At 58.7% G+C, this 56819-nt stretch carries 56 protein-coding genes and 1 riboswitch (1 of these 57 running past the window's edge); of the genes, 17 read left to right on the top strand and 39 right to left on the bottom strand.

The annotated features are described in order from the left end of the window. The 18 genes from R2940_10365 to R2940_10280 all read right to left on the bottom strand — a co-directional run. On the bottom strand, positions 1 to 1371 hold the 5' portion of the coding sequence (locus R2940_10365; protein MEZ4600176.1) for a radical SAM protein. The gene continues 369 nt to the left of window position 1, outside the view; only the first 1371 of its 1740 coding nucleotides appear in the window; its start codon is at positions 1369 to 1371; its stop codon lies off the left edge, out of view. Between the two features lie 382 nt (positions 1372 to 1753). Next, on the bottom strand, positions 1754 to 2899 hold the full coding sequence (gene ftsZ, locus R2940_10360; GenBank protein ID MEZ4600175.1) for a cell division protein FtsZ: 1146 nt from the start codon (positions 2897 to 2899) through the stop codon (positions 1754 to 1756). Positions 2900 to 3014: 115 nt separating this feature from the next. Next, complete coding sequence (gene ftsA / locus R2940_10355) at positions 3015 to 4244, bottom strand: cell division protein FtsA (GenBank protein ID MEZ4600174.1); 1230 nt, start codon at positions 4242 to 4244, stop codon at positions 3015 to 3017. Positions 4245 to 4326: 82 nt separating this feature from the next. Further along, entirely contained in the window at positions 4327 to 5175 is an 849-nt protein-coding gene (locus R2940_10350; GenBank protein MEZ4600173.1) for a cell division protein FtsQ/DivIB, read from the bottom strand. A 15-nt stretch (positions 5176 to 5190) separates the two neighbouring features. Further along, entirely contained in the window at positions 5191 to 6132 is a 942-nt protein-coding gene (locus R2940_10345) for a D-alanine--D-alanine ligase (GenBank protein ID MEZ4600172.1), read from the bottom strand. 58 nt (positions 6133 to 6190) lie between these two features. Next, positions 6191 to 7102 (bottom strand): UDP-N-acetylmuramate dehydrogenase, encoded by a 912-nt coding sequence (murB, locus tag R2940_10340; protein MEZ4600171.1) that lies wholly within the window; start codon positions 7100 to 7102, stop codon positions 6191 to 6193. Continuing rightward, a complete protein-coding gene (murC, locus tag R2940_10335; protein ID MEZ4600170.1) occupies positions 7083 to 8471 on the bottom strand; it encodes a UDP-N-acetylmuramate--L-alanine ligase in 1389 nt (462 codons plus the stop codon). The genes murB and murC overlap by 20 nt, the downstream gene beginning before the upstream one ends. Positions 8472 to 8477: 6 nt before the next feature. After that, positions 8478 to 9578 carry an undecaprenyldiphospho-muramoylpentapeptide beta-N-acetylglucosaminyltransferase gene (murG, locus tag R2940_10330; GenBank protein MEZ4600169.1) on the bottom strand — a complete coding sequence of 367 codons (1101 nt, stop codon included), beginning with the start codon at positions 9576 to 9578 and terminating at the stop codon, positions 8478 to 8480. Further along, positions 9578 to 10681, bottom strand: a complete 1104-nt coding sequence (gene ftsW / locus R2940_10325) for a putative lipid II flippase FtsW (protein MEZ4600168.1) — start codon at positions 10679 to 10681, stop codon at positions 9578 to 9580. The genes murG and ftsW overlap by 1 nt, the downstream gene beginning before the upstream one ends. Before the next feature lie 3 nt (positions 10682 to 10684). Further along, positions 10685 to 12043: a UDP-N-acetylmuramoyl-L-alanine--D-glutamate ligase gene (murD, locus tag R2940_10320; GenBank protein ID MEZ4600167.1), complete on the bottom strand. Its 1359-nt coding sequence runs from the start codon at positions 12041 to 12043 to the stop codon at positions 10685 to 10687. Between the two features lies 1 nt (position 12044). After that, the gene (mraY, locus tag R2940_10315; GenBank protein MEZ4600166.1) at positions 12045 to 13121 is read right to left on the bottom strand and encodes a phospho-N-acetylmuramoyl-pentapeptide-transferase; all 1077 of its coding nucleotides are present in this window, start codon (positions 13119 to 13121) and stop codon (positions 12045 to 12047) included. 116 nt (positions 13122 to 13237) lie between these two features. Beyond that, complete coding sequence (gene murF, locus R2940_10310) at positions 13238 to 14629, bottom strand: UDP-N-acetylmuramoyl-tripeptide--D-alanyl-D-alanine ligase (protein ID MEZ4600165.1); 1392 nt, start codon at positions 14627 to 14629, stop codon at positions 13238 to 13240. Beyond that, complete coding sequence (locus R2940_10305) at positions 14626 to 16167, bottom strand: UDP-N-acetylmuramoyl-L-alanyl-D-glutamate--2,6-diaminopimelate ligase (protein ID MEZ4600164.1); 1542 nt, start codon at positions 16165 to 16167, stop codon at positions 14626 to 14628. Before R2940_10305 ends, murF begins: the two co-directional genes overlap by 4 nt. Positions 16168 to 16198: 31 nt before the next feature. Then, a complete protein-coding gene (locus tag R2940_10300) occupies positions 16199 to 18175 on the bottom strand; it encodes a penicillin-binding protein (GenBank protein ID MEZ4600163.1) in 1977 nt (658 codons plus the stop codon). Further along, positions 18172 to 18492 (bottom strand): cell division protein FtsL, encoded by a 321-nt coding sequence (gene ftsL / locus R2940_10295; GenBank protein MEZ4600162.1) that lies wholly within the window; start codon positions 18490 to 18492, stop codon positions 18172 to 18174. Before ftsL ends, R2940_10300 begins: the two co-directional genes overlap by 4 nt. 45 nt (positions 18493 to 18537) lie before the next feature. Then, entirely contained in the window at positions 18538 to 19482 is a 945-nt protein-coding gene (gene rsmH / locus R2940_10290; protein MEZ4600161.1) for a 16S rRNA (cytosine(1402)-N(4))-methyltransferase RsmH, read from the bottom strand. A gap of 3 nt (positions 19483 to 19485) precedes the next feature. After that, positions 19486 to 19938 (bottom strand): division/cell wall cluster transcriptional repressor MraZ, encoded by a 453-nt coding sequence (locus R2940_10285; GenBank protein ID MEZ4600160.1) that lies wholly within the window; start codon positions 19936 to 19938, stop codon positions 19486 to 19488. A gap of 200 nt (positions 19939 to 20138) precedes the next feature. Next, on the bottom strand, positions 20139 to 21398 hold the full coding sequence (locus R2940_10280; protein ID MEZ4600159.1) for a CNNM domain-containing protein: 1260 nt from the start codon (positions 21396 to 21398) through the stop codon (positions 20139 to 20141). A 246-nt stretch (positions 21399 to 21644) separates the two neighbouring features. Between R2940_10280 and ligA the strand changes: the two genes are divergently transcribed. The 6 genes from ligA (at position 21645) to R2940_10250 (ending at position 26297) form a co-directional block, all read left to right on the top strand. Beyond that, positions 21645 to 23669, top strand: coding sequence for an NAD-dependent DNA ligase LigA (gene ligA, locus R2940_10275; protein ID MEZ4600158.1), 2025 nt, complete (start codon positions 21645 to 21647; stop codon positions 23667 to 23669). Next, entirely contained in the window at positions 23656 to 23934 is a 279-nt protein-coding gene (locus R2940_10270; protein ID MEZ4600157.1) for an acylphosphatase, read from the top strand. The genes ligA and R2940_10270 overlap by 14 nt, the downstream gene beginning before the upstream one ends. 580 nt (positions 23935 to 24514) lie before the next feature. Continuing rightward, positions 24515 to 25153, top strand: coding sequence for an OsmC family protein (locus tag R2940_10265; protein MEZ4600156.1), 639 nt, complete (start codon positions 24515 to 24517; stop codon positions 25151 to 25153). A 212-nt stretch (positions 25154 to 25365) separates the two neighbouring features. Continuing rightward, positions 25366 to 25578, top strand: a complete 213-nt coding sequence (locus R2940_10260; protein ID MEZ4600155.1) for a hypothetical protein — start codon at positions 25366 to 25368, stop codon at positions 25576 to 25578. 99 nt (positions 25579 to 25677) lie between these two features. After that, entirely contained in the window at positions 25678 to 25911 is a 234-nt protein-coding gene (locus R2940_10255) for a hypothetical protein (protein MEZ4600154.1), read from the top strand. Continuing rightward, on the top strand, positions 25911 to 26297 hold the full coding sequence (locus R2940_10250) for a type II toxin-antitoxin system VapC family toxin (protein MEZ4600153.1): 387 nt from the start codon (positions 25911 to 25913) through the stop codon (positions 26295 to 26297). Before R2940_10255 ends, R2940_10250 begins: the two co-directional genes overlap by 1 nt. Positions 26298 to 26789: 492 nt before the next feature. Here R2940_10250 and R2940_10245 read toward each other — a convergent pair whose 3' ends face one another. Beyond that, positions 26790 to 27644, bottom strand: coding sequence for an IS3 family transposase (locus tag R2940_10245; protein ID MEZ4600152.1), 855 nt, complete (start codon positions 27642 to 27644; stop codon positions 26790 to 26792). Then, positions 27641 to 27949 carry a transposase gene (locus tag R2940_10240; GenBank protein MEZ4600151.1) on the bottom strand — a complete coding sequence of 103 codons (309 nt, stop codon included), beginning with the start codon at positions 27947 to 27949 and terminating at the stop codon, positions 27641 to 27643. The genes R2940_10245 and R2940_10240 overlap by 4 nt, the downstream gene beginning before the upstream one ends. A 591-nt stretch (positions 27950 to 28540) precedes the next feature. On the opposite strand from R2940_10240, the gene R2940_10235 reads away from it, so the two are divergent. From R2940_10235 to R2940_10205, 7 genes are all read left to right on the top strand, one after another. After that, a complete protein-coding gene (locus R2940_10235) occupies positions 28541 to 28822 on the top strand; it encodes a hypothetical protein (GenBank protein ID MEZ4600150.1) in 282 nt (93 codons plus the stop codon). 66 nt (positions 28823 to 28888) lie between these two features. Continuing rightward, positions 28889 to 29368: a hypothetical protein gene (locus R2940_10230; protein MEZ4600149.1), complete on the top strand. Its 480-nt coding sequence runs from the start codon at positions 28889 to 28891 to the stop codon at positions 29366 to 29368. Beyond that, positions 29365 to 30597, top strand: coding sequence for an MBL fold metallo-hydrolase (locus tag R2940_10225; GenBank protein ID MEZ4600148.1), 1233 nt, complete (start codon positions 29365 to 29367; stop codon positions 30595 to 30597). The genes R2940_10230 and R2940_10225 overlap by 4 nt, the downstream gene beginning before the upstream one ends. 9 nt (positions 30598 to 30606) lie before the next feature. Then, positions 30607 to 31167 carry a hypothetical protein gene (locus tag R2940_10220; GenBank protein ID MEZ4600147.1) on the top strand — a complete coding sequence of 187 codons (561 nt, stop codon included), beginning with the start codon at positions 30607 to 30609 and terminating at the stop codon, positions 31165 to 31167. Then, positions 31151 to 31525, top strand: coding sequence for a hypothetical protein (locus R2940_10215; GenBank protein MEZ4600146.1), 375 nt, complete (start codon positions 31151 to 31153; stop codon positions 31523 to 31525). The genes R2940_10220 and R2940_10215 overlap by 17 nt, the downstream gene beginning before the upstream one ends. A gap of 27 nt (positions 31526 to 31552) precedes the next feature. Then, positions 31553 to 32272 carry a hypothetical protein gene (locus R2940_10210; GenBank protein ID MEZ4600145.1) on the top strand — a complete coding sequence of 240 codons (720 nt, stop codon included), beginning with the start codon at positions 31553 to 31555 and terminating at the stop codon, positions 32270 to 32272. A gap of 422 nt (positions 32273 to 32694) precedes the next feature. Then, positions 32695 to 33366, top strand: a complete 672-nt coding sequence (locus tag R2940_10205; GenBank protein ID MEZ4600144.1) for a 3'-5' exoribonuclease — start codon at positions 32695 to 32697, stop codon at positions 33364 to 33366. A 425-nt stretch (positions 33367 to 33791) separates the two neighbouring features. On the opposite strand, the gene rsmI is transcribed toward R2940_10205, so the two are convergent. The 3 genes from rsmI to R2940_10190 form a co-directional block, all read right to left on the bottom strand. Continuing rightward, the gene (gene rsmI / locus R2940_10200) at positions 33792 to 34652 is read right to left on the bottom strand and encodes a 16S rRNA (cytidine(1402)-2'-O)-methyltransferase (GenBank protein ID MEZ4600143.1); all 861 of its coding nucleotides are present in this window, start codon (positions 34650 to 34652) and stop codon (positions 33792 to 33794) included. Then, complete coding sequence (locus R2940_10195; protein ID MEZ4600142.1) at positions 34636 to 36600, bottom strand: NAD(+) synthase; 1965 nt, start codon at positions 36598 to 36600, stop codon at positions 34636 to 34638. Before R2940_10195 ends, rsmI begins: the two co-directional genes overlap by 17 nt. A gap of 207 nt (positions 36601 to 36807) precedes the next feature. Further along, positions 36808 to 37176, bottom strand: coding sequence for a YraN family protein (locus tag R2940_10190; protein MEZ4600141.1), 369 nt, complete (start codon positions 37174 to 37176; stop codon positions 36808 to 36810). A 168-nt stretch (positions 37177 to 37344) separates the two neighbouring features. On the opposite strand from R2940_10190, the gene R2940_10185 reads away from it, so the two are divergent. Continuing rightward, complete coding sequence (locus R2940_10185; GenBank protein ID MEZ4600140.1) at positions 37345 to 38043, top strand: SDR family oxidoreductase; 699 nt, start codon at positions 37345 to 37347, stop codon at positions 38041 to 38043. Positions 38044 to 38075: 32 nt separating this feature from the next. Here the strand turns inward: R2940_10185 and R2940_10180 are convergent, their stop codons facing one another. From R2940_10180 to ffh, 8 genes are all read right to left on the bottom strand, one after another. Continuing rightward, on the bottom strand, positions 38076 to 38720 hold the full coding sequence (locus R2940_10180) for a ribonuclease HII (protein ID MEZ4600139.1): 645 nt from the start codon (positions 38718 to 38720) through the stop codon (positions 38076 to 38078). Between the two features lie 233 nt (positions 38721 to 38953). Next, positions 38954 to 39301, bottom strand: coding sequence for a 50S ribosomal protein L19 (gene rplS, locus R2940_10175; GenBank protein MEZ4600138.1), 348 nt, complete (start codon positions 39299 to 39301; stop codon positions 38954 to 38956). A gap of 44 nt (positions 39302 to 39345) precedes the next feature. Beyond that, positions 39346 to 39903 (bottom strand): RNA methyltransferase, encoded by a 558-nt coding sequence (locus tag R2940_10170; GenBank protein ID MEZ4600137.1) that lies wholly within the window; start codon positions 39901 to 39903, stop codon positions 39346 to 39348. After that, positions 39903 to 40637, bottom strand: a complete 735-nt coding sequence (gene trmD / locus R2940_10165) for a tRNA (guanosine(37)-N1)-methyltransferase TrmD (GenBank protein ID MEZ4600136.1) — start codon at positions 40635 to 40637, stop codon at positions 39903 to 39905. Before trmD ends, R2940_10170 begins: the two co-directional genes overlap by 1 nt. Further along, the gene (gene rimM, locus R2940_10160) at positions 40627 to 41166 is read right to left on the bottom strand and encodes a ribosome maturation factor RimM (protein ID MEZ4600135.1); all 540 of its coding nucleotides are present in this window, start codon (positions 41164 to 41166) and stop codon (positions 40627 to 40629) included. The genes trmD and rimM overlap by 11 nt, the downstream gene beginning before the upstream one ends. A gap of 19 nt (positions 41167 to 41185) precedes the next feature. Next, positions 41186 to 41419 (bottom strand): KH domain-containing protein, encoded by a 234-nt coding sequence (locus R2940_10155; protein MEZ4600134.1) that lies wholly within the window; start codon positions 41417 to 41419, stop codon positions 41186 to 41188. A gap of 200 nt (positions 41420 to 41619) precedes the next feature. Continuing rightward, positions 41620 to 41880, bottom strand: a complete 261-nt coding sequence (gene rpsP, locus R2940_10150) for a 30S ribosomal protein S16 (protein ID MEZ4600133.1) — start codon at positions 41878 to 41880, stop codon at positions 41620 to 41622. Between the two features lie 123 nt (positions 41881 to 42003). Next, positions 42004 to 43356: a signal recognition particle protein gene (gene ffh, locus R2940_10145; protein ID MEZ4600132.1), complete on the bottom strand. Its 1353-nt coding sequence runs from the start codon at positions 43354 to 43356 to the stop codon at positions 42004 to 42006. 206 nt (positions 43357 to 43562) lie between these two features. Here ffh and R2940_10140 point away from each other — a divergent pair, with 206 nt between their 5' ends. Next, a complete protein-coding gene (locus tag R2940_10140) occupies positions 43563 to 44099 on the top strand; it encodes a DUF721 domain-containing protein (protein MEZ4600131.1) in 537 nt (178 codons plus the stop codon). A 2-nt stretch (positions 44100 to 44101) separates the two neighbouring features. On the opposite strand, the gene R2940_10135 is transcribed toward R2940_10140, so the two are convergent. The 8 genes from R2940_10135 to alr all read right to left on the bottom strand — a co-directional run bounded on the left by R2940_10135 (position 44102) and on the right by alr (position 53366). Continuing rightward, positions 44102 to 44845, bottom strand: coding sequence for a tRNA1(Val) (adenine(37)-N6)-methyltransferase (locus tag R2940_10135; protein ID MEZ4600130.1), 744 nt, complete (start codon positions 44843 to 44845; stop codon positions 44102 to 44104). Positions 44846 to 44854: 9 nt separating this feature from the next. Continuing rightward, on the bottom strand, positions 44855 to 45700 hold the full coding sequence (gene ccsB / locus R2940_10130; protein ID MEZ4600129.1) for a c-type cytochrome biogenesis protein CcsB: 846 nt from the start codon (positions 45698 to 45700) through the stop codon (positions 44855 to 44857). Then, positions 45697 to 47094, bottom strand: coding sequence for a cytochrome c biogenesis protein ResB (locus R2940_10125; protein MEZ4600128.1), 1398 nt, complete (start codon positions 47092 to 47094; stop codon positions 45697 to 45699). The genes ccsB and R2940_10125 overlap by 4 nt, the downstream gene beginning before the upstream one ends. Before the next feature lie 48 nt (positions 47095 to 47142). Continuing rightward, positions 47143 to 47661 (bottom strand): 5-(carboxyamino)imidazole ribonucleotide mutase, encoded by a 519-nt coding sequence (gene purE, locus R2940_10120; protein MEZ4600127.1) that lies wholly within the window; start codon positions 47659 to 47661, stop codon positions 47143 to 47145. 161 nt (positions 47662 to 47822) lie between these two features. Continuing rightward, the gene (gene purD, locus R2940_10115; protein ID MEZ4600126.1) at positions 47823 to 49094 is read right to left on the bottom strand and encodes a phosphoribosylamine--glycine ligase; all 1272 of its coding nucleotides are present in this window, start codon (positions 49092 to 49094) and stop codon (positions 47823 to 47825) included. A 78-nt stretch (positions 49095 to 49172) separates the two neighbouring features. Beyond that, the gene (gene purH / locus R2940_10110) at positions 49173 to 50738 is read right to left on the bottom strand and encodes a bifunctional phosphoribosylaminoimidazolecarboxamide formyltransferase/IMP cyclohydrolase (protein ID MEZ4600125.1); all 1566 of its coding nucleotides are present in this window, start codon (positions 50736 to 50738) and stop codon (positions 49173 to 49175) included. A 104-nt stretch (positions 50739 to 50842) separates the two neighbouring features. Further along, entirely contained in the window at positions 50843 to 52075 is a 1233-nt protein-coding gene (locus R2940_10105) for an ASKHA domain-containing protein (GenBank protein ID MEZ4600124.1), read from the bottom strand. A 157-nt stretch (positions 52076 to 52232) separates the two neighbouring features. Beyond that, complete coding sequence (gene alr / locus R2940_10100) at positions 52233 to 53366, bottom strand: alanine racemase (protein ID MEZ4600123.1); 1134 nt, start codon at positions 53364 to 53366, stop codon at positions 52233 to 52235. Positions 53367 to 53574: 208 nt separating this feature from the next. Next, positions 53575 to 53676: riboswitch (TPP riboswitch) on the top strand. A gap of 159 nt (positions 53677 to 53835) precedes the next feature. Between alr and thiD the strand changes: the two genes are divergently transcribed. Then, the gene (gene thiD, locus R2940_10095) at positions 53836 to 55281 is read left to right on the top strand and encodes a bifunctional hydroxymethylpyrimidine kinase/phosphomethylpyrimidine kinase (protein MEZ4600122.1); all 1446 of its coding nucleotides are present in this window, start codon (positions 53836 to 53838) and stop codon (positions 55279 to 55281) included. A 175-nt stretch (positions 55282 to 55456) separates the two neighbouring features. Then, complete coding sequence (gene thiC / locus R2940_10090; GenBank protein ID MEZ4600121.1) at positions 55457 to 56749, top strand: phosphomethylpyrimidine synthase ThiC; 1293 nt, start codon at positions 55457 to 55459, stop codon at positions 56747 to 56749. Positions 56750 to 56819: the final 70 nt, after the last annotated feature.

Here is a 56819-nt window from a genome sequence, read left to right as displayed (position 1 = left end):
TTTTTTCAGCAGACCGGTTGCCGCCATACCTGCCCATTGCAAAGGTGTAAAAGGCTTGGGGATGAAAGGATTGACGGACAGGGTCAATTGTCCGAGACGGCCCCGCTTTTTCCCTTCCTGGAGCCAGACGGAACGGACCTTTTCCGCCAGCTGCAACAACTCGGCAATATCGTCATCGGTCTCCGTCGGCAACCCGATCAGGAAATAGAGCTTGAGACTGGGGATACCCCCTTCGGTGAGCATCCTCACCGCCTGCAGAATCTGGTCTTCGTTCAGCCCCTTGTTGATCAGATTGCGCAATCGCTGGCTGCCGGCCTCGGGAGCCAGGGCGCAGGTCCGGTGCCCCGATTCCCGCAGGGCATCGACTTCCGAGGATGTCAGGGAATCGATACGCAGACTCGCCACGGACATCTTCCCCCCCCGATCGGCGATCCCTTTCTGAATCGCGCCGATTTCCGAATGATCGGAGACGGCAGCGCTGACCAGGCCGATCCGCTGCCTCCGCAGCAGGCCCTCGGCAACCTGAGGGTCCAGTTGATCGGGAGTTCGTTCCCGGGACGGGAGGTAAATATACCCGGCGGCACAGAAGCGGCAGCCGCGGGCGCAGCCCCGGGATATCTCCACCAGCGTCATATCGCCGAACTCGGTGTCTTCTGTATGGCAGAAGGTTCGGACCTGGCTCTCACCCAGATCGTTCAGCCAGCGACGCCGCACCCGGGATGGCGCTCCTTTTTGCGCTTGATAGGCGACCACCAGGCCATCGTCCCGATAGCGGACCGAATACAACGAAGGAACATAGACCCCGGGGAGCCGGGCGACCTTTTCCAGCAGTTCCGTCCGATCCTGGGAACTGGACAGAAGAAGGTCGATCACACCCGGCAGAATCACCTCCCCTTCACCGACGGAGAAGAGATCCATGATGTCGGCAAGGGGTTCGGGATTGAGAAAGGCGCAGACCCCGCCGCACATCAGCAGAGGGAAACGACCCTGCCGCTCTTCGGCATACAGGGGAATGCGGGCCAGTTCGAACAGCACCGGCAGGTGGAGATAATCGTTCTCGAAGGAGATGGAAAACGCCACCACGTCAAAATCGTTCAGAAAGTGACCGGATTCGAGCGAAAACAGCGGATAACCGGTATTGCGGTGTTCGGTCAGGTCCTCGGGATCAGGCAGGAAAAAGCGTTCGCAAAGGACGTCTTCACGGCTGTTGAGATAATGGTAAACCCACTGGAAGCCGAGATTGCTCATGGCCTGGTGGTAATGATTGGGATAAACCAGGGCCACGCTGAGACGGCCGCCCCAGGGGTTGGAGCGCGGCCCCTGCTCGTTCTGCAAACGTTTCCGGGCTTTTTCGATGAGTTTGTGAGACATGGGAAATCCGGGCTTATAAGGCGTTTCTATTCCTCGTGGCTCCTTTTTCGTACTCGTACGCGTAATCGTACTCGCGGGTTATTGTATTTTCGAGTACGAGTACCGTCCCTTCGGGACTGAGTACGAGTAAGATGTAACGGCAACAGTCTACCTCATCGGGCAACCGGGACCAAAGAAAATGGGGGCCGCGATGCGGCCCCCGATTGACGAGGGAGTCAATACTGCAGGACATGACCGGTGAAAACACCTGTCTCAGCGGTCGCGGCTGGGCCGTGACCAGCGGACCCCGAAGCCGTGTCCGGACGGGAAGGCGGAGTTTTCCCGTCAGGGGCTTCAGAATCCAGGGCAAAGCTTACTTCCGAACGGCGGCTTAGCCGTTCGATCAATCCACCCGTTTGCGCAGGAAAGTGGGAATATCGTACTCACTCTCTTCGCCAGCCGGGTTGCGCAGACTGCGGGGCCCGTCCTGCTGTCTTTCACGGATGAAGGTCGGCAGGTCGCGATCCACCCGGTCGAGGGAACTGATCGCCTTGTTGCGCAGTTCCTCGACGTTGCGCTTGTTCTTTTCAAAAGAGGCGCCGAAGCCGGTGGCGATGGCGGTGATCTTGATCCGGTCGCCCATCTCCTCGTTGATCACCAGACCGATAATGATGTTGGCATCCTCATGGACCTTTTCGTGAATGATGCTCGATGCTTCGTCGAATTCGTCCATGGTCATGTTGGAGGACCCGGTGATGTTGACCAGCACGCCCTTGGCTCCGGAGATATCGATGTCTTCCAGCAGCGGACTGCTGATGGCCTTCTGCGCCGCCTCGGAGGCACGCCGTTCGCCCTCGGCCACGCCGATGCCCATCATGGCCATGCCCCGCTCGCTCATGATCGCCTTGACGTCGGCAAAGTCGACGTTGATCAGACCGCTGGTGGTGATCAGGTCGGAAATGCCCTGTACGGCCTGGCGCAGGACATCGTCTGAGGGTTTGAAGGCGTCGAGAATGCTGGTATTTTTCCCCGAAAGCCCCAGCAGGCGGTCGTTGGGGATGACGATCAGGGAATCAACCACTTCCTTGAGTCTTTCGATGCCGTACTCGGCCTTTTTCTGCCGCTGCCGGCCTTCCCGGGTGAAGGGCTTGGTCACCACTCCCACGGTCAGAGCTCCCAGTTCCCTGGCCACCTCGGCGATCACCGGGGCACCGCCGGTGCCCGTTCCGCCGCCGAGACCTGCGGCGATGAAGACCATGTCGGCCCCCTCGAGAATTTCCGTCAGTCGAGCTTTGTCCTCCATGGCCGCCTCGCGGCCCATTTCCGGGTTTGCCCCGGCCCCCAACCCCTTGGTCAGCTTTCCTCCCAACTGCACCTTGAGCGGGGCAAGGCTGTTGCGCAGCGCTTGCGCATCGGTGTTCGCGCAGATGAAATCCACCCCTTCCACATGGCTCTGGATCATGGTGTTGATAGCATTGCCCCCGCCACCCCCGACGCCGATGACCTTGATTTTCGCCGATTGATCGATACTTTCATCGAATTCAAACATGACTCCCTCCGATCTTTTGGACGGGCGGGATTTCTCCGCAATACCACCCGTCTGTTAAGTTCCCAACATCCCCTTGCCAGGTTACTTCCAGCCAAAAATCCGGTAACGATCCGGATCAGAAAAATTCACTGAACCATTCCTTCATGCGACGAACCACCTTGTCGAACACGTTTTCCTGCCCGATCATGAACTTGTGTGCTTTCATATTGCGGCTGCCGTATTTGACCAGGCCGACGCCGGTGGCGTAGATGGGCGAATTCACCACATCGATCAGGCCCCCTATCCCCTGAGGGAACCCGCGACGGACCGGCAGATTGAAAATCTGCTCCGCCATTTCCGGCATGCCGGGCAGAATCGTCGTACCGCCGGTGATGACCACGCCCGAAGCGATCAGCTCCTCATAGCCACTACGGATAATTTCCCGGTTAACCAAGGTGAAGATCTCCTCCACCCGCGGTTCCAGAATTTCCGCCAGGAGCTGGCGGGACAGAATCCGGGGCTCCCGCCCGCCAACGGAAGGAACCTCGATGGTCTCGTCCTTGCCGACCATGGAGGTCATGCAGCAGCCGTACTGTTTCTTGATCTTTTCCGCCTCCGCCATGGGGGTGCGCAGACCGACGGCGATGTCGTTGGTCAGATGATTTCCACCCAGGGCGAGCACCGAAGTATGCTTGATGGCGCCGTCGACAAAAATGGCGATATCGGTGGTGCCGCCGCCGATATCAACCAGCGCCACTCCGAGTTCCTTCTCGTCGGGGGAAAGAACGGCGTCGCTGGAAGCCAGCTGTTCCAGGACGATGTCGGACACATTGACGTTGGCGCGGTTGCAGCTCTTGACGATGTTTTGAGCGCTGGCCACGGCGCCGGTGACAATATGCACCTTGGCTTCCAGCCGTACCCCGCTCATGCCGAGGGGCTCCTTGATCCCGTCCTGATCGTCGATGATGAACTCCTGGGGCAGGACATGGATGACCTCCCGGTCCATGGGGATGGCCAGGGCCTTGGCGGCATCGATGACCCGCGCCACATCCTCGGTGGTCACTTCGCGGTTCTTGATCGCGATCACCCCCTGGGAGTTGAAACCCCTGATATGCCCGCCGGCGATACCGGCAAACACCGACCGGATTTCGCAGCCGGCCATCAGCTCAGCCTCCCGCAGGGCCTTGCGAATCGACTCGACGGTGCTCTCGATATTGATCACCACCCCTTTGCGCAGCCCCCGGGAAGGACTGGTGCCGATGCCGACGATATCCAGCCCGTCCTCGGTGAGATTGCCGACGATGGCACAGATCTTGGTCGTGCCGATATCGAGACCGACAATCAGGTTTTCTCTGTTATTGCTCATGGTCTGCCAACCCCCCTCTGAAAATCAATTCTGGTTCCGCCCGAAACCTGTATTCCTTATCGCCGGTCTTCAAAAGATCTGTTTAACCTTTGCCCCGGCTGAATTTATCATCCAGTTTGACGATCACCCGCTCGGCCACCTTGAGATCGATATAGTCGATGGCGGCCAGACGGGGCTGCAGTTCCCGATAGACCGCTTCCAGACGATCGAGCTTGTCCCCGAAGCCGCTGGTGCCGAGGCGTACAGGGACCCCCCCATGATAGGTGTAGAGCGTCATCCCTTCGCGCGCATCGAGAGAGAGTTCCGACACCTCATCCAGCTGGAAGATGTTGCGGCGGTCGAGTTGTGCCAGCAGCTCGACGGCCGCCCGCAGTTCGTTGCGGGACTCTTCAGGTTTCTCCAGCAGCCGCTGGCGATCCATTCCCGAGATCAGCGGGTAGTCCAGGGAATCCTTGGCATCGAGAACCTTGAAGATCTCCCCCGTCTCATCGACATAATAGAGATAGCCGAGACTGACGATCGCCGCCGGACGCCTTTCGGACACCCGGATCATCACTTCATCGGGAAAGATCCTCTCCACGCAGGCGGTGGCCACCCAGGGATTCTCCTCGATCTTGCGGCCGATCATATCCAGATCGAGATCGAAGATGTTGGCTCCGACCTGGATATCGGAAAGGGCGAGGATTTCCTCCTGAGAGAGGCGCTGCTGATTCTCCACCCGCACCCTGGCAACGGCAAAGAAATCGGAGGCCACCAGCATGCGGGCCGTCAGAACTCCGCCGCAGGTCAGCAGGGCGATGCTGACCAGATAGACGGACACCCGCAGCAGTTTGCCGAAAAAACGACGCCAGGCCCAAGGGGTCCGCTGCTTCTTGAAGCGGTTTGCCTTGCCCTTGACCCGTGGTGCTCTGGAATTTTTAATGTCCCGCACTGGCTGCCTCGATAGTTACTTGTTCAGTCCCGCCCCGGCCAGAATCCGCTCCACCAGGTCCTCGAAACTCATCCCGGCGGCGGCCGCCGCCTTGGGCAGCAGACTGGTTTCCGTCATGCCGGGGATGGTGTTGATCTCCAGACAGAAAAAATCCTCGCCCCTGACCATGAAGTCGACCCTGGCCGCACCGGAACAGCCCAGCACCCGGTAGACATCGATCGCGGCCTGCTGCAGGCGGGCGGTCAGCGTTCCGGACAGGGGAGCCGGCAGCAGATAACGGGTGCGTCCGGCCGTATACTTGGCGGCATAGTCGTAGAAACCGCCTTCCGGAACCACTTCGATGATCGGCAGAGCCTGACCGTCCAGCACTCCGACCGTCACCTCGCGCCCCTCGATGAATTCCTCAATGAGCACCAGATCGTCATGCTCGAAGGCGGTCTTCAGCCCCTGGCGAAGCTGGTCGTCATCAGAGGCCCGGCTGATGCCGATGGTCGAACCCTCCCGGGCAGGCTTGACGACCACCGGGTAGGCCGGACATCCGGTCAGTGACTGATCGCCGGCATCGGAGCGGTGCACTTCGAGAAAGGACGGCGTGGGCAGACCGTGATAGAGCAGCAGCTTCTTGGTGACCACCTTGTCCATGGCCATGCTGGACGCGAGCACTCCACTGCCGGTGTAGGGGATGCTCAGCACTTCCAGCAGGCCCTGCACCTTGCCGTCCTCGCCGTAGCGGCCATGCAGGGCAATAAAGGCCACCTTGGCCCCCTGCCAGGTCAACCGCGCCGCCAGATCGCGGCCGGCGTCGATACCGAACGCGGGATAACCCCGGCGCTTGAGCGCTTCCAGGACGGCGTTGCCGGTCCTCAGGGAAATTTCCCGCTCCGCGGACATCCCTCCCATGAGCACCGCGATCGGTCTGTTTTCAAAATTCTGATCTGTTAACAAATTTTTTTCCATAATGGTCTTTGCTTCTCATCGAAATCGCTATCGAAATCGGGATTGGGATCGTCTCATGCTATAGGTCTTTCGGGCTCCCGACAATCCGAACCTCGGTTTCCAGCCTGATACCCGTCATCTCCTCGACCCGATCACGAACCAGATCGATCAGGGTCAGTACATCCTCGGCGGTGGCGCCGCCGAGATTGACGATGAAGTTGCCATGGAGCTCGGAAACCTGGGCCTGCCCTGCCCGAGCGCCCCGCATCCCGGCCTGGTCGACGAGCTTCCAGGCCGATTCCCCTGGCGGATTCTTGAAAACGGAACCGGCATTCGGTCTGCCGACCCCCTGCGCTGTCCGCCGATGCCGCAGCCGCACCGCCACATCCTGTTGCAGGGTTTCCCGATTGCCAGGCTGCAGCTGCAGTTTCACCCCGCTGATCACCCGGCCTGGCGGCAAAGTCGAGCGGCGATATCCGAAGGCGAGCCGGTCGGCCGGCCATTCCTCGATTCCGTCAGCACCGGCCAGCAGAACCGAATCCACCAGGGATCCGATCTCCCGGCCCATCGCCCCGGCGTTCATCGCCACCGCCCCACCGACCGTCCCGGGAATGCCCGCCAGGGGCTCAAGACCTCCCAGTCCCCGCTCCACAGCGAGACGGATCAGCCTCATCAATCCCAGTCCGGCTCCAGCCCTGACCCGTGCCGATTCATCAAAAACGGCGTCCCGAAAATGGCCGAGATGAATGATCGCTCCGCGAAAGCCACCATCCCGCATCAGAAGATTGCTGCCGCTGCCGATCGCCAGCCAGGGGGTGCCGTGACTGCGAAGCAGGCTCAGGGCATTTACCAGATCGGCCACATCGAGGGGGCGCAGGAACAGGTCCGCCGGTCCGCCGATGCGCCAGGTGGTATGCTTGGCCAACGGTTCGGCAATCGCCACCTGCCCCCGCAGGGTCTGCTGCAGTTTGTCAAAGAGCCGATTGGTCACTGCGCCGGCTTTCGGCAAAAGCCTCGCCGACCTGCCAGACGTTTCCGGCGCCGAGGGTGATCACCAGATCCCCCGGTTTTACCGCCGCCTGGAGGTGTTCAACCACCTGGTCGGCATCGGCAACGAAATGCACGTCCTTATGGCCGTGGCCGCGAATCCCTTCGGCCAGACCGCGGCCGTCGATCCCGTCGATCGCCTGCTCTCCGGCGGCATAGATATCCATCACCACCAGGTGATCGGCCTGATAGAAGGCGGTCAGGAACTCATCGTAGAGGGCCTGGGTACGGGTGAACCGGTGCGGCTGAAACACAGCCACGACCCGCCGGTCACTCCACCCGGTCCGGGCGGCTGCCAGGGTGGCCCTGATTTCCGCCGGATGGTGCCCGTAATCATCCACCACCATGATGCCATCGTCCTGATGCTTGATCTGGAAGCGGCGCTGCACCCCGCAGAAATCCTGGAAGGCTTCGATGATGACGGCAAAGGGGATCTCCAGTTCCATCGCCACCGACACCGCGGCAAGGGCGTTGAGCACGTTGTGCCGGCCGGGCATGCGGATGGAGAGACGGCCGAGGCGCTGCCCGTTGCCGCACACCGTAAAGGAGGTGCGGTCCTGATGGTGTTCGATGTCGACGGCATTGATATCGGCCTGGGTGGACAGACCGTAGGTGACGAAGCGCTTCTTCACCTCGGGGACCAGGTTCTGGATATTCTGATCGTCGAGACAGAGAACTGCCAGGCCGTAAAAGGGAACCTTGTTGATGAAATTGACAAAGGTCTGCCTGATTTCGTCGAGATCCTTGTAATAATCGAGATGGTCGGCATCGACATTGGTTACTACGGCAATTGTGGGAGACAGCTTCATGAAGGAGCCGTCCGACTCATCGGCTTCGGCGACCAGAAACTTGCCCTGCCCGAGTTTGGCATTGGAACCGATTGAATCGAGGCGGCCGCCGATGACGACGGTCGGATCGATTCCGGCGTGGGACAGCACCGTGGCCACCATGCTGGTGGTGGTGGTCTTGCCATGGGTTCCCGCAACGGCGATCCCGTATTTCATCCGCATCAGTTCGGCCAGCATTTCGGCGCGGGGGATGACCGGCACCAGCTGACGGTACGCCTCGAGCACCTCGGGGTTGTCGCCCCTGACCGCGGTTGAAGTCACGACAACATCCACCTGACGGAGATTCTCTGCGGCATGACCGTAACTGATCTCCCCTCCCAGCGCGGCCAGCCGCCGGGTAATTTCCGTTTCACGCAGATCGGAACCGGATACGCGATATCCCAGGTTGAGCAGAACCTCAGCGATGCCGCTCATGCCGATGCCGCCAATTCCGACGAAATGTATCTTGCGAATTTTTCCGTACATAGTCCTCTATTTCGCCGAAGCGGCTTCAACCGCAGGTTTTTTGGCAATCCGGCGGCATTCCCTGAGTATGAGATCGGCAGCGCCGAGTCTCGCCTGAGACCGGGCGACGCCGGCCATGAACAACAGTCTTTCCCTGTCCTTGAGCAGGTCTCCCGCCAACCGGGCCAACCTTTCTCCGGTCAAATCGTCCTGTGCCAGCAGCAGCGCGGCCCCCTTGCGGGCCAGGGCCCGGGCATTGGCGGTCTGGTGATCGGCCGCAGCGAAGGGGTACGGGATGAGAATGGCAGGCCGTCCGCAGGCGCTCAGCTCGGCTATGGTGGTGGCTCCCGCCCGGCAGACGATGAGATGGGAGCGGGCATAGGCGGCGGCCATATCGTCGATGAAAGGCAGGATTTCCGCATCCTCCCAGCCGGCATCCAGGTACCCTCTGCGCACTCTGTCATGATCGTCCGACCCGGTCTGATGCAGAATGTGAAGGCGGCCCCGGAACTCCTCAAGCAAAGGCAGCGCTTCGATGACAGCCTGGTTGATGGCACGGGCGCCACGGCTGCCGCCGAAAATCAGCAGCGTCGGCTTTCCCTGGGGGATAGGGGGACAATCCTCCATTCCCCGGCGCAGGGGATTGCCGGTCAGCATGGTGCGTCCGCGATTGAAAGCTCGGTCGGCTTCACTGAAGGAAAGGAAGACCCTCTCGGCCCAGCGGGACAGGATCCGGTTGGTCAGTCCGGGCCAGGCGTTCTGTTCGTGAATGACCGTCGGCAGCTTCTTCCAGCGAGCCGCCAGCAGAAGCGGTCCGGAGGCGTAACCCCCAACCCCCAATACCATATCCGGTCGAAACCGGTCAAGAATTCGCAGCGATTGATGAAAGCTTTTAAAAAGGCAGGGCAGCAGGCGCAGCCTCCCCCGCCAACCCTGGCCGACCAGACCTCGAACCTCGATGGTTTCCAGCGGCAATCCCAGACCGGGCAGGACCCTCGCCTCGATGCCGCGGCTGGTTCCGACAAACAGAACCTGTGCAGCCTTATCGGTTTCCAGCAACCGCTCGGCCAACGCCACTGCAGGAAAAAGATGTCCGCCGGTGCCGCCACCGGCCAGAAGCAGTTTCATTACAGCTCCCCTTTTATCCGGCTGGAAACACTCAATAGGATACCGATCGCCGCCAGGGACGTCAGCAGACTGGTTCCCCCGTAGGAAATGAAGGGCAGCGCCATGCCCTTGGTCGGAAGCATGCCCATGACCACCGCGATATTGAGAAAAGCTTCCATACCCAGCAGCAGGGTGATGCCGAAGGCCAGGTAGCGGCCAAAATCGTCGGGAGCCTGCAGGGAGACGCGAATACCCCTCAGGACCAGTACCAGAAACATGGCAGTAATCACGATGGTGCCGGCAAAACCCAATTCTTCCCCAACCACTGAAAAGATGAAATCGGTATGGGCCTCGGGCAGGTAGAAAAGTTTCTGCTTGCCTTCCCCGAGACCGTTGCCGATCAGGCCGCCGGTCCCGAAGGCGATCAGGCTCTGAATGATCTGAAAGCCGGTGTCGGTCGGGTCCTGCCAGGGATCGAGGAAAGCCATGATCCTGCGGCGGCGATAATCGACGTGCCAGACGAAGTAGTAGATAAATGGCAGAGCCAGCACTACGATGGATGACAGATGGGAGATCCGGGTGCCGGCGGCCATCAGCATGACCATCGCCACGACGGCGAGGGTCATGGCGCTGCCGAAATCGGGCTGCAGCAGCAGGAGCAGCAGCAGAAGCGAAAGCACGATCATGTAGGGCAGGATGCCCAGTTTGAAACTCTTGACCTTGTCCTGCTTCTTCGCCAGGGAGTGGGCCATGTAGAAAATCAGGGCCAGTTTGACGGCTTCCGACGGCTGAAAGGAAAAACCCGGGAACTTGATCCAGCGGGCCGCTCCCCCGGCACGGCTGCCGATTCCGGGAACCAGCACCAGCAGCAGCATCAGGGCGCAGAGGATCAGGCCTGGAAAAGCCAAACGCCGCAGAAGATGATAGTCCATCCGCATCAGGACAGCCATAAGTCCGAAGCCGGCCAGCGCGTAGAGCCCCTGGCGTTTGAGGAAATAGAAGCCGTCGTGGTAGCGTTCGGCCGCCATGATGGAAGAGGACGAATAGACCATGACGACCCCGAAACAGGTCAAAACGACAGCCAGCAACAGTATCGTGGCATCGAACCGCCGTTCCGCCTCCATGGCTCAGCCCTCCTCCTTTGCCGGCAGTTCCATCACCGCACGCACGAAAACCTCGCCCCGTTCCACATAACTGCGAAACATGTCGAAACTGGAACAGCCGGGCGACAGAAGAACCGAGCCGCCGGACGGCGTTAAACGGTGGGCCAGCCGCACGGCCTCCTCAAGGGTGGCGGCCCGCAGGGTTTCGGTCAGACCGCCGAGTGCCCCCTCGATGCGGTCGGCGGCCTCGCCGATCAGAATCAGACGGCACACCTTTTCCCGGATCATCTCGATCAGGGGCGAGTAGTCGCCGCCCTTGTCCTTGCCGCCGGCAATCAGGGTCACCGGGGGGTTCAGGCCGGCCAGGCTTTTCACCACACTGCCGACATTGGTACCTTTCGAATCGTTGTACCAGCACACTCCGTTCAGCTCCCGCACCAGCACCATACGGTGGTCGAGTCCGCTGAAGGCGCAGACCGATCTCCAGGCTTCTTCCGCAGGGCAGCCTTCCAGAAGCGGCGGGATCAGGGCTGCCATGACGTTCTCCAGGTTGTGCAGACCTTTGAGTCTCAGTTGGGAGACGGGAAAACGGATTTCCTCTCCCCCCATTTTCCAGACAATCTCCCCGCCCTCCAGACCCATCCCTTCGGCCGGCACCGTGCTGGAGGAAAAATAGACTTTTCGACAGTGAAGGTCGGAGGTGAGTTGCACAACCAGGGGATCGTCACCGTTGAGCACCGCGACGTCGTCGGTCTGCATGTTGCGGAAAAGCTGCTTTTTCGCCGCCATATAAGCGTCCATGTCCGGGTAACGGTCGAGATGATCCTCGGTGAGGTTGAGCAGCAGCCCGTAGCGCGGCCGGAATCGCTCGATGGCCTCGAGCTGGAAGGACGAGATCTCGACGACCAGCCAGTCCCAGCCGGATTCATCGACCGCTTCGATCAGAGGTGTGCCGAGGTTGCCCCCGACGAAGGTCTTGCGTCCCCAATCCTGAAGGATGCCCCCGATCAGAGTGGTGGTGGTGGATTTGCCGTTGGTGCCCGTAATCCCGACCAGAGGTGCCGAAAGCTCCCGGGAGGCAATCTCGATTTCGCCAAGGACCGGCACGCTTCGCCGTTGTGCGGCAGCCAATGACGGAAGCTCCAGAGGCACACCCGGGCTGATGGCGATGAGATCGGCAGCCACGAACAGCTCTTCCGTGTGGCCTCCGAAATCGAGCCGCAATCCTTTTTTCTGCAGTTGATCCGCTTCTCTGAACTGATCCAGGGGGCGGCTGTCAGACAGCGTCACACGGGCCCCGCGGCTCAGGAAATACTCAGCCAGGGAGCGCCCGCTCCGGCCGGCTCCTACCACCACGATCTGCTTGTCGCGATAGGCGTCCATGCTACCTCAGCTTGAGGGTCGACAGTGCGACCAGGGCCAGAATGATGCTGATGATCCAGAAGCGGACAATGATCTTAGGCTCGGGCCATCCCTTCAGTTCAAAATGGTGATGCAACGGCGCCATACGAAAAATCCGCCTTCCGTAGAGGCGGAACGACGTCACCTGGAAAATGACAGAGAGGGCTTCGACGACGAAGATTCCGCCAACGATCACCAGCACGATCTCCTGCTTGGTGATCACTGCAATGGTTCCCAGGGCGCCGCCGAGGGAAAGGCTGCCGACATCGCCCATGAAGACCTGGGCCGGGTAGCTGTTGAACCAGAGGAATCCAAGGCCGGCCCCCACCATGGCACCGCACAGCACGGCCAGCTCCCCCGCCCCCTGCACGCTGCTGATCTGCAGATAATCGGACAGGCGGGCATTGCCTGCCAGGTAAGCGAACAGCAGATAGGTTCCCGAAGCGATGATCGTCGGGCCGATGGCCAAACCGTCCAATCCGTCCGTCAGGTTGACGGCGTTGCTGGCGCCGACGATGACCAGCATGGAGAAGGGGATGTAAAAAAACCCCAGGTCGGGACGCACACCCTTGAGGAAAGGCATGACCAGGGTGGTTTCGAAAGGCGGATAAAGCACCAGGATGGTGCCGGCGGCCGCGGCAATGAGCATCAGGTAGAGCATTTTTTGCCGGGCACTCAGGCCGTCGCTGTTCTTTTTCTTGACCTTGCGGTAATCATCGAGGAAACCGATCACCCCAAAACCCACCGTAACCATCAGGGTAATCCAGACGTAGATATTGCTCAGATCGGCCCAGAGCACTGTCGGCAAAGCAATGGCGAACAGAATCAGGGTTCCTCCCATGGTGGGGGTCCCCTCTTTCTTGAAATGGGATTCGGGACCAACCTTGCGGATGTTCTGACCGATCTGCAGCAACTGCAGTTTCTGAATCAACCAGGGCCCGAGAATAAAGGAGATCACCAACGCGGTAATGGTCGCGTAGATCGTCCGGAACGTAATGTACCGGAAGACGTAGAGAAAGGAAAACTCGGTATGAAAAGGGTAGAGCAGGTTATAAAGCATCCGGCTGAATCTCCAGCTATGTCACCTTCGGCCCAAGGACCGTAAATTTTCGTTGTCATTCTGCGGGTCGGCAGAATGTTTGGAACAGTCTACTGTCACCGGGAATTGATCAGGGGTCAATGCCCGACCGCTTCCCGGGCATGATCGGTTTTGAGAGCGGCACAGATGCGCTCCATCTTCATCCCCCGGGAACCCTTGACCAGCACCCGGTCACCAGGCCTGATCAATTTTTCCAGCGATTCGACAGCCTTTTCATGGCTGTCTACCTGGATGATCCGGTCGGCGGCCAGCCCGCCCTGCCTGGCACCCTCTGCCGTATGGCGAGCGAATTCTCCGAGCAGAATCAGCAGATCTGCCCGGCGGGCCACTTCGCGACCCACCTCCCGGTGCAGTTCGCCCGCGGCTTCTCCGAGCTCCAGCATGTCGCCGAGAACCGCCACCCTGCGGCCATCACCGGCCAGGTCGTCAAGGGTGACCAAAGCCGCCTTGACGGCCAAGGGATTGGCATTGTAGCAATCCTCCAGCAGAACCACTTTCTCGCCGAGCAGGGTGGTTTCCATGCGCCCGGCATAAGGGCGGAACCTTTCCAGTCCGCTGCCGATCTCGGCAGGCTTCACGCCGATGACATAGGCTGCGGCGGCTGCAGCCAGGGCATTGTGCACGTTGAAACGTCCGTGGATGTGCAGCCGCACCGGCCAGCGACCCTCCGGCAGACAGAGCTGGAACTCGACGCCTCCGGGCCAGAGAGAGATCTTCTCGGCACGGACATCGGCGGGCGGAGCACATCCGAACAGAATCCGGCGCACACCGTTGGCCACCGGCAGACCCGCCACCCGTTCGTCATCCATGTTGATCACCGCGGTCCCACCCTGGGATAGACCGGCAAAAAGTTCCCCCTTGGCACGGGCGATGCCGTCAAGGCTGAGGAGGGTCTCCAGGTGGGCAGGACCGATATTGGTTATGACCCCGATATCAGGGGAGGCGATTTCCGTGAGACGGGCGATTTCGCCACGGGCGCTCATACCCATTTCCAGAACCGCCCAGCGGTGTGCATCGGTGAGCCTGAACAGGGTCAGGGGCAAACCGATCAGATTGTTGAAATTTCCCTCGGTTATCAGTCCCGGTCCGCCTTGGCGCAGAATCGAGCCGAGCATCTCCTTGGTCGTGGTCTTGCCGGAGGAACCGGTCACGGCAACCAGCGGACCCCGCAGCAGGGCCCTTTGTGAAGCGGCCAGATCCCCCATGGCCTTCAGGGTGTCGGCAACCCGGACCACCGGCACCGGGAAACCGGCGATGACATCTTCGCTCAGGCAGGCCGCGGCGCCGTTGCGAACAGCCTGCAGCAGAAAATCATGGCCGTCGAAATTGGGGCCGTGCAGAGGCACGAAAAGCTCGCCGTCCCGGATTTTGCGGCTGTCTGTGGACACGCCGGATACCGTCGCCTGGGCTTTGGAAGGGGTCACCGTTCCGCCGGTGATGCGCGCAATCGTCTGGACATCAATCTTCATGAAATACTCCCCTTTCCCAGGGCGCGCCTTAATTCTTCGCGATCATCGAAATGAAATTTTTCCCGGCCGATGATCTGGTAATCCTCATGCCCTTTTCCGGCGACCAGCAAAAGGTCTCCCGGCTGCAGCAGCCCGGCGGCAAAATCGATGGCTTCCCTTCTGTCTGGAACCACCACGAACCCCCGTCCGTTTCCGGTCGCAGCTTCCCGACGGGACCATTCGCTCCCGAAGACCTGATCGAGACCCGGCCGAATATCGGCGATGATGGCCAGGGGATCTTCGGTTCGCGGGTTGTCGGAGGTCAGTACCACCAGGTCTGAACGCCGCGCAGCCACCTCACCCATGATGGGACGCTTGTTCCGGTCGCGGTCGCCGCCGCAGCCGAACACCGTGATCAACCGGCGCGGTTTAAGGTCCTGCAAGGTGCCTAGAACCTTGTCCAGGGCATCTCCGGTATGGGCGTAGTCCACCAGCACCAGGGCCCCCAGCTCATTGGGCACCGGCTCGAGGCGACCGGGAACAGGGGGCGCCTGATTCAGCCCTGCGGCCACGGTTTCCGGACGGATACCGAGAGCCAGAGCGGCCCCGGCGGCACACAACAGATTGTGGAGATTGAACTCGCCCAGCAAAGGTGAAAGCAACTCAAACTCTCCCTGGGGAGAATGGATCGTTGCCTCGATACCGCCCATCGACAGGACACTGCGCGCGGGGCGCACATCGGCGGCAGGCGCAAGGCCACAGGCCAGCAGGTCGCACGACGAGAGGTTTTTCAACTGGTCTGCCAGACGCTCTCCGAAAGGATCATCGATGTTCACCACTCCCACCGCGGGACCATGGCCCCCAAGCCCCTGAAAGAGTCTGCCTTTCGAGGCAAAATAGCTCTCCAGGTCGCCGTGATAGTCCAGATGTTCGGGGGTCAGATTGGTGAAGACGCCGACATCGAAATAGATGCCGTCCACACGATGCTGCTCCAGTGCGTGGGAGGACACCTCCAGAACCAGAGCGTCGGCGCCGGCTCCGCGAAACTTTGCGATGGTCCGCAGCAGGTCGACCGATTCGGGGGTGGTGCGTTCGGAAGGCAGCACAAGGTCGCCGAAGCGGTAGTTGACCGTGCCCATAATCGCCGGGCGCCGGCCGGCCGCTTGCAGAATCGATTCCATCAAATAGGTGATCGTCGTCTTGCCGTTGGTCCCCGTAACCCCGACAACCGTCATCTGGCGGGTCGGATCCCCATAAAAAGCCGCAGCGGCCAGAGCAAGAGCCCGGCGGCAATCTTCGACCAGCACCCCGCAGACACCGGACGGAAGAGGGCGTTCTTCTTCCAGCACCAGCACAGCAGCGCCCCGCTCGAGGGCCTGGTCGATATACCGGTGGCCATCGGTCACCGCTCCGCGCAGGGCAAAAAAAGCCCCGCCGGGAACGACCTCCCGCGAGTCGTAGAAAAGACCTTTGACGTCTGCTTCCGAAGGGCCGAAAACGGCACGTGGGGACAGCACTTGGAACAGCTCGGACATCTTCATGGAGGTCGCTATTGTCATATCCCTGACCCTAAAAGTCAAAAGGTATTTTTCAGGTTGGCGGTGCCAATTCCACCCATACTTCGCTGCCATAGCGGATGGGCTGCAGGGCTCCCGGGTACTGCTCGACAACTCGCCCGCTGCCCTTGAGCTTGATATTCAGCCCCAGTCGCTCCATGGTTTTCAAAACCTGTCGCCCGCTCATGCCGATACAATCCGGCATCATCCCCAACTGCCCCTCTTCTTCCTTATTCTGCAGCTGCTCAGCTTCTCTAACAGCATTGGCGGCAATCAGGCGAACCTCCTCTTTCTCAGTCAGCAGCGAGGGTCTGGAGTCGGGTTCGGTCGGCTCGATATGGAGATACCGGAGGGACTGCTCCGCAATCCGGGAGAAGACCGGGGCGGCAACCAAACCCCCGTAAGTCTGCCCGTCAGGTTCGTCGACAATCACCAGGATGACCAGTCTCGGGTCCATTGCCGGCACGAAACCGACAAAGGACGACACCCGTTTGTCGGCGGAATATCCCCCCGTTACCGGATCGACCTTCTGCGCCGTGCCGGTCTTGCCGGCAACCCTGTAACCGGGCACCCCGGATTTGCTGCCGGTTCCATCCGCATCAGTGACCGAGATCATCATATCCCGGACCTGCCGGGCAACCTCAGGGGAAACCACGCGCCTTACCGCACGGGGCTCCCGGATCTCCACAATCTCGCCATAGGGATCGACCACCTGCTTCACCAGATCGGCCTGCATGAGGGTTCCGCCGTTTGCTATCGCCGCTGTCGCCTGAGCCAACTGGAGGGAGGTGACGCCCACGCCCTGGCCGAAGGAAATATTGGCCAGATCGGCTTCGAACCACTTTTCGGGACGGCGCAGCAGGCCGGCTCCCTCACCCGGAAAATCGATTCCGGTAGGCGCTCCGAACCCGAAATTGGTCAGGTAGCGGTACAATGACTCCCGCCCCAAAGACTTGCCGATTTTTGCCGACCCGATATTCGAGCTGAACTTGAGAATTTCGGCCACCGTCAAGGTTTCATATTTCTTGGTGTCATGAACGACGCGACCGCCGACGCGATAGCGCCCGTTTTCGCAGTAGAATTTCTGGTCGGGCCTGACGATCTTTTCATTGAGCGCCGCTGCCACCAGAAAGGGTTTCATGGTAGAGCCCGGCTCGTAAATATCACAGACTGCCCGGTTTCGCCTCTGTACGGAACGGCTCTTGTGAAAGGCGTTGGGGTTGTAGATCGGCTGATTGGCCATGGCCAGGATTTCCCCGGTGCGCGGATCAAGAACGACTGCCGATCCGGCTTTGGCCCTGTTTTCCGCAATACCGGCCGCCAGCTCCTTTTCGGCGATGTACTGCAGATTCTTGTCCAGGGTCAGGTAGAGGCTGTGCCCCGGCCTGCCGCCCTGCACCATCCCATCGGAGTAGGAAAGCCCCTTGCCGCGGGCGTCCTTTTCCGTTACCAGAAAGCTGCTTTCGCCCAGGATCAGCGAGTCGTAATGCAGTTCCAGACCCTCGAGCCCCTTGGGGTCCAACCCGGTAAATCCGATGATTTGACTGCCCAGTTCCGAGTTGGGGTAGTAGCGCCGATGTTCCCGGGTAAATCCGATCCCTGCCAGGCCGAGCTCCCTGACCCTTTCACTCTCCTTTGGCGTCACCTGACGCTTGATCCAAAAGAAACTTTTGTCGGACACCAGCTTTTTTTTGATCTGCCCGTAGGGGATGGAGAGAGCCGTGGCAAGGGATCGAGCCGTTTTCTCCACATCTTCGACGTGCCGGGGTTCGACAAAGATCGAATCGACCGCCGTGCTCAGAGCCAGCTCCTCCCCGTTGCGGTCATAGATGGTACCCCTCTGCGGAGGCAGCTTGACGATGCGCTGATACTGGCGTTGGGCGCGGGTTTCAAACTGCTCGTGGCGCAGCACCTGCAGGCTCAGGGCCCGGTAGCCGATCAGGCCGAAGGCCAGCATAAAGCCATAACCCACCAGCCGTATTCTGAAGCTGCTCCACGGACGCTTTTTCATCTCTTGACGTAGATCACCTGGCTCGGGGACGGATTCCGCAATCCAATACTTGAGAAAGCCACTTTTTCAATCCTGGCGGGGCTTCGCAGACTGGCCACCTCCAGGTGGAGACAGCGGACCTCGCGCCGCACCTCCCGCAAACGGCTTTCGAGGCGCGATATGTCGTACTGAAGCCCGACCATCTGCAGACGGGACCAGACAAAGAACAGGGAAACAATGAGAAGGACGGCAAGGAAAAGAAAAACCCGGGCAAGTCGCGGTCGGCCTGGAGCCAGACTCTGGACTTTGGGGACGGGTCTGAGAAGGGTATCCGACATGATTTCCTCCATCGATGAGCCCTGAAAAGGGTAAAACCAATCCAATCAGATCCGCTGTACGGCACGAAGGATCGCGCTGCGTGCCCGGGGATTTTCTGCCACCTCCGGCTCCCCCGCCCTCAATCCCTTGCCGTTCAGGAGCCTGACCCGGGCTCGATGGCCGCAAACGCAGACGGGCAGCCCGGGAGGGCAAAGACAATCCTTCGCTTCCTGCCGAAACAGGTGTTTGACGATGCGATCTTCCAGGGAGTGAAAACTGATGACCGCCATTCGTCCTCCGGGCCGCAGACTCGACAACCCGTCTCTCAAGCCCTGCTCGACATGCTCCAACTCCCTGTTGACAAAGATCCGCAGAGCCTGGAAAACCCGGGTCGCCGGGTGAATGCGGGCCGGCACCCGGCCGCGGGGAACACTGTCCTGTACGAGTTCGGCCAATTGGCTGGTGGTCGTGATCGGGGCGTCGCCCCGGACCTGAACGATGCGCCGGGCAATGCGCCGGGCATACCGTTCTTCCCCGTACTGCCGGAAGATGTCCGCCAGGTCGTCGGCATCGTATTCCCGTAGAATATCTGCCGCCGTTGCTCCGGCCGTGGGATCCATGCGCATGTCGAGGGGCGCATCGGTCCGGAAGGAAAAACCTCGGTGAGGGGCGTCGAGCTGATAGGAGGAAACACCCAGATCGAGAAGCAGTCCGTCCAGGGCCTCGATGCCCAATTCCTTCAGAACCTGACCAACCTCGCTGAAATTGCGGTGCAGCAGCACCACCCGGTCTCCGTAGGGTGCCAGCACCTTGGCGGCTTCGTCGAGGGCTTCCGGGTCGCGATCCAGGCCGATCAGGCGGCCATCGGGGGCCATCGCTTCCAGAATCAGGCGGGAATGGCCGCCGCCGCCGACAGTGCCGTCGAGAAAGATCTCTCCCGGTCTGGGCTGAAGACAGGACAGAACCTCGTCCGCCATGACCGATGCATGCTGAAAGGCCGGTTTGTCCAAAAATCAGAATCCCAGATCGAAGAGGGTCTGAGGATCCGATTCGAGCCGCGCCTCGGCACTTCTGCGCATTTCGGCGTGTTTGGCCCGGTTCCAGACCAGTATCTTGTTGAAGGAACCGACCACCACGATTTCCCGGACATCTCCGTCCAGACCGGAGTAATCGCGCAATGCCTTGCTCAGCTGAATGCGGCCCTGCTTGTCGAAAGTACAGGCTACGGCCGGAGAAATAAGGGTCAGATTGACATCTTCCCTTGCCTGGCCGGGGGGCATTTTTTGGACGTTCTCCAGAAACTTATCCCATTCAGGGACGGGAAAGGCGACCAGCCCTCCCCTGTTCTGGGTCACGATGAGACGCTCGTCGCCATATTGCTGGGCCAGTATTTCCCGGAATCGAGCCGGAATGCTCGCCCTGCCTTTGGCGTCGATCGCGTTGTTGAATTCCCCCTGGAAGTTCATCCGTAGCCATCCTGGCCAAATTTAACACCATTCCCCACCTTTTGCCAAACTATAGCGGCGCGCCACGCCTGTGTCAAGGTGATTTTTCTAATTTTTTAAGGGTTTAGAAAAGTGGGAAAAACGCAAAAAGCCCTCCTTTGGGAGGGCTGCGCACGGGGGACATTTTGTGGGGATGAGGGTCGGCAGGGACCTGCGGTGGGTCAGGCGCGGGGGGACGTGTCGGGCAGGACCATCTCAATCCCTTCCACACGGCGATCGACCACCCGCCGGACGGTGAAGGACACGCCCTGGGCCTCACAGCAATCCCCCTGTCGGGGAATGCTGCCGAGGCAATGAAGCAGAAATCCGGCCAGGGTGTTGGCATGTTCCTCGGACAGTTGCAAGCCGAATTTCTGATTGATGACGCGCAGCGAGACGCTGCCGTCGACCATGTAGCGGCCGAAGGACATTTCCCGGATCAGCACCTCTTCGGTATCGTATTCGTCCTGGATGTCGCCGACGATCTCCTCGACGATGTCCTCCAGGGTCACGATCCCCTCGACCCCGCCATACTCGTCCACCACCATCGCCAGATGGATGTGTTTTTGGCGAAAGGACTGCAGCAGGGTATTGATGCGTTTCGATTCGGGCACGAAATAGGGCGGTCTCGCCTCATCCCGCAGAGAAAACTCCTCCGGGCGGCCGACAAACTTGAGGATATCCTTGCTATGGATGACCCCTACCACCTCGTCCAGACTTCCCTCATAAACGGGAAAGCGCGAATGCCGGGCCTGCTGTGCGATCTCCAGGGCTTCGGCAAAGGGGGTGGAGACCTCGATGCCGACCACTTCCGTGCGGGGAATCATGACATCACGGGCGCGGATCTGGGACAGGTCGAAAATGCCGTGCAGCATGCGGCGCTTGTCCCGCCCGACCACCCCGGAGGCCTCTCCGACCGAGATCATGGCCCGGATTTCGTCTTCCGAAATCAGGCCCCGTTCGGCTTCACTGCTGGTGAAGCGGGTCATCAGCCTGGAGATGCCCGTCACCACCCAGATCAGCGGCTTGAGCAGCAGCATCACCATGCGGATCGGACCGAGGACCAGAAATGAAACCCGCTCGGGATTATGGGCGGCAAAGGTCTTGGGAGCAATTTCGGCCAGGATCAGGATGACCGGGGTCAGCAGGAGAATGGTCACCAGTTCACCATGATCGCCGAACAGCTGCACAAAAAGTGCTGTGGCGAAAACCGACGCGGCAATGTTGACCAGGTTGTTGCCGATGAGAATGGCGCTGAGCAACTGGTCGGGATGCTGCCGGATGGCCTCCAGCTGCTGGGCTCCCCGCCGTTTTTTATGCACCAGATACTTGATGCGCAGGGTATCCAGGCTCAATAGGGCCGTTTCTGATCCGGAGAAAAAAGCCGACAGTAATATCAGCCCGCCCAGAACGGCAAAATACAGATACGGATTATCGAACATCCGGTTCTCCTTATACTTTTTTCTCTAATCTTTTGCCCCCGGAGTTTACTTGAAGGGGGGAGCAAAAACAATCTTTCTTTAATTGAGTGAGGGGTGAGGGGCAAAGGCAAGATCAAAAGCCATCCCGATCCCGATCCCGATCCCGATTTCGATTTCGATTTGGATAGGATCGGGCCAATGCTCTTTATCATCCTTCCACCATATGCTATAAGGCATTCCATCTGCCAAAACAACGAAGGATATCCGATGAACAAAGAACAGGCTGCCGCCCGCCACAAGGAACTCAGCGCCGAACTCCACCGTCACAACACCCTCTACTACGTCTACGATCGGCCGGAAGTATCCGATGCCGAATACGACCAAATGTTCCGGGAGCTGCAGACAATCGAAGAGCGGTTTCCCGAGCTGGTCACCCCCACCTCCCCTTCCCAGCGGATCGGCGCGCCGCCGCTGGAGAAATTCACCTCCATCCGGCACAGCCTGCCGATGCTCTCCCTCGAAAACGCCTTCGACGAAAAGGAGATGCGTGAGTTCGACGAGCGGATCCGGCGGTTTCTGGCCCGGCAGGAATCGATCGATTATGTCTGTGAACCGAAGATGGACGGCGTGGCGGTGGAACTCGTCTATCGGAAAGGCCGGCTCGAACTCGGCTCCACCCGCGGCGACGGCATCACCGGCGAAAAGATCACCGAAAACCTCAAGACCATAGCCACGGTTCCCCTGGTTCTGGCCGAGGGCTGTCCTTCGCTGCTGGAGGTTCGCGGCGAGGTCTACATGGACCTCGCGGCCTTCCAGGCTTTCAATCGGGAGCGGGAAGAGGAAGGGCAGCCGGTGTTCGCCAATCCCCGCAACGCCTCCGCGGGCAGCCTGCGGCAACTCGATTCCGGCATTACCGCCAAACGCCCCCTGCAGATCAGCTGCTACGGAGTCGGTCTGACGGAAGGCGCCATGCCTTCCAGCCATTACGAAGTGTTGAACCGGCTTCGCCAATGGGGCCTGCGGGTTCATCTGGACAGAATTCAAAGAGCCCGAGGCATCGAAGAGGTCATCACCTGTTTCCGTCAACTGGAAGCCATTCGTGAAGAGCTGCCTTTCGAAATCGACGGCATGGTGGTCAAGGTCGACAGTCTCGACCTGCAGCGGGAGTTGGGTGAAAAAACCCGGACCCCCCGTTGGGCCATCGCCTGGAAATTCGCCCCTCGCCAGGCCATCACCGTGGTCGAGGACATTCTCCTCCAGGTCGGCCGCACCGGTGCCATCACCCCTGTTGCCCGGCTGCGGCCGGTGGAAGTCAGCGGTGTGACCGTCTCCCGCGCCAGCCTGCACAACTGGGATGAAATGGAGCGTCTCGATGTGCGCATCGGCGACCAGGTGGTCGTGGAACGGGCCGGAGACGTCATTCCGGATGTAGTCCGGGTTCTGACCGAAAAACGGACCGGCAAGGAAAAGATTGTTCCTCTGCCGGAAACCTGCCCGGTCTGCGGCGGTCCGGTCGTCAAGCTCGAAGGGGAAGTCGTCCCCCGCTGCCAGGAACTCTCCTGCCCGGCCCGGGTTCTGGAGGCCCTCAAGCATTTCGTCTCGCGCCGGGCCATGGATATCGACGGCCTCGGGGAAAAAACCCTTGAGCAACTCCTGCAGCGGGATATGGTACATAGCATCGTCGATCTGTACCGTTTGGACAAAGAGGATCTGCTGGCCTGCGAACGCATGGGAGAAAAATCCACCCAAAACCTGCTGCAGGCCATCGAGGCGAGTAAACAGCGCCCTCTGGAACGCCTGCTCTACGCCCTGGGCATCCGTCATGTCGGCGAGCATCTGGCCCGGCTACTGGCCCGCCAGTTCGGTTCCCTGGAGGAGCTGATTTCGGCCGATCGCGATCAGTTGATGGCCATCCACGAGGTCGGCCCCCAGGTCGCCGACAGCGTAACGGACTTCTTCGCCAAGGAGCGCAACCGGCAGATTCTGGAGGAACTGGCCGCACTCGGCGTTTCTCCCAAGGTGGAAGTCCGTCGCGCCGGCGGACCCCTGAGCGGCAAAAGTTTCGTATTCACCGGCAGCCTGGTACAATTCAAACGCAAGGAAGCCCAGGACCTGGTAGAGCGTCTCGGCGGCCGGGCCGCCGGATCGGTCAGCAAAAAAACCGATTACGTGGTCGCGGGCAGCGACGCCGGGAGCAAGCTCGACCGGGCAAGAGAACTGGGCATCACCATACTCAGCGAGGAAGAGTTCGGTCAGATGCTGGAAAGGATGGGCGAAAATGGACAGGATTAGAGTGGCAGTGAGGATCGAGGGCATGGTCCAGGGGGTCGGATTTCGCTATTTCACCCGCCGCACCGCCCAGTCCCTGGAGCTCACCGGCTGGGTCAGAAACCGTTCCGACGGTGCCGTCGAGGCGATCATCGAAGGCCCCCGGGCGGATGTGGAATCAGCCCTCTCCGCCCTGCGCCAGGGTCCCTCCGGCAGCCGGGTCGACAACCTGGACATCGAACATCAGGACTACAGGGACGAGTTCGACGGGTTCGAAGTAAGGTTCTGAAGACCCAAGGAAATCGAAACGCCACATTTATGCTGACAGGCCGTCAGATAGACCCCAAATCGCTCCTCGGGGATCTCCATAGCGGCAAATGAAATCTTCATTCTGATCGGCTTCGCCAGGATATCGTCCATCCCCCATAGCTTTTCGCAATCGACTCCGGTACAGCCCCCAATTGCTCGTATTCCATATTTTCTAAATCTGATACGTCAATAATTTCCATATTAAAAAAAAGTTGCTTCTGGATTCAGTCAGTTTGGCAAGAGGATTTGCGGGAGCGCAACCAAGAGTCAGCAAAAAAACAATTGATAACGTGAAATAATCTAATTTCATTGTGACACCCCTTGACGGTTTGGGGTAAGGGGACCTTTCCAGACCACTTTCATCTGATGAAGTGGTTCTTTTGCGCAGATAAGGGCATTTGGAAATGCTCCTGTCACAGTCCCCAGATAATCAAGGAGCCCTTGCGGCAGGAAGTCGACTGGCGGCCTTGATTGAGGACATCGGTTTAATTCCGGAAAGACTGATAGAATGGTTTGCAGGAAAAAAACAAGGACACTTGACGCAATAAAAGGAGAGACAAATGGAAAACCAAACCCGGCTCGACCGTTCCTTGAAAAGTGGACTGAATATCGAAACCTTCGAGAAGTTTAGCCGTTTCGCAAAAACGAATCCTGAGGCTGTACAATTCGAATTTGAAGCGACCGGTGCTAGCGAGGGCCGCGTAGTGCATACCACGGCTAAAACAGGGCCCTACACGCTCGGTGGGCAACGGATAGACAGGGCGGCCCGTGAATACGTTTACCACATTGGTGCTCACAAGGAGGTAGAGGAGGCTCTGGGCTTCACGGCCCCAACAGACCGGCCTGAACCAACAGAAATTGTGCTCGCGGCATTGACAGGATGTTTGAATGCCGCAGTCTCTGCCAGCGCTCTGAAACGTGGGCTCTGCTTACATCATCAGGAAGTTCGTGTCCGCATCTCATGGAATCCGTATGTTTTTCTGCACCTGCAAAATCCCGAAGCCAACGGAAAACTCCAGGACCAGTTTGGAAAAATGGAAGTGGAACTGATTATCGAAGGCGAGAATGTCACCCAAGAAGACATTTCCTATTTGGAAGAATCGATGAAAAGATCAGCGGTCTACAACCTGATCTGCTTGCCACATGCGTGTTCGCAAGTAGTTTCTACCTCCTCGATTTCAAAAAACAGGAGACATTGAGAAGCAGAAGCAACGGACCGCAACTGACTTCAATGGCATCGAAAACCAATTCCTTGAAGGATTCCTTCCCGCGGTGGAAAGATAACAAGCTGCACTTGCGAAAGGCCCGCCTTAATCGGCAAGGCTTTCCTAGGCACCGGGGATGTTAAGGTTCGGGTTTATTCTTCCCTTCTGACCTGGCCAGTAATCTGGGACAACTTTCAAGCCCCCTCTTGCCCCAAGTGCGAAAGCGGCACAATCTCGAAACCGGAACTCAGTTCGTCGTTATCGGAGAGGATGACGTCGTCATCCTGAAGGTGATCTCACCACCATCCCTAAAGGAGTTTGATGCCCTTATTGTTAAGGCCCGGCGTGACGCCAAGGCGGCCGGCCTCAAGCAGGCTGAAACCGGGGAGACGATCGCCAAGGCGCGAGGGCGCAAGTGAAAATCGTCCGGCCTGCCGCACTGTATTTCTTCCTTCTTGACAGAGATGCCCCGAATGGCTACCATCAACTTAGCTAAACTTAGCTAAAAAGGGGATGCCATGAAAGTGAACATGCATGAAGCGAAAAGCAATCTATCGGCTTTGGCAGAAAAAGTTTGGGAAGGGGAAACCGTCATCATTGCTAAAGCCGGGAAACCCTATCTTGACCTTCTACCCCACAAAGAAGGACGGTTTCAGCGTAAACCTGGGCGTTTCAAAGGGATGATTCGTATTTCGGATGACTTTGACCAGACGCCTGAGGAAGTTGTTGATGCGTTTGAAGGGAAAAACTGATGCAGCGCTTCCTGCTCGATACCCATGTTTTTCTCTGGTGGCTCAACGATTCGCCAGAACTAGGTGCACGGTGCAAGGAGCTTATTTCCGATCAGAGAAACGAGGTTTTTGTCAGCGCCGCGACAACATGGGAAATTTCGATTAAAAAAGCTCTTGGAAAACTGGATGCCCCGGAGGACATGGACTCCATTGTCGAAGATGAGGGTTTCAGCAAGCTTCCGATCAGTCTTTACCATGGGCAATTAGCTGGAAGTCTTCCCGCACACCATCGCGATCCGTTTGATCGAATGCTGGTAGCTCAGGCTCAGGCAGAAGGCCTTATTCTGATGACTTCTGATGAAAATATAGGCCTCTACAATGTTCGCAGTCGGAATCCAGAAGAGTGAGGTGTGCCACCCCCTCAAGACCGAAATTGCTTCTGTTATGGGTCGACGACATAAAACCCCAGAACCCATTGCGGAATCTGGGGCTTTTTATTTTATCAAAACATGAATGGAACCCCTTGATGTAAATGTGGCAGGCTTTTCTCCTATAGCGCTGTCCGACAGACACGAAGATCCACCTTTTTCGCCAGCCGGGTTTTCTTGTAGGCCAGAAAAGTTAGGAAAGTTAGGAAAGTTAGGAAAGTTAGGAAAGTTAGGAAAGTTAGGAAAGTTAGGAAAGCTAGGAAAGTTAGGAAAGCTAGGAAAGTGAAAGTTAGGAAAGTTAGGGATTGTTGGAAATCCATCGCCCGACGTATTCTATTTCTCAGAACAATGCGGAACGATTTCTCGGACAGTAGAAAAACTTGGCAAGTGATTTAGGAGATTGTCCCATAACTTACATAACTTACCAACGTCCCCTGACCTGTCTTCGCAATAGAGGACACGAGAAATTCCCTAAGCCGCCATTTTGAAATGCTCCTGTTCAAAACGCTCAGGAGACAGATACCCAATGGCGGAGTGCCGCCTTTTGCGGTTGTAGAATCCTTCGATGTAACGAAATATTCGGCTTTGTGCTTGTTGCCGGGTCAAGAAAGAAACGTGATGGATCAGCTCTCTTTTCAAAGTTCCGAAAAAAGATTCCGTGATTGCGTTGTCATAGCAACACCCCGTGGCGCTCATACTCTGCAACCCTCCGGCGCCCTTGACCAGCGCCCGGAACCTCTTACTGCAATACTGCGAGCCGCGGTCCGTATGAAAGACAAATCCCGGCCGGGGCCGCCGTCTCACCAGGGCATTTTTAAAGGCCGCAATCACCAAATCATCCGTCATGCGCCGGTTCATACTCCAGCCCACAATCCGGCGAGAGAAGACCTCCAGAACCACCGCCAGATACATCCACCCTTCGTTTGTCCAGATGTACGTGATGTCTCCGGTCCAGAGCCGATCAGGACCATCGGCACAGAACTCACGTTGCACCAGATTCGGTGCTACCGGCCGCTTATGATCGGAATTGGTCGTGACCTTGAACCGCCGGGTGGTCTTCACTTGCAGAGCGTTTTCCCGCATCAGGCGCCAGACACGATTCTTGCCTACGGGAGTCCCTTGATCCCGCAGTTCCTGAACGATCCTACCGGCACCATAGGTCTGGTCACTCTCTTCAAAGGCCGTTTTGATGCTGGTCAGCAACACCTGATCTTCACGCGGTCGCTGGGTTTCCCCGCGCTTCAGATGCGCGTAATACCAACTCCGAGTCACCCCAAGAACTCGGCACATCTCCTCCACTCCGAATTCGGAGCGGTGCTCGGTTATGAACCCGAATATCGATTTGGGTCCGTTGAGAAGATGGCCACTGCTTTTTTTAAAATGTCGCGTTCGCGCCGAAGCTGCTCATTCTCTTTGCGCAGCCGTTTCAGCGCCGCTTCCGGTGATTCTGGATCAAGTTGCCCGTTAAAGGCGGCATCCTGGTGGTCATGGTGCTTCTGCACCCAGCCTTTTAGAACGCCGTGGGTGATCCCAAGGTTCCTCTCGACCTCGCGAACCCGAAGGCCCTCTTCAACAACCAGACGGACTGCTTCCCGCTTGAACTCTGGATCGTACTGTCGCTTCGCTTGCATGAACACACCTCCAAGTCTCGTTAGGATACACGGTGTGTCCTCAAAAGCGAAGATAGCTCACCCTTGGGGGCTCCAGGTGAATGGCCCTTTTTCGCAGGAAATCCATCGCCCGACGTATTCTATTTCTCAGAACAATGCGGAACGATTTCTCGGACAGTAGAAAAACTTGGCAAGTGATTTAGAAGATTGTCCCATAACTTACATAACTTACCAACGTCCCCTTGGGGGCTCATGTCAGGACTCCCACAGATTCCACCCCAAAGGATTTCAAGGAGCATATCGCGAACCAGGATATGCAGGATTCGGTGGCAACTTGTTCCGTGAGTAGTTTCACAGAAACTGAGCTGACTCATCAGACATATTGCATTTCTGGCTGCTGATGTCTCCGCACGACTTACAACATCGCCTTCCTTTTCCAGAAAACTAGCCATCAACTACACACTTCTGCAACTATTCAATTTTAAAGATGAAGTGCCGTAAATAGTAGGTTAATCAACAAAAAATAATATTATAATTGCGATTTTTCGGAAACTTCTCGCCGCCTCAATCGAATATATAGAGTGCTGTAAATACTTTTTCGATGAGGGAATCATGCAAAAAAACCTGAAAGAGTCGCCCCACCCGGAAATACCAGCAGGGTATCGTTGCCCGCTTTGCCCGAGCCATATCGACGAAAGTTTTGTTTGGGATGACTTGGCAGAGACCCATGTTTGCCTTGGATGCGTACATGAAATCAACAACGGCTTCGATTTCCCGGAGCAACCGACCTTCGATGAATACAACTGCGCCGATACCATTGAACGCCTCTTGATTCTGCTTGGAATTAGCTATGAGGAGGCCAAGGGGCGTTATAGGGAGTTGAACAGGGGATAAAACGAATGCGACGTGATCTGTCGCATATTGCTGGTATATATAGGCCAGCCTGGGAAAGAGTTGCCCATGACGTTGTCAGAAACCAGCCATTACCTCTACGCCGATGTCAAACAGTGGCGCTGGGCCTGCGATTGTCCCTGTCCGGGTGCCGCTGACGAGGGACCTGCCCGGATGCTGCAGCTATCCGGGATCACCAACTCACTTTTCGCCGACTTTGTGGCCCCCTTGCCCCTTGAGTTGACCCTCCTTGGTGACGAATTTCAAGCTGACGACGAGATTGCTAACCCATGGCAACTCAGCTTGATTGACGATTTGGAGGATCTCGGCATTCCCACGCTACTGGCAGGTTTGCTAATACTGCCTAAGGCAATCTGGTCAGACTTGAAGGAAAGTCTTTTTCTCGCAGCCGGCAAACCGGGATGTGACGTTCAGATGCGGTTGGAAACGAGGGAGTTTCTGGGAAAACCTTCCGTAGATGGCCCGAAACGGAGCTTTGCGGTCACCGCCTTTGGGTTTGACTTGCGGCATCAGAAGGAAAAATCATGAAACTTACCGTTCACCGCGGAACCCGGGAAATCGGTGGCACCTGCATCCAGATCGCATCGGGAAACCGTTCCATTCTGCTCGATGCCGGCTCCCCGCTGGACGACAGCCCTAGCCATATCGATCTGACGAACCTCGATTTCAGCGACGTTTTTATCAGCCATCCCCACCAGGATCATTTCGGCTTGATCGAGAATCTTCCCCCTGACAAGACCGTGCATATCGGTGAGACAGCCAGCCAGCTCATTGCCACTACCCGTCTCTTTCTCGGCAAGCCGTTCCTGAACCACACCTTGAGCCCCTTGCGCAACCGTGAATGGGTCGAGTTGAGTCCGGACTTTCGGATCAGGCCCTACCTGATGGACCACTCCTGCGTCGATGCCTTTGGCCTTTTGGTCGAAGCCGAAGGAAGGCGAATCTATTATAGCGGCGATTTTCGAGCGCACGGCCGGCGGAAAAAAGCTTTCGACTGGTTTCTCGCCGACCCGCCACGCGACATCGATCTGCTCCTCATGGAAGGGACGATGATGGGGCGCGACAACGATGCCTACCCGACTGAAGACGCGGTCGAGAAGGGGATGCTGGAGGCTCTGCGCGAGTTCGAGGGCCAGGCCTGCTTTCTGATCTGCTCGGGGCAGCATATCGACCGCCTCTGTGCTGCCTTCTCGGCCTGTCTAAAAGCCAATCGCGTGTTCGTGACCGACATCTACACAGCCTACATCCTGCGCACTGTTGCTGACCGATTCCCTTCCATTCCGGACATTGGCACCTCCAGGAACATCAGAGTTCTGACCAAGGGAATTACCGCCGGGGCGCATTACCAGAAGCTCGCAGAAAACCGGAATTTTTTCGGCGCTTTTGTGCGGGACATTTTTCGATCGGACACCATGATCCCCACCGCCGAAATCGTTGCGCAGCCTTCCCGCTATTTCCTCAAAATCAGCTACTTTGCGGATCTTTTGGACAAGCTGGAGCATTGCGGAGTGGTCTACTCGATGTGGTCGGGGTATCTGAAGGAGCCCAAATATCAAAGCATCAAGCAGCATCCGAAAGTGGAATTCCGTGAAATCCATACCAGCGGGCACGCGGTGCGTGGTGACCTGGAAGGGTTGGTCGCGGCGTTACAGCCGAAGCGACTCGTGCCCATACATACGGAAAATGGAGATTCTTATCGAGACCTGTTTCGGGAGATCGTTGTCGTTCTTCAGGATGGGGAGACCCTGGAGGTCTGAGAGGCAAAAATGGTGCGATTGGATCTAGAAACGCTTCGGACGACGCTTGCCGAAGGTACTACTGCGGAAAAGCGAGAATTGCTGGAAATGTGGTATCAGGATATGGACGACTGGGATATTTTTCCGGTTAGATCCGTTCTGCCCGCTTTAGGCGACACAGATGCAAAGGTACGGGCATTGGCCATCAAGATTCTGATCAATCGGTCACTTTACGACGATCTTGAGCGCAAGGAACTGCTTGCCACATGGAGAATGATTGCCGACCCGGACAGCAAGGTCCGCAGCACCTTGATCGAGGAGATTCAAACAACGCAATGCGGCTTCCTTTATCGGGATGATCTGGAAGAACTGCTGCCGCTGCTGCGGCACCGGAACAGCGGAATCAGGAATTCGGCAATACATCTCTTTTTGCAGATCCCGCATTATTTTGACGATGAACTCTGTCTGGGGATCGCCGAATCCGCGATCCGGGAAAACCATGCCATTCAGGAGACAACCATTGAATTCCTGGAGTGCCTAGGTCAAGGTTCTTTGATGGGAGGCGGCCAGGGCTATGACTCCGGATGCTAAGGTCGGCATGTTCTGGTGCGTCGGGGAGACGGTTGTCGCTGAGGCGGTGCCGCTCTCCGAGGCCGAACCGTACGGCGACGCCCTTCAATATGGCGGCCATTACGATTTCTGGCTCCACTTGAAACCGCAAACTGATGCGGAACGCTTGCTCAAGGGCCACGCCTACGACTACTACCCGCGCGGAAGAGTGGTTTATTTTCTGACGAAACGACAATTTCGACTGTATATGGATGGTTGCTTAACTGCCGGAAACAGGCAGGCTATCATCGAGTACTTCGGCCTTGCCGGCGTCCCCATAGAATTGAAGAGAGACGAGCATTACCAATGTGCTAGATGCAACCGAGATTATTTGGAGTAAACACCTTAGAATTCACAGGAGGGAGAGATGGCAGAAGACACTATGAAATATTTTAGAATGGCTAAAGAACTGAACGAGGAATGTAAAGATCGGCTTAACGCAAATAAACTCCACTTCAGGGGGAATGTCGGCTCGTTTTCATTGATCAGTCTTGCCAAAGATACCCCAGAGCAGGGAAAAGGCGGCTTTACTAGCAAAGAACAAGGAAGGCGATTTTTGCACGAGAAAATCGACCCGCTGCTGTCGGACAAAAAAGAGAAAATTGAAGCGGGGGGCTCTAGGAAGACGAGAGAAAAGGAATTGCAAGCATGGATTATTGATTATGCCATCAACCACAAACACCAGCTTCCATTTTTTGATGGATTGACTTTTCTAACTTCAGAACTGGCCTTTCAGGAGCGGGGAAAGATCGTCAATGATATTCTTGCCATCGATTATGCAGGGCGTCTTGTTGTCATCGAACTCAAGTCCTCGCGTCATAAGAAAACCCTTGAGGGGCAGGTCGAGGCTTTTTGTGAGGTAATTGAAAGCAAACAGCATTTTTTCAACCAACTAGTTTCTCTTCTTGCGCCGGAAAAGGTTTGGAACGGGCAGGTGCGCAAGATGATTGTTTGGCCAGATGTGAATGGAATAACAAGAAAAGACTGGCACGGGGGGATTGAAGAGGTCCGGTACAAAGAGAAGCAGGGTCCAAACGGTCTCGAAATTGATTATAACGACAGAGGAGAAATCGTATTTTCATCTTGATGTTGTAACCTGAACCAATGGCTCGACCCCGTTGTGCAGGCAGAGTCTGATCAGTGGCACCCGCCCTCCACATTTAGCCGGAGGCACCCCCAGGTCTTCCAGCTCCGATCTCGCGTATGTGATGGCTACTATCGATGTCAAAGAGCAAAAGTTGAAACTCTTCCTGGACAAGGGCTGAATGGCACCTAAGTTAGGAATCTTCTCTACAAAGAAAAGATCTTCGGTCATTCTGCTAGGGTTTCAGCAGGGGAAGAGAATTGCCCCGACCTGCTCAACGCGACCCTGTTCAGCGATAGGTGCAAAGAGCTGATTGTCGACTTCTTTGATCTCGATGGCTGCGAAGTGAAATGGAAGAGGGATATGCATTACACGACCAGCCCCGAAGCCCTTGCTGCGATTTTTGATGATGAAAGTGTTATGCGTTGAGATTTTTTCTGGATACAGAGTTCACCTGTCTCGTACGTCCGCAATTAATCAGCATCGGCATGGTGTCTGAAGATGGCCAGGAGTTTTATCGTGAGTTGAAAGACACCTGGACCTTGGCAGGTTGCAGTCTATTCGTGCTGGGGTGGGTCCTGCCGTGGCTGTCAAAAGGGAAGGCTGGCAACGTGCTATATGGGAGGTTGCAGAGCACCCTTGATTTGATTCGACATGAGACGGCTTCCGGCTGTAGGCAGTTGTCGGAGCAGAAGGAAGCGATGCTCAATCAGCATCTTGAGGCCGATTCTGCGTTGATGGATCATCTCAGATTCTTGTCAGGTCAGGACATCTCCGGTCTCTATGTAAGAGAAGATCCCTATCTGGCCAAGCCGCTAAAAGGGCTACGGCCCGAGTCAATACTGACTGGGGAGCAGGCGCAGTCGCGAAATCAGGTTGCTTCTGACCTGACCGCTTGGCTGGATGGTTTTGCTGGGGATATCACTATCTGTGTGGATTCATTTTATGACAAGGATATGTTTCATACGCTGATTGATCGACGGTTAAGGTTTAAACGTGTTCCAGACTTAGCCGACCACAGTGGAGGTCTTCAATTGCACCATGCGCTTGATGATGCGCGGGCATTGCGAATTGGTTGCCTGGCTGAACTCATGTAATATTTTTTTGCAAGAACCCATATTGGGAAGCTTGGCGGATGTACTGCGGAAGGCTCTTTCTGATCACGCGGACAAAATAAAGCTCGCCTTTATCCTCCGTGTGGATCCTGCCGGCAGGTCATGCAGGAATTTGGCAGTGACATGATAGTCATTTTTAAATTTGAAGGTCAAATTACCTCGATGCTCTTATCTGAACTGCCGCCCAAAGGGTTCTTCAAAGGTATGTGATGAGAATGCAGCGTCGAAAATCGAAGTGGGACTTTCTTAAATTGCACCATTTCCAAGTTATTCGAAAGGCCCACTCGGATTTCCGAAGTGGGCCCTTCCTATATGTTGTTCCAGAATATAATCCTATTCCACTTATGGATTTATCAGACAGGGGGCAGATGCCAAGGGAATGGCAAGAGCTCGATCGCCAAGTAGCTTCACTCCTCCTCATCCCGCAGGGCCAAACTCTCTTTGTAGACCTCGCTGCCGGACAGACCATGTTCTCTGGCTACCTGCTTGACGATCTCCCGCATCGGCAGAACGGTCTCTTGCCGTAAACGGCGCAACGCTTCGAGGACGGTCTCTTCCGGCGGCTTTTCAGCAGCCGGCCCGATCAGCAGAACGATCTCGCCTTTGACCTTGTCCCGAAAATGTTCGCAGGCTTCGGCCGCCGTTCCGCGAAACAGTTCTTCGTGAACCTTGGTCAACTCCCGTACTACGGCGACCGGTCGGTCTTGGCCGAGTTCTTCTGCGAGATCGCGAAGGGTTGCTGCCAGCCGGTGAGGCGCTTCGTAAAAAACCGTGGTCCGGCTTTCTGAAATCAATGACGCCAGCGCCTTGCGTCGGGCGCCCGCCTTGGCCGGTAGAAAACCCTCGAAAGCGAAACGCTCCGTCGGCAGGCCGGCCATGGAGAGGGCGGCGATCAGAGCCGATGGACCGGGGACGGCTGAGACGGGGATCCCTTCTTCCAGACAGCGCCGCACCAGATCGAACCCTGGATCGGAAATGGCCGGGGTACCGGCATCGGAGATCAGGGCCACGGAACGGCCGTCGAGCAGGGTTCGAACCAGGGTTTCCCCTTTGGCGGCTTCATTATGCTGAAAATAGCTGGTCAGCGGCGTCTTGATGCCGTAATGGGAAAACAGCTTGCGGCTGTGCCGGGTATCCTCTGCGGCAACCAGGTCCACTTCCCGCAGAATACGCAGGGCGCGAAAGGTCAGGTCTTCGAGATTGCCGATGGGAGTGGCGACGAGATACAGAGTGCCGGGTCGCCCGGCACCTTCACGACCGTCCTTCAAGGTTCTCCGCCTCCAGTTCGTCCAGTTCCTTCAGCCACAGCGCCACGCCCGCATCGCTCGGCATGCGCCAGTCGCCCCTGGGGGTAAGCACCACACTGCCGACCTTGGGGCCGTCGGGCAGACAGGATCTCTTGAACTGCTGCATGAAGAAGCGGCGGTAAAAGATTTTGAGCCATTTGATGAGGATGTCGTCAGCAAAGCTGCCGGCGAAGGCATGACGGGCCAGGAAAAAGATCTTGCGCGGACCGAACTGCAGCCGCACACAGTGGAAAAGGAAAAAATCGTGCAGCAGGTAGGGCCCCACCTTGTCCTCGGTGCGCTGCTTGATCTCGCCGTTTTCATGGGGCGGCAGCAGTTCGGGGGAGACCGGCGTGTCGCAGACATCGAACAGGATTTCGGCCGCCTCCCCGGTGAATTCGGCTTCGGCACACCAGGCCACCAGGTAGCGGACCAGGGTCTTGGGTACACCGGAATTGACACCGTACATGGACATGTGGTCGGCATTGTAGGTGCACCAGCCGAGAGCCAGTTCGGACAGGTCGCCGGTGCCGATCAGCAGCCCGCCGACCTGGTTGGCGACGTTCATCAAAATCTGGGTCCGCTCCCGGGCCTGAGCATTTTCATAGGTAACATCGTGAACCTGCTCGTCGTGGCCGATATCGGCAAAGTGTTGACGCACCGCGGCATCGATGGAAATCACCCGCAGGCTCACACCGAGATGCTCGGCCAGGCGCTCGGCGTTGGAACGGGTGCGGGAGGTGGTGCCGAAACCGGGCATGGTGATGGCTTCGATACCCGAGCGGTCATAGCCGAGTTTGTCGAAGGCTTTGACCGTCACCAGCAGGGCCAGGGTTGAATCGAGTCCCCCGGAGATGCCGAGGACCGCGCGACGGGTTCCGACATGGCGCAGGCGCTTGGCCAGGCCGGTGGTCTGGATGGAAAAGATTTCGTGGCAGCGATGGGCCCGCTCCTCCTCGGCAGGAGGCACGAAGGGGGTGGTGGGGACGAAACGGCGCAGGGTGGCGCTGGTGACTTCGGGCAGGGGAAAATCGATCAGCCGGTAGGCCTTTTCACCTCCCGAAGCACCGAAACTGTTGTTTTTGTGCCGCTCGTTGATCAGCCGCTCGATGTCGATATCGGCATAGATAAACTGAGTGCCGAACTCGAAACGTCTGGTTTCGGCCATAAGAGCACCATTTTCGGCAATCAGTGAATGGCCCGAATAGACCAGGTCGGTGCTGGATTCGCCTGGACCGGCGGAAGCGTAGAGGTAGGCCGCCAGGCAGCGGCCCGACTGATTCCGCACCAGTTCCCGGCGATATTCCATCTTGCCCAGAATTTCGGGGCTGGCGGAAGGGTTGAGCAGAACGGTGGCGCCCCGTCCGGCCATGCGGCCGCTGGGCGGGTCGGCCACCCAGAGATCCTCGCAGATTTCGATGCCGAAGATGCAGTCCGGAAGCTCCTCGGCGCGAAACAGCAGATCCTCGCCGAAGGGGATTTTTGTTCCATCCCATTCGACATGGTCGGCGGTGCGGTCCAGACCCGAGGAGAACCATCGCTCTTCGTAAAACTCGTTGGTATTGGGGAGAAAAATCTTCGGGACGATGCCGAGAATACTTCCGCAGGAGATGAAGACCGCGCAATTGAACAGTCTTCCTCCCTGGGCGACGGGGGCTCCGACCACCAGCGTCACCTGCCGCATGCCGCTGAATTCGGCCAGGTCGAGCAATGCCCTGCGCGCCCGGGAAATCAGCAGCGACTGAAAAAACAGATCGCCGCAGGTATAGGCGGTGACGCACAGTTCGGGGAACAGGAAAAAACGGCAGTTGTCGTTCTCTTCCACCACCTGCCGGATCCGGTCGCAGTTGAAATCGATATCAGCAACCCTATGCTCGGGGGTGACCACGCCGATCCGGACAAACCCGTGAGATGACAACCTGCTCTGCATGCTCTTTATCCTCCAGGGACTCTTGATAATCAGGTAAGACCTGAAATCACAACCCGATCTCGCGCCCGTTCGCTTGGCTCACTCAAGGCCGCAAAGGGCGCCAAGGAAACCTTAAATTCGGATTTCTCGTTTTCTTTGCGACCTTTGCGTCCTTTGCGCGAGTCTGCCTTTTTATTCCTAAAAACTTGCGATAATAAGCTGGTGTATTCAACCATCCGCCCCGAAGGCATCCGCTATATGTTCGATCCTCGCCTCGTCCCCGATGCAGCGGATGGCGATCACGTCGAATCGCGGCTGCAGATCCCGCAGGCGGCGCTCGTTGAGATACCAGCTGGCGGCCCGCAGAATCTGACGCTGTTTGAAGGCTCCCACCGCTTCCTGCGGGGCGCCGAAAGCGCTGCCTCGACGGGTTTTCACCTCGATGAAAACCAGAGTCTTCCGGTGACGGGCAATGATGTCGATCTCGCCGACAGGGGTCCGCAGGTTGCGATCGACAATTTTCAGTCCCTGGCTGCGCAGAAACCGGACCGCCTGCTCCTCTCCCCACTTCCCCAGGGTCTGTCGCTCTTCGGTCAAGGGCCCTCCGGGTTCTCGTTCATCAAATCCGTCCCTGTCAAGGTTTCAATTTATACCCCCTGGCCGGAAAAGCTGTCAATTTTTTTCACTTTTTCGAAAAAACCGCCCTCAGTATCTGGTAAACAGGAAGATGAAGAGACCAAAACGACGGACAAAAAGGAGACCAACATGACCGGAACGATACTGATCAGCGGCGCCAACCGGGGCATCGGCCTGGCATTGGCGCGGCGGTATGCCGCGGAGGGGTGGCGGGTGCTGGCCTGTTGCCGAAACCCGGAGGAAGCGGAAAAATTGCAAAAGATGAGCGCCGAATCTTCCGGGGGTTTGACGGTTCACGCCCTGGATGTCGCAAACGAGCAGGGGATTCGGAGCCTTGCAGAGGAACTGAAGGGTGAAACCATCGACATCCTTTTCAACAACGCCGGCATAAATGGTGGTGACCGTCAATCCTTCGGGGGTGTGGACACCGAAGCCTGGCTGCAAACCTTCAGGGTCAATACCATCGCGCCCCTGAAAATGGCTGAAGCCTTCGTCGAACACGTCGCCCGGAGCAGACGCGGGGTCATCGCGATCATGGGCAGCGTCATGGGCAGCATGGAGGAAAACACCTCGGGAGGTCAGTACATCTATCGCAGTTCGAAATCGGCCGTGCACATGGTCGGCCGCAGCCTGGCCCTGGATCTCCGTTCACGGGGGATCATCACGGTGCTGCTCCACCCCGGCTGGGTGGCTACCGACATGGGCGGAGCATCGGCCCCGGTCTCTCCCGACGAAAGCGCCGCCGGCCTGCAGCGGGTTCTCGAAAAACTGGGTCCGGAGGACAACGGCAGATTTTTTGATTTCGCCGGGAAGGTGCGACCCTGGTGAAAATATGGGGGACACCCCGATGCCGATACCGATTAAATTAGGGGCGGGAGGTACTCCCTCACCCCGCTGAAGGTGGTGCGATGGATGGGGCAGGGACCCAGCTCGGCAATGGCCTGGAAGTGCTGTTTACAGCAGTAGCCTTTATGTCCGGCGAAACCGTACCCGGGGTAACGACGATCGAAAAACGTCATCAACCGGTCGCGAACCACTTTGGCCAGGATGGAAGCGGCGGCGATGGACAGGGAGAGATGATCTCCTTTTTTTAGGGTTTTCTGAGGCAGAGGCAGGGGGATCGGAGTAATTCCGTCGATCAGCAGGTAGTCGGGGCGCGTCCGCATCCGATCAATGGCGCGGCCCATGGCCAGAAGCGTGGCCTGCAGAATATTGATCCGGTCGATCTCGGCGGGCGAAGCCACGCCGATGCCGAAGGCGTACGCCTGGCGCCGAATTTCCGGGTAGAGCTCTTCCCGAACCTTTTCTGAAAGTTTTTTCGAATCGTCCAGACCTGGAAGATCGAATCCTTCCGGCAGGATGACGGCCGCAGCCACGACCGGACCGGCCAGGGGACCACGACCCGCCTCATCAACACCGGCGATGTATCGGTAGCCCTGACCTTTCAGGCGGGTTTCAAAAAACAGGGGGTGCTGTTCCTGCTCGGGGAAAAGGTCCAGGGTCACGATGAAGCCCCTCCCAAATTTGATGCATTTGCAAAAACTTGTAGGATGGCTAAGCAAAAATTTCGTCCTACAAGGCTTGGTGGTTTTTCAGGGGCGAAGGCATACATCAGGTATGTCGAGGTCCTGAAAAAACGCCGTAACGCCGTAGGACGGAGTTTTTGCGACGCCATCAAATTTCAAACGGCCCCGGCAGAAATGCCGGGGCCGTTTTTTGGCAATGAGGAAAACAGGGATCAGATGTTGCGCTTTTCGCGAATCCGGGCCGCCTTGCCCTGCAGTTTCCGCAGGTAGTAGAGCTTGGCCCGGCGGACCTGGCCGACCTGCAGCACCTCGATCTTGTCGATAGAGGGCGAGTGCAGGGGGAAAACACGCTCGACGCCGACGCCGCCGGAAATCTTGCGCACCGTGAAGGTGGAGCCAAGGCCATTGTTCATCCGCTTGATGCAGACACCCTGAAAGACCTGGATACGCTGTTTGTCCCCTTCGACGATTTTGACGTGCACCTTCAGGGTATCCCCGGCCTTGAACATGGGGATGTTCTTTTTGATCTGTTCCATTTCCAGACGGTCAATGACGTTCATATCTTCCTCCTCTTACCGAGACGTTTCGGGTTCGGTTTTAGTCGTTATCGCTCCGGCCGGCCCAACAGCCGATCGAGAATGATGGCAGCCGCGGCGCGAACCGGTAAATGATTGTATTCGCCTGTCCCGGCCACGGGCTCCAGAACGGTCCAGCCGCGCTCGAAGAGTTCCGGGGCCAAACCCCAGCCGGTGCCGAACACCAGCAGGATATCCCTTGCGGCGGCGATTTGCCGGCAGTCGCGCCAGGAAATACCGTCGCTCCGGGCGGCGCTGGTCAGAATCGGCATGACCGGCCGGCCGGTCAAAGCCTCCCAGTCCTTCAAAGCATCTTCCAGTGTGGCTACGGTAACCGCCAGACTGAAAGCCTCGGCCCGATCCGGATTGTAGCCGGCACCGTGACCTTCCCGCCAATGACCGATGATGCGCTCCACCAGCCGCTGCTGTTCCTCGAGCGGCGTAACTAGGTAAAAGCGTTTGACCCCGTAGGTCCTGGCGGTGCGGGCCAGATCATGAATGTCCAGATTGGTCACCGCCGTGGTGACCAGATCTCCCCGCCGGTCGACGACAGGATGGTGCACCAGCGCCAGGGCAACGGACTGCATTACTGACCCTCTTCCCGTTTTACGCCCTCCAGCAGGGCCAGATCTTCTTCACTCAGCCGCGCCTCTTCCAGCAGATCGGGCCGCCGCTGCAGCGTCCGACGGAGCTGCTCGCGGCGCCGCCAGCGAGCGATCGCGGCATGATTGCCGGAGAGCAGGACCTCGGGAACTTTCATCCCCTGAAATTCGGCCGGCCGGGTGTAGTGGGGATACTCCAGCAACCCGTCGGAGAAGGAATCGCTTTCGGCGCTGCCGCTGGAGCCGAGCACCCCGGGAACCAGCCGGGCAATGGCATCGATCATCACCATGGCCGCGAGCTCGCCGCCGGTCAGAATAAAATCCCCGAGGGAAAACTCCTCGTCGGCCATGGGGCGAATCCGCTCGTCGAAACCTTCATACCGTCCGCAGACGAAAATCAAACGGTCTTGTGCAGCCAGTCGGGCCGCATCCCGTTGGCGAAAAGGCTGCCCCTGAGGGGTCATGAGCAGCACTCTTGCCGGCGGAGAAAGCTTTTTCAGTTCGGCCAGAGCCCTGGCCACCGGTTCCGGTTTGAGCACCATGCCGTCACCGCCGCCGTAGGGCGTATCGTCGGTCACCCGATGCCGCCCTTCGGCCCAGTCCCGCAGATTATGGGCATTTATCCGGATCAGACCCCTGTCCGTCGCCTTGCCGAGGATACTGTCGGCGAAAGGGGACAGGCACAGACCGGGGAACAGGGTCAATAGATCAAAGATCATCGTTTTTCGGAACCAGCCCCTCGGGTAGATCGAACAGGATCCGTCCCTGTTCCTCATCGACCTCCACAATAAACTGCGGCACGGCGGGGATCATGACCTCGCCGTAGGGGCCCTGAACGACATAAATGTCATGGGCACCCGTCTGGAACAGGTCCTCCAGAACGCCCAGCTCCCCCAGCTGCCGGTCAATTGCGGTCAAACCCTGCAGCTGGAACCAGAACCGCTTTCCGTCGACCGGTGCGGGCAGATCTTCGCGATATGCCAGAACTTCGGCTCCGTTCAGCCATTCGGCTTCTTCAACCGTTTCGAACTCGGCCAGCCGCAAGAGGATGAGGTTTCCCTTGTGAACCGTCGACCGCCGCACTCCGCAAACCGCATCCGGTTTGCTGCCCTGGCGGAGGAGGACGCGCTTGACGTCCAGCAGCAGGTTGAAATCCGGAGAGAGGGCGCGCACTTTGAGATCGCCGCGCAAACCGTGGGTACCGATCACCACGCCGAGAAGCACAGGCTCGACACCGTTTCTGTTCATCACTCCGAAATCAATCGCCTCATTCCATGATCTGCAGCGTGGCCCGCTTGGATTCACGGGTGGCCTTGGCATTGAGGAGGGTACGCATGGCCTTGGCCGTCCGCCCCTGCTTGCCTATGATCCGGCCCATGTCCTCGGGTGCCGCCGCAAGTTTCAGAAGGATCCCTCCATCCTCCCCTTCTTCCTCACTAACGGTTACCGCTTCGGGATTTTCTACCAGGGACTTGGCAATGAATTCGATGAGTTCTTTCATAGATCATTCCTTTTCCTGTGGTCTGAAATGCTCCCGCCACGGCTGCCAAATTGTCGCAACCTCATCCCGAAAACACGTTTTCGCCCCGGCTGCAAAACAGGATATCTATGAGGATTCCATGTTCCCTGCCAGGGCAAAAATTAAATGTTTCAGGATAAGGCGCGGTTCCATTCCGTCAGGAACGGAATCCGCCGGGCTTTTCAGCCCTGCTTGAACTTGGCCCAGACACCGCTGCTGCGCAGCAGGCGACGGACAGTTTCCGTCGGCTGCGCGCCCTTCTGCAGCCAGTCGATCGCCCGGTCTTCACTCAAGGTGAGCATCGGCGGGTTCTGACGGGGATCGTACTGCCCGAGGTTTTCAATAAAACGACCGTCGCGCGGGAAACGCTCGTCCGCTACCACAACCTGGTAGAAAGGCTTCTTCTTGGCGCCACCGCGGGCAAGTCTGATCTTTACTGCCATTTGCTGTTCCTCCTGGATGTTTCTCAACGGCTAACCCGTTGTCGATGTCGATATCTTATTTGCTTAGAGAACCTATTGCCACAAAAAAAATGCTGATACCGCTCAGCTCCATCAGCTGACGAATCAGAAGGGCCTTTTCCCTCCGGGTCCCAACAGGTTCTTCATTCCCTTGGGGCCCATTTTCTGCATTTTCTTCATCATCTTCTGGGCCTCGGTGAAGCGCTTCATGAGCTGATTGACATCCTGCACCGTCGTTCCGCTGCCCTTGGCGATCCGCAGTCTGCGGGAGCCGTTGAGGATTCTCTGGTCCCGTCGCTCGCGCGGCGTCATCGAATTGATGATCGCCTCGATCTTCTTCATCTCCTTGTCCGGAAGCTGCATGTCGCCCATCTGCTTCATGGCCTTGCCGGCTCCCGGTATCAGCTTGAGAATCGATTCGAGATTACCCATCTTCTTGATGGTCTGCAACTGGTCGCGGAACGTTTCGAGAGTGAAACCCTCCTGCCGCAGCTGCTGTTCCATGCGCACGGCGTCTTCCTGTTCGATGGCCGCTTCGGCCTTTTCGATCAGGGACAGCACGTCACCCATGCCGAGGATGCGCTGGGCCATCCGGTCCGGATGGAAGATTTCCAGGGCATCGAGCTTTTCGCCCATGCCGACCAGCTTGATCGGCTTGCCGGTTACGGCCCGGATCGACAGAGCCGCACCGCCCCTGGCGTCGCCGTCGAGCTTGGTCAGGATGACGCCGGTAAGCGAAAGTTTCTGGTCGAAGCTCTCGGCCACGTTGACCGCATCCTGGCCGGTCATGGCGTCGGCCACCAGCAGGATTTCCCGCGGCTGCAGCGAGGACTTGATGCGCACCAGCTCGTCCATCAGCTCCTGGTCGATGTGCAGGCGACCGGCGGTATCGAGAATCAGGGTATCGTATCCGTTCAGCTCGGCGTAGCGGCGGGCCTCCTCGCACAGCAGCACAGGATCCTTGCCGGGCTGGGAATCGAACACCGCGATACCCAGCTGAAGCCCCAGAGTTTTGAGCTGATCGATGGCGGCCGGACGGTAAATGTCGGCCGGCACCAGCAGTGGGTTGCGCTTGCGGCGCCGCAACTGCAGGGCCAGTTTGGCGCAGGAGGTGGTTTTGCCGGCGCCCTGCAGGCCGCACAGCATCACCGGTACCGGCGGGCGGGCGGCCAGATCGAGGCTGTTGTCCTCCCCTTCTCCCATCAACCGGCCCAGTTCGTCGCGCACCACCTTGATGACCTGCTGGGCAGGATTGAGGCTTTTGAGAACCTCCTGGCCGACGGCGCGCTCCCGTACCGAGGCAACGAAGTCCTTGACCACTTTAAAATTGACATCCGCCTCAAGAAGCACCAGACGGACCTCCCGCATGGTCTCCTTGATATTCTCCTCGGTCAACCGCCCGTGTCCGCGCAGTTTCTTGAAAACCGAATCGAGTTTTTCGGACAGATTATCGAACATGGCTCCTCGTCAGGGCGCACTTCTACCCCTGGATTGCGTAAAAGCGAACTATATTGAAGCCCCGCTGCCTTGTCAAGGAAAAAGCCCGAAGAAACCTTTGCGGAAAAAGGCGGCGCCATTGGGTGATTGACAGCCGATGGAAGAGGCCTTTAGACTGTCACCGCCGGCGATCAGTGACACCGGCTCAACCGGAGAAGCCTGCAAACATGAGTGAGCCAAAAGACAGCAACCGCAAGGTCGACAACCTCGGCACCGTGATCAACCGTTTTTTAGAAAAACGGGGACTGAACGAGCGGATGCGCCGCTATCGCGCCTGGCAGCTGTGGGAAAAGGTGGTCGGTCCGCAGATTGCTGCTCGGGCACGGCCGGCGCGGATGCGGGAGGATGTTCTCGAGGTCTGGGTCGACCACGGCGTCTGGATGCAGCAGCTGCAGTTGCTGAAGCCGAAACTGATCGCCCGGCTGAACGCCGCCCTCGGCGAACCGCTGATCCGCGATCTCTATCTGCGCCAGGGCGGCCCCCGGGCAAATCACGCAAATGTTGCGCCCAAACCTGCCGAACTCGGCTGGCAAAAAGCCGATCTCTCGGTTGAAGAGGAGTCCCGCATCGAGCAGACCGTTGCAAATCTGGCTGATGTCGAACTGCGGGACAGGCTGCGGGAACTGCTCAGGCGTCAGGCGAAGCTGGCCAAGACCCGGGAAAAAACAGGAAAAAAAGGGACAGCAGGGACTTCAGGAACGTAATTTCACCGACCGTAAATGGCTTTTATTTCGAGCGAGTAATCCTCCCCTTCATAAACGTACAGAGGCGGCTCCACCTTCAGGCCGGGGCCGCTTCCCTTTCGCCCTTCCACCAGAACCATGCGCGCCTCTTCCCCAAATCTGGAGTGGATGCATCGCAGCCGCTTGGGTTCGAGGGCGCCCTGGCGCATGATCGCCAGCAGCTCCGCCATCCGCTCCGCCAGATAGACCAGGAAAAAACGTCCGCCGGTCGGCAGCAGCCACGCCGCCGCATCGACAAAGTCGATCAGGCCGCCCTGCACTTCATGCCGCGCCAGAGCCCGTTCCGAATGAGGGGACATGCGGCCGGTTGCCGGCCGCCGGTAGGGGGGATTGGCCAGTACCGCCCGGCAGCTTTCCGCCGGCAGTGCTTCCCGGATTCGGCGCAGGTCGACCTCGAGAATGGTCACCCGCTCCCGCAACCCGTTCAGTTCCACATTGCGACGGGCCCGGTCGGCCAGGTCCGGCTGAACTTCAATGCCGAGGATGGTTGCGGCGGGGTTTGCACCGGCCAGAAGCAGCGGAATCACGCCGCTGCCGGTACCAAGATCGCAGATCTTGTCCGTGGAGCCGATTGCGGCGAAGGCGCAGAGGAGGACCGGGTCCAGGGAGAAGCGATACCCGTCCCGCTTCTGAATGATACGCCATCCCCCCGGCAGCAGCTCGTCCAGAGTCTCCCCAGGCCGTATCAATCCGTTTTCACCGGTCATGATTTCGCCTCAGCCGGCGTAGCTGTGCAAACTCTGAATCATTGGCAGCAGATTGACGCCGAGGTAGCAGAAGAGGGTGGCGGCAAAACCGAAGATCGACAACCAGGCCGCCCGCCGTCCGGTCCAGCCCCGGGTCAGGCGGGCATGCAGAAAGGCCGCGTAGATGAACCAGACGATCAGACTCCAGGTTTCCTTCGGGTCCCAGCTCCAGTAGGTGCCCCAGGCATAGTTGGCCCAGGCGGCACCTGTGACGATACCGAGGGTCAGGAAGGGAAATCCAATCATGATCGCCCGGTAGTTGAGGTCATCGAGGACCTCAGCTGAGGGAAAAAGACTGGTTTCCTCTTTGCCTTTATCGTCGGCACCCGACCTGACCAGATACATCACGGAGACCGCGAAGGCTACGGCAAAACCGGCGTACCCGAGAAAACAGGTCACGACGTGGTAGGTCAGCCAGTTGCTCTGCAGAGCCGGCAGCAGAGGTTCAATAGCGGCGTTCCCGCGAAACTGGGCCCAGCACATGGCGAGCAGCGCCATGGGAACCACGAAAACGCCGATGACCCGTTTGCGGTACTTGAAATCGATACCCAGGAAAATAAGAATGATCGTCCAGGCGAAGAAAACCACGGACTCGTAGAGATTGGTCATGGGAGCGCGCCCGATATTTCCCGGCAGACGATAGGATTCGATCCAGCGCAGCGTGATCGCTGCCGTATGGAGTACGAAACCTGCCCAGACTGCACCGAGACCGACTCTGCCGATCCAGGAACGCTTGGAGGCCCAAAAGACCACCAGCAATACCATAGCTCCGAAATAGGCAGCCGTGGCCAGGTTGAAAAGCTGTGCACTGCTCATCCCTTTTTCTCCTGTAAAACACCTTCTACTTTTTCCTTCAACTTCTCTTCCAGATCCCGGCCGAGGCGTTCGAACTTTTTTGCCAGGGCCGGCTGATTGCGGTGAGCACCCGCTCCCACCCGGGCCTCGGTTCCCTTCGGAGTCGGTCGAAGAACCAGCCAGAGCCGCTGGTGGGATAAAAAGAAGGCACTCAGAGACCCGATCACCAGAAACAGGCAGCCGGCCCATACCACCGGCACTCCCGGGTCCCGCTTAACCTGCAGTCCGGTATAGTGCCGTTCCTCCATATCCAGCAGGCGGAACCGGTACGGAGCACTGTCGTCCATGACCGGTCCGATCCCCGTTTCGGGAGCGACTGCCCCGTAAACCTCGCCTCCGGCAGCCCTGACCGCCAAAATGGCAGCGGGCCCCTGGTCCCGATAGGCGGGATAAAAGTCGATAACCTGAATCGCATCGCCGTTGGGGAGAGGCATAACCTGTCCCGGGTACCCGGTTACGGTCGATTCCTCGCCGGTTTTCACGGAAATGACCCCGAAGTTGAACAGGGCGGTCCTGCCCCAACTGCTCTGGTAGAAGCTCAGACCGTTGTATTGCAGGGGATGATTGACACGCACCGGTACCCGGCTCAAACCGGGCACCTCCCTGCCATCCTTGAGGACGGTCAGCAGACTCCGATATTCTTTCGGGCGGGTTTGCTCCTCGTCATAGAAGGTAACGGAGAAGGCGTCGCAGCGGAGTTTGAAACCGAGGGACAGCAACTCGTTTCCCTGCGGGCCCGGCACCTTTTCCAGCGATTCTCCCTCAACAAGGGTGACAAAGGATTTGAATCCCCAAAGGGAACCGATGAGGGCACCGAGGAGAATAAGCAGGATCGACAGATGGGTCACATAGACGCTGAAGCGGGCATAAACGCGGCGCTGAGCGAAGAGGGACACGACACCGTTCTTTTCCGTTGCCCGGCATCGGCCGAAATGGCGACTTATCACCTTTTCCAGGCTGGCTCTCGCTTCCTGAGGGGACAAGGATGTCTGGAAAGTTCTGCTGTACGGCAGGGAGTTCAGCAGGGCATCTTCGGCAAAAAGCGGCGGTCGGGTGACGCTCCGCCAGAGCCCGGGCAGGCGACGCAGGGAGCAGGCGGTCAGATTCAGGGCGAAGATACCAAGCAGGCCGATGAACCACCAGGAGTGGTAAACATCGTATAACTGCAGCGCCTGGAAGAGTTTGAAGCCCACCTCGCCGTACTGCTGCCGATACTGCTCCGCAGGAAGATTTTGCGGCAGCAGGGTACCGACGACGGAAGCGGCGGCGAGCAGCAGCAGGATAACGACAGTCAGCTTAAGGGAGCAGAAAAAATCCTTTAAATCCTTGAACAGGTTGTGCTTTTCAACAGGCATTGCCACTCCGCAGGAAAAAGCGGCCGGATACGGGATCCAACCGGGGAATCACAGGCCGTCGGAGGTCAGACGTTCCTGGATCGAGCGTGATCTTTCGGCCACCTTTTCGGCCATGTCGGCTTTGAAAGCAGCAAGTTTCCCGGCCAGTCCGGCGTCTGTCGTCGAGAGGATCTGAACGGCCAGAATCCCGGCATTCCGCGCCCCGGCTTTGCCGATGGCCATGGTCGCCACCGGGATCCCGGCGGGCATCTGGACGGTCGCCAGAAGCGCGTCAAGACCTTTGAGGGCCGAGGAATCGATGGGCACTCCGATCACCGGCAGGGTGGTTTCGGCGGCTACGACTCCGGCCAGGTGGGCTGCAGCGCCGGCGCCGACGATGAGGATCCGGATGCCCCGTTCCCTCGCCTGCCGGGCATAGCCGCCGGTCCGCTCGGGGGAGCGGTGGGCGCTCGAAACCATCATTTCAAAAGGAACGCCGAAACCTTTCAGCGCCCGGGCGGCCTCGACCATGATATCGTAGTCGCTGTCGCTGCCCATCAGGATTCCGACGAGGGGTTGGTTGGTCATGGAGAAACTCCTTTGGAGAAACAGATTCTGGTTGTTCGTAGCTCGTTGCTAGTTGCTCGCAACACCCTGACCAGCCACTAAGCCACTAAGCCACTAAGCCACAAGCCACAAGCCTCAAGCCTCAAGCTACGAGCTACGAGCTACGAGCTACGAGCAACAAGCTACCGATTCAGCGCCTTGCGGCCGATATCGCTGCGGAAGTGCGCTTTCGGCCAACTGATGGCCTTCACTCCGGCGTAGGCGTTGTCGATGGCCTTGGCCACCGTCGTTCCGAGTCCGGTCACGCCGAGAACCCGCCCGCCCGAAGTCACCACCTGACCATCCTTGAATGCAGTCCCTGCATGGAAGACGACGACATCCTCGATGGCCGCGGCCTGCTCCAGTCCTTCGATTTTCAAGCCCTTCTCGTAGGAACCGGGGTAACCGCCGGCGGCCATGACCACGCAGACGGCCGCCTTGTCGTGCCATTCAAGTTCGATTCCCGACAGATCCCCTCTGGCGCAGGCCATCAGAACGGGCACGATATCCGACTTGAGCCGGGCCAGCAGGGGCTGGGTCTCGGGATCGCCGAACCGGGCGTTGAACTCGAGAACCTTGATCTGTCCGTTCTTGATCATGAGCCCGGCGTAAATGATGCTGCTGTAGGGGTTGCCTTCCGCCGCCATCCCGGCGATGGTCGGCTTCAGGACCTGGTCGATGATCTTGGCATGAATCTCGGCCGTAACCACCGGTGCAGGGGAATAGGCTCCCATTCCGCCGGTGTTGGGGCCGGTATCGCCGTCATAAACCGCCTTGTGGTCCTGGGAGGAGGCCAGGGGCACGATCCGGGTCCCGTCTGTGAAGGCCAGGAAGGACGCTTCCTCCCCTTCCAGGAACTCCTCCACGACCACCTTGCTGCCGGCCGCCCCGAAGGCTCCTTCGCAAAGAATATCCTTCACTGCGGCGACGGCCTCCTCCTCGGACTGGGCGACAATCACTCCCTTGCCCGCAGCCAGGCCGTCCGCCTTGACCACGATGGGCGCACCCTGGGAGCGAATAAAGGCGATGGCCTCTTCCGCATCGGTGAAGGTGCCGTAGGCGGCGGTCGGCACGCCGTATTTGGCCATCAGATCCTTGGAAAAGCTTTTGCTCCCCTCGATCTGGGCCGCCTTGCGGTCGGCACCGAAAACCAGCAGCCCCGCCTCGCGAAAGCGGTCGACGATCCCCAAAGTCAGGGGCAACTCCGGCCCGACCACGGTCAGTCCGATCTGTTCCCGGAGGGCGAAGGCCAGCAGACCGTCGATATCGTCCACCGGAATCGAAACGCATTCGGCCTGAGCGGCGATCCCTGCATTGCCCGGAGCACTGAAAACCTTTTCCACCAATGGAGACTGGACGATTTTCCACACCAGAGCATGCTCCCGCCCCCCGCTGCCGATTACAAGAACTTTCATTGCAAAAACCCTCTCTCTGAATCTTTGGGAATAACCAATGACCTTGGACCTTGGACCAGGGACTCGGGACCGCCTTATTTAATGCCTAAAATGCCGCATCCCGGTGAAGACCATGGCGATGCCGTGCTCGTCGGCGGCGGCGATGACTTCTTCATCGCGGATGGAACCGCCCGGCTGGATGACTGCGGTTATCCCTGCAGCCGCAGCGTTATCGATACCGTCGCGGAAGGGGAAGAAGGCATCCGAGGCCATGGCCGATCCTTTGACTTCAAGCCCCGCGTGATCGGCCTTGATGGCAGCGATGCGAGCCGAGTTGACCCGGCTCATCTGACCGGCGCCGACGCCGATGGTCATGCCGTCACGGCCATAAACGATGGCATTGGACTTGACGAACTTGGCCACCCTCCAGGTAAAGAGCAGGTCCTGCATCTCCTTGTCCGTCGGTGCGCGCTTGCTGACCACCCTGATCTCGCCCGAGAGCGACAGATCGGCGTCCTGTACCAGCAGGCCGCCGGCAACCCGTTTGTAATCCAGACGGCCGGCCGGTTCCTGGGGCCAGAAACCGCACTCCAGCAGCCGCACGTTCTTCTTGGCGGACACCACGGCCGCCGCCTGTTCGGTCACGGCGGGCGCAATGATCACCTCCACGAACTGGCGGTCGACGATCGCTTTGGCCGTGGCCGCGTCCAATTCCCGGTTGAAAGCCACGATGCCGCCGAAGGCGGATTCGGGATCGGTGGAAAAAGCCCGCTCGTAAGCCTCGAGAAGGCTGGTGCCAAGGGCCACGCCGCAGGGGTTGGCATGTTTCACGATAACGCAGGCCGGAGCTTCGTCGAATTGCTTGACGCACTCCAGGGCCGCATCGGTATCGGCGATATTGTTATAGGACAGTGCCTTGCCCTGCAGCTGGCGGGCCGTGGCGATACAGGCATCCTCGACCGAACCTTCGACATAGAAAGCGGCCTGCTGATGAGGATTCTCCCCGTAACGCATCTCCTGGGCCTTTTTGAACTGCAGGGTCAGGGCCTCGGGGAACACCGTCTCCTCGGTCCCGATGCGGCGGCCGAGCCAGTTGGAAATGGCGCCGTCGTAGGCGGCGGTACGCTGATAAACCTTCACCGCCAGACGGAAGTTGGTCCGGGCCGAAACGGCACCCTCGTGACTGCGCATTTCCTGCAGCACCAGATTGTAATCGACGGGATCGACGATAACGGTCACGTGCCGGTTGTTCTTGGCGGCGCTGCGCAACATGGTCGGCCCACCGATATCGATATTTTCGATGGCATCTTCCAGGGTGCAGTCCTTCCTGGCCACCGTCGCCTCAAAAGGATAGAGGTTGACCACCACCATATCAATCGGTTCGATGGCATGCTCCTGCATCATGGCGACGTGGTCGGGATTGTCCCGCAGACCGAGCAGACCGCCGTGCACCTTGGGATGCAGGGTCTTTACACGACCGTCAAGCATTTCGGGAAAGCCGGTATACTCGGATACGTCCTTGACGGTCAGACCTTCCTTGCGCAGAAGGGAAGCGGTGCCTCCCGTGGACAGAATTTCCACACCGAAATTCTGCAACTCCCTGGCAAATTCGACGATTCCGCTCTTGTCCGAAACACTGATAAGGGCACGTTTGATTACGGCCATGGCATCCATCCTTTCCATCTGCACGATATCAGCTCCGGGCGGGAGCCTTGTGCAATTCAAAAATTAAAGCACAAAAACGACAAAAAACCGTCCACGGGCGGTTTTCAGAAATCGAGGGCATGTAAAAAGGCTTGTTCAAATCCAGGCGTACCCGATAGGGGATAGGGCCTCAGGGAATCCGCCAGAGCCCGGACCCGTTCTTCCCCAACGGGATCGAGCAGGAAACGGCTGCAACCGGCCAGCACGCCGGCCTCGACGAAGAGCACTTTATCTACCATGTTTTCCGGCAGAATGGCAACCCTTTTCAAAACCTCGGGCGCGAGGGAAAAGCCGAAGGCGCCGGTCATGATCACCTGGTCGACGGCGGCGGCGGCAAGCCCGGATCTGGCCAGAAGGCATTCGATTCCGGCCCGCACCGCCCCTTTGGCCAGCTGAAACGAACGGATATCCTGCTGGGTGAGATGGAGATCGACGGCTGCATCCCGGTATAGACGCAGAACGCGTCCCTGGCGGCCCTCCACGATATGGCGGGAGAGGTTCGTCGACACCTGCAGGGGATCGGCGATGGTTCCATGCCGATCGATCAAGCCCCCTTCCAGAGCCGCTGCAACCGCCTCGGCCAGCCCGCTTCCACACAACCCTTGCGGCGGCCCGCCGCCCAGCACCGTCAGGCGCAGACTGTCGCCATTCAGCGCCACTCCAGTCACGGCTCCCCGTTGGGCGATCATGCCACAGGCAATGCCGCCTCCCTCGAAGGCAGGCCCTCCCGCGACCGACGTCACCAGCCAGCGGTTGTTCGCCAGCAGGGCCATTTCGCCGTTGGTACCAACATCGAGATAAAGAACCCGCCCATCCTGCTCATTGCGGGAAAACAGGAAGGCGACCAGATCTCCGCCAACATAGCCTGAAACCAGCGGGAAGAGATACAGGGGCGAGCTCAATTCCAGTCCGAGGACTTTCGGTTCCAGCAGGAGCCCCTGACGGTGGGCGGGTCGATGGGGAGGAAACAGGATGGATTCCACAGGGAGTTGCCGCAACAGATGGCTGATGCCGGAGTTGCCGGCGGCCGCCGCTGCAACGATGGCCGAACGGCCGTACCCGGTCGCCGTAAGCAGCTCATCGAGAAGATCGTTGAGGCCGCCGACCAGGAGCTCCTGCAGCCGGATTGCGTTGCCCTTCAGGGCTTTTTCGAGACGGGTGATGATGTCCGCACCGAATTCCGCCTGGGGATTCAATCGCCGTGCTTCAGCCAGAACCTCTCCCTGTCGGTCGATAAGCCGGCCGGCCAGGGTGGTGGTGCCGAGATCGAAAGCGAGGAGGATGGCCTGATTGCTCAAAACGGGAGCCTCTTGCTGGTTGCTGGTTGCTGCGGCGTTATCAGACCGATCTGACGGATCCGACCGATCAGTCTGATCGGACAGATTGCCGCCGGTCAGGTATTTTTGCCTCTTGTCGCTTTTCGCCAGCCACTAGCTACGAGCAACGAGCCACGATTTACAAACCCAAATAAACCCGCGGCACCCGCTTGCTGACCTGACAGAAGACTTCGTAGGAAATGGTACCGGCGTGTGCGGCCCACTCCTCCGCCGAAATCCGCTGGCCGTTGTCGGAACCAAGCAGGGTCACCAGGTCTCCGACAGCGACTCCAGGGATGTCGGTGACATCCACCAGGGTCCAGTCCATGCAGACGGTGCCTGCGACGGGGGCCCTGCGGCCCCGGATCAATACCTCGCCGCAATTGGAGAGATGGCGGCTGTAGCCGTCGGCATATCCCACCGGAATCGCTGCCAGGACCGACGGCCGCGCGGTAACGAAGCGGTGCCCGTAAGACACCCCGGTCCCCGCCGGTACGGCTTTGACCTGGGCCACGGCGCTGCGAAAGCTCATGACCGGACGCAGATCGAGCCGGTCGGCAAAACAGGGTGCCGGCAAACCGCCGTAGAGAACGATCCCCGGCCGAACCAGGTTGCATTCGGGGAGATCGCGGGAAAAGAGTGCGGCGCTGTTGCTGAGATGGACATGGCGCGGAGCGAATCCGGCCCGGCGAATCGTATCGAGGCCGGCCAGAAAATCTTCCGTCTGCCTGGGCGTGAAGGGATGGGAGGGGTCGTCGGCCAGGGCGAAATGGGAGATCACGCCGTCCATGACCAGATTTTTCAGACCCGCCAGTTGAACAAGGAGATCGGACAGTTCGGCGCAGCGAAAACCGATCCGCCCCATGCCGGTGTCTAGCTTGAGATGATAGGGAAGCAACCGGCCGTATCCGACGGCGTACTGGTTCAGGTGACGGGCGGTTTCGAGGTCGAAGAGGGTCGGTACGAGATCGTGCTCGAACAGCAGTGCCTCCTGGCCGGGGTAGAGCCCGCCGAGGACCAGAACCGGCCGGGTGACCCCTGCCAGACGGATTTCCACCCCTTCCTCCACCATGGCCACCCCGAACAGATCGGCGCCGAACTGTTCGAGAGCCGGGGCGACATGAGCCGCGCCGTGCCCGTAGGCATCGGCCTTGACCACCGCCAGAATCTGCCGGGACTTCCCGGCCTGAAGGCGCGCCCGGGTCAGGTTGTGCCGGAGAGCGCCGAGATCGATTTCAACATGGGTGGGACGATGTCCGGAAAGATCTTGCATAAAAGAAACATTCTTCGAAAAAGGGAGTTGACCGCAGAGCGGGACAGGAACCCGCGAGAAACTTTCTTAGCATGGCCCCCGGGGAGTGTAAAGATCAAATCTCCTTTCTCTGCCCGCCGGGTTGACAGGACACGGTGCTTCGGCTAGAGTCCGGGCAGAAGATCAGCGAAAAGGATCGCCACTCGAGAATATCTGCTTTTTAAAATATTGAGACCGCTGGGGGCGTGTCAAACTGAGAGCTCCAATGCAGGAGCGACCCTTGGAACCTGATCCGGATCATGCCGGCGTAGGGAAGCGGCGATAAAAACAAATTATTCTGTTTGCATCGCCACGCGCCCTATATCGGCCGTGGCGTTCTTTTTTTAAAATCGGGGTCGGGGTCGCTATCGGTATCGGCGTCGAACAGGTCAGATTTTCACACTGAACTACGAAATCTAACAAGTCAAAAACCTTTTTGCCCGGATTGGATATGATCAGTTCATCGCAAAACCGCCTGCGCGGCCTTTACGTCATCACCGACGAATCCCGGGGGCAATTCCTTTTCGACAAGGTGGAAGCCGCCCTGCAGGGAGGCGCGAGGATCATCCAGTATCGCGCCAAGGAACGGGATGAAAATCAGCGCCTCCGCGAAGCCCGGCAGCTGGGTCAACTCTGCCGCCGCAGCGGCGCTCTGTTCATCGTCAACGACGATCCCCATCTCGCCCTGGCCAGCGGCGCCGACGGCGTCCACATCGGCCGGCAGGACGGGACTGTGGCTGCAGCCCGCGCCCTGCTCGGTCCCGACCGGATCATCGGCACCTCCAACCGGACCGTGGAACAGGCCCTGGCCTCGGAAAAGGCGGGAGCCGACTACGTTGCCGTCGGCAGCATCTACCCCACCGCCACCAAACAGGACGCCGTCCACATCGGCCTCGAAACCCTGCGTCGGGTCCGCAGCGCCGTTCGACTGCCGCTTGTGGCCATCGGCGGCATCGATTGCAATGGTGCGGGGCCGGTCATCGACGCCGGCGCCGACGCCATTGCCGTCATTTCGGCGGTCATGGGCGACCCGGCCCCCCATATCGCCGCCCGCGAATTCTCCCTGCTCTTCAACCGCCGGGATCCCTGGCCGAGAGGCAGGGTGCTGACTATCGCCGGTTCCGACTCCGGCGGCGGCGCCGGGATCCAGGCGGACCTGAAAACCATCACCCTGCTCGGCAGCTACGGCATGAGCACGATCACCGCGCTAACCGCCCAGAACAGCCTCGGGGTGCACGGCATCCATCCGGTTCCGGTCGATTTCGTCGCCGCCCAGATCGAGGCGGTGCTGAGCGACCTGACCCCCGACGTGATCAAGACCGGCATGCTCTTCAGCGCCGAGATCGCCTCCCTGGTCGGCCGGATCATCGGCGAAAAAGGGCTGACGGCCGTCATCGACCCGGTCATGATCGCCAAAGGGGGCGCCGCCCTGCTGCGGGAGGAAGCCCTGGAGGCCGTCCGGCGAGATCTGATTCCGGTCAGCTATCTATTGACCCCCAACGTCCCGGAGGCGGAAGCCCTGACCGGCCTGACCATCGACTCGGAATCGGCCATGGAAGGGGCGGCGCACCGGTTGCGGGAGATGGGGGCCCGCAACGTGCTGCTCAAGGGCGGGCATCGAACCGGAGACGCTGTCGACCTGCTGTTGGAGGGGGATACTCTGCAGAAGCTGAGCGCACCCCGCATCGCCAGCCGCCACACCCACGGCACCGGCTGCACCCTCGCCGCGGCCGTCGCCGCCCTGCTCGCCCGGGGACTGACTTTGGTGGATGCGGTTAAATCGGCTAAAGCTTACATAAGCGCTGGCATTGAAACGGCGCGGGAGATGGGCTCCGGCCACGGCCCGGTTAATCATTTTTTGGCCGGGCGGAGGTTTTGGCAGGAGAAAATTCAGTAATAAGTGATGAGTGATCAGTGACCAACATCTTATAGCCCAAAAAGCCGAGTACGAGTAGGAGTACGATTACGAAATATAAACCAACGACTCGTTTTCGTACTCGTTCTCGTTCTCGTACTCGCACTCAAAGAGTTGAGCAGATAGCCATAAATCCGGACCCTCGAAAGGTAACCCCATGACCCAACTTGAACTGGCCCGCCAGGGCGTCGTTTCCGATAAAATGATCCAGGCCGCACAGGATGCCGGCATCGACCCGGAAGCTCTGCGACAGCGCATTGTCGAGGGGACGGCGATCGTCTGCCATAACAATCTCCACGTCAACGGTCGACCACTGGCCGTCGGCAAGGGGCTGCCGACCCGGGTGAATGCCAATATCGGCACCAGCAAGGACGACACCAGCATCGACAAGGAGCTGGAAAAAGCCCGGGCGGCGGTGGCCGCCGGTGCCGACGCCATCATGGATCTGTCCACCGGCGGGCCCATTGACGAGATCCGTCGGGCGATCATCGCCGAAACCGACGCCTGCATCGGCAGCGTGCCCCTGTACCAGGCGGCCTGCGATACGGTGGTGAAAAAGGGCAAGGCGATCGTCGAGATGACCGTCGACGAGATCTTCGACGGCATCAAAAAGCACCTCGACGACGGCGTCGATTTCATTACCGTGCACTGCGGGGTGACCCGGGCCACCGTCGAGCGCATGGATCGCGAGGGACGGATCATGGAGGTCGTCTCCCGCGGCGGCTCCTTTACCGTGGCCTGGATGGCCCACAACGATGCCGAAAACCCCCTCTACGAACATTATGACCGCCTGCTGGAACTGGTGAAGCCCTACGACGCCACCCTCTCCCTCGGCGACGGCTTTCGCCCCGGCTGCCTGGCCGACGCCACCGACCGCGCCCAGATCCACGAACTCATCATTCTCGGCGAGTTGACCCAGCGGGCCCGGGATGCGGGCATTCAGGTGATGATCGAGGGTCCGGGTCATGTGCCTCTGAACCAGATCGAAGCCAACATCCAGCTGCAGAAGCGGCTCTGTCACGGCGCCCCCTTCTACGTCCTCGGTCCGCTGGTCACCGACATCGCCCCGGGCTACGACCACATCACCTGCGCCATCGGCGGCGCCATTGCAGCCGCCGCGGGCGCCGACTTTCTCTGCTATGTCACACCCAGCGAGCACCTCTGCCTGCCGACGGTCAAAGACGTGCACGACGGGGTGATGGCCTCCCGCATCGCCGCCCATGCCGCCGACATCGCCAAAAGCCTTCCCGGAGCGTTGGATAAGGACATCGCCATGAGCCGGGCGCGCAAGGCGCTGGACTGGGAAACCCAGTACTGCCTCGCCATCGATCCCGCCCTCGCCCGCAAGCGGCGCAGTGAATCGGGTGTGGATGAGGAACACGGCGCCTGCACCATGTGCGGGGAGTTCTGCGCCTACAAAATCATGGATCAGCGGAAGCGGAAAAGCTGAGTGGGGTTTCGCAAAAAGTCATTCCCGAAACCATTTTGATCGGGAATCCAGTCTTTAAATCTTGGAAAAC

The sequence above is a fragment of the Syntrophotaleaceae bacterium genome (assembly GCA_041390365.1).
Lineage (GTDB): Bacteria > Desulfobacterota > Desulfuromonadia > Desulfuromonadales > Syntrophotaleaceae > JAWKQB01.
Note: the sequence above shows the minus strand (reverse complement) of the source record. Positions and strands in the feature narration are given on the sequence as shown.

What these genes read in the sequence shown, in the direction of transcription:
- ftsZ (MEZ4600175.1), bottom strand. Translation starts at nt 2,899, where the DNA reads ATGTTTGAATTCGATGAAAGTATCGATCAATCGGCGAAAATCAAGGTC.
- ftsA (MEZ4600174.1), bottom strand. Translation starts at nt 4,244, where the DNA reads ATGAGCAATAACAGAGAAAACCTGATTGTCGGTCTCGATATCGGCACG.
- R2940_10345 (MEZ4600172.1), bottom strand. Translation starts at nt 6,132, where the DNA reads ATGGAAAAAAATTTGTTAACAGATCAGAATTTTGAAAACAGACCGATC.
- murC (MEZ4600170.1), bottom strand. Translation starts at nt 8,471, where the DNA reads ATGTACGGAAAAATTCGCAAGATACATTTCGTCGGAATTGGCGGCATC.
- murG (MEZ4600169.1), bottom strand. Translation starts at nt 9,578, where the DNA reads ATGAAACTGCTTCTGGCCGGTGGCGGCACCGGCGGACATCTTTTTCCT.
- ftsW (MEZ4600168.1), bottom strand. Translation starts at nt 10,681, where the DNA reads ATGGAGGCGGAACGGCGGTTCGATGCCACGATACTGTTGCTGGCTGTC.
- murD (MEZ4600167.1), bottom strand. Translation starts at nt 12,043, where the DNA reads ATGGACGCCTATCGCGACAAGCAGATCGTGGTGGTAGGAGCCGGCCGG.
- mraY (MEZ4600166.1), bottom strand. Translation starts at nt 13,121, where the DNA reads ATGCTTTATAACCTGCTCTACCCTTTTCATACCGAGTTTTCCTTTCTC.
- murF (MEZ4600165.1), bottom strand. Translation starts at nt 14,629, where the DNA reads ATGAAGATTGATGTCCAGACGATTGCGCGCATCACCGGCGGAACGGTG.
- R2940_10305 (MEZ4600164.1), bottom strand. Translation starts at nt 16,167, where the DNA reads ATGACAATAGCGACCTCCATGAAGATGTCCGAGCTGTTCCAAGTGCTG.
- R2940_10300 (MEZ4600163.1), bottom strand. Translation starts at nt 18,175, where the DNA reads ATGAAAAAGCGTCCGTGGAGCAGCTTCAGAATACGGCTGGTGGGTTAT.
- ftsL (MEZ4600162.1), bottom strand. Translation starts at nt 18,492, where the DNA reads ATGTCGGATACCCTTCTCAGACCCGTCCCCAAAGTCCAGAGTCTGGCT.
- R2940_10285 (MEZ4600160.1), bottom strand. Translation starts at nt 19,938, where the DNA reads ATGAACTTCCAGGGGGAATTCAACAACGCGATCGACGCCAAAGGCAGG.
- R2940_10280 (MEZ4600159.1), bottom strand. Translation starts at nt 21,398, where the DNA reads ATGTTCGATAATCCGTATCTGTATTTTGCCGTTCTGGGCGGGCTGATA.
- ligA (MEZ4600158.1), top strand. Translation starts at nt 21,645, where the DNA reads ATGAACAAAGAACAGGCTGCCGCCCGCCACAAGGAACTCAGCGCCGAA.
- R2940_10270 (MEZ4600157.1), top strand. Translation starts at nt 23,656, where the DNA reads ATGGACAGGATTAGAGTGGCAGTGAGGATCGAGGGCATGGTCCAGGGG.
- R2940_10265 (MEZ4600156.1), top strand. Translation starts at nt 24,515, where the DNA reads ATGGAAAACCAAACCCGGCTCGACCGTTCCTTGAAAAGTGGACTGAAT.
- R2940_10255 (MEZ4600154.1), top strand. Translation starts at nt 25,678, where the DNA reads ATGAAAGTGAACATGCATGAAGCGAAAAGCAATCTATCGGCTTTGGCA.
- R2940_10250 (MEZ4600153.1), top strand. Translation starts at nt 25,911, where the DNA reads ATGCAGCGCTTCCTGCTCGATACCCATGTTTTTCTCTGGTGGCTCAAC.
- R2940_10240 (MEZ4600151.1), bottom strand. Translation starts at nt 27,949, where the DNA reads ATGCAAGCGAAGCGACAGTACGATCCAGAGTTCAAGCGGGAAGCAGTC.
- R2940_10235 (MEZ4600150.1), top strand. Translation starts at nt 28,541, where the DNA reads ATGCAAAAAAACCTGAAAGAGTCGCCCCACCCGGAAATACCAGCAGGG.
- R2940_10230 (MEZ4600149.1), top strand. Translation starts at nt 28,889, where the DNA reads ATGACGTTGTCAGAAACCAGCCATTACCTCTACGCCGATGTCAAACAG.
- R2940_10225 (MEZ4600148.1), top strand. Translation starts at nt 29,365, where the DNA reads ATGAAACTTACCGTTCACCGCGGAACCCGGGAAATCGGTGGCACCTGC.
- R2940_10220 (MEZ4600147.1), top strand. Translation starts at nt 30,607, where the DNA reads ATGGTGCGATTGGATCTAGAAACGCTTCGGACGACGCTTGCCGAAGGT.
- R2940_10215 (MEZ4600146.1), top strand. Translation starts at nt 31,151, where the DNA reads ATGACTCCGGATGCTAAGGTCGGCATGTTCTGGTGCGTCGGGGAGACG.
- R2940_10210 (MEZ4600145.1), top strand. Translation starts at nt 31,553, where the DNA reads ATGGCAGAAGACACTATGAAATATTTTAGAATGGCTAAAGAACTGAAC.
- R2940_10195 (MEZ4600142.1), bottom strand. Translation starts at nt 36,600, where the DNA reads ATGCAGAGCAGGTTGTCATCTCACGGGTTTGTCCGGATCGGCGTGGTC.
- R2940_10185 (MEZ4600140.1), top strand. Translation starts at nt 37,345, where the DNA reads ATGACCGGAACGATACTGATCAGCGGCGCCAACCGGGGCATCGGCCTG.
- rplS (MEZ4600138.1), bottom strand. Translation starts at nt 39,301, where the DNA reads ATGAACGTCATTGACCGTCTGGAAATGGAACAGATCAAAAAGAACATC.
- R2940_10170 (MEZ4600137.1), bottom strand. Translation starts at nt 39,903, where the DNA reads ATGCAGTCCGTTGCCCTGGCGCTGGTGCACCATCCTGTCGTCGACCGG.
- trmD (MEZ4600136.1), bottom strand. Translation starts at nt 40,637, where the DNA reads ATGATCTTTGATCTATTGACCCTGTTCCCCGGTCTGTGCCTGTCCCCT.
- rimM (MEZ4600135.1), bottom strand. Translation starts at nt 41,166, where the DNA reads ATGAACAGAAACGGTGTCGAGCCTGTGCTTCTCGGCGTGGTGATCGGT.
- R2940_10155 (MEZ4600134.1), bottom strand. Translation starts at nt 41,419, where the DNA reads ATGAAAGAACTCATCGAATTCATTGCCAAGTCCCTGGTAGAAAATCCC.
- rpsP (MEZ4600133.1), bottom strand. Translation starts at nt 41,880, where the DNA reads ATGGCAGTAAAGATCAGACTTGCCCGCGGTGGCGCCAAGAAGAAGCCT.
- ffh (MEZ4600132.1), bottom strand. Translation starts at nt 43,356, where the DNA reads ATGTTCGATAATCTGTCCGAAAAACTCGATTCGGTTTTCAAGAAACTG.
- R2940_10140 (MEZ4600131.1), top strand. Translation starts at nt 43,563, where the DNA reads ATGAGTGAGCCAAAAGACAGCAACCGCAAGGTCGACAACCTCGGCACC.
- R2940_10135 (MEZ4600130.1), bottom strand. Translation starts at nt 44,845, where the DNA reads ATGACCGGTGAAAACGGATTGATACGGCCTGGGGAGACTCTGGACGAG.
- ccsB (MEZ4600129.1), bottom strand. Translation starts at nt 45,700, where the DNA reads ATGAGCAGTGCACAGCTTTTCAACCTGGCCACGGCTGCCTATTTCGGA.
- R2940_10125 (MEZ4600128.1), bottom strand. Translation starts at nt 47,094, where the DNA reads ATGCCTGTTGAAAAGCACAACCTGTTCAAGGATTTAAAGGATTTTTTC.
- purE (MEZ4600127.1), bottom strand. Translation starts at nt 47,661, where the DNA reads ATGACCAACCAACCCCTCGTCGGAATCCTGATGGGCAGCGACAGCGAC.
- purD (MEZ4600126.1), bottom strand. Translation starts at nt 49,094, where the DNA reads ATGAAAGTTCTTGTAATCGGCAGCGGGGGGCGGGAGCATGCTCTGGTG.
- purH (MEZ4600125.1), bottom strand. Translation starts at nt 50,738, where the DNA reads ATGGCCGTAATCAAACGTGCCCTTATCAGTGTTTCGGACAAGAGCGGA.
- alr (MEZ4600123.1), bottom strand. Translation starts at nt 53,366, where the DNA reads ATGCAAGATCTTTCCGGACATCGTCCCACCCATGTTGAAATCGATCTC.
- thiD (MEZ4600122.1), top strand. Translation starts at nt 53,836, where the DNA reads ATGATCAGTTCATCGCAAAACCGCCTGCGCGGCCTTTACGTCATCACC.
- thiC (MEZ4600121.1), top strand. Translation starts at nt 55,457, where the DNA reads ATGACCCAACTTGAACTGGCCCGCCAGGGCGTCGTTTCCGATAAAATG.